We start from the raw sequence: 48,251 nt of genomic DNA, 5'->3' as shown, positions 1-48,251 counted from the left end.
GCTTCTACTTCTTTCAGAATGGCTATGATTTTTTCTTCCGGATATTTTTTCATTTTCTCATCCCCCATGTGCTTATTTTATTCGATTTCTCTAAATAAAGCTTGCACATTTTTTGGGGGACAGGTCAAAGGTGTCAGCAAGCGTCACATTGTACTTTCATCGTAAGCGCTTAAAAAAGCGCTTACCTTTCATCCTTCACATACTTTATAAATAAAAAACTCTAGAATATTTCTAGAGTTCCATTTTAATCAATTTCTATAGTATTTTTTACTACTTTGACAGCGTGTGTATTTCCCTTTGTTCAACCCTTTTACTCCGTTAGAAGCGGCCTGATATTGTTTCGGATAATTAGTCTTATAACAAGGTTAATTAATTCAATTAAATGTAGACGAAAGCCAATGTTAAACCTACAGCGGCAATTAAAATAAATAACCCCCAATAAAGTTTATTGAATCGGTTCTTTGTGAGTTGGATCATCACCCAAAAGAGTGCGAAACCTCCAATGCTCTTGATTAACAATGGAAGGCTAAAATCAACAAGTGTCCAAACATAGCATCCTGTTAATACTGCGAAGCCAAAGACAACATACATGATTTTACGGAGTTTTGTTTTTAGGTTTTGGTCATCACTAAAAGTAGCGATAAAAAATAAGACCAGGAGCACAGATGCAGCCAGAAAATGCCAGGGAGTATGATTCATTATTTCTATAGGACCTAAAGCTATCAAAAAAAATCCCTCCTAGAATATAATTATGATTTATTATAAGGTGATTAATGTTTCTGAAACTGTTAAGTATTTAACAATTAATAAAAAAAATTTGGAAAGTTGAATTTCCATACCTAAAAATCAGAGAAGTAGCTGCTTGACCCTATTATTTAAATATGTGCGTACTAAGACAAGGGTCATCTTTTAAAATGTAATATCTGTTAGTATGATCGACTATTTTGGCTTCTTTTAACTCATTAAGAGCCTGAATGACCATTACCCGTGAAGAACCAATCATATCAGCTAATTCCTGTTGAGTAATTATTAAATCAATCATTGTCGCGTCTGGCAGCTTTTTCCCATATTGGTTGGCAAGGTTATAAAATAGACGTAATAATCTTTCTTTTACAGTTCGTCTAGTTTCCTTATCTGAATTCATAATGGCATAACGCTTTTGCCCAAGGTAATTAATTATCCTTAAGGCAAAAGAAGGATCTTTCTTAATTAACATTACAAATTGCATTTTACTAAAGCAGCAGATGCAAGCCTCTTCCATGGCTAACGCACTAGAACATTCCTTTTGTTCTTGATATAACGACAACTCACCTAGTACCTCACCGGGACCACAGATATCCAGAATTGTTTCATGTCCATCTTCAGCACTTTGAACAAGTTTAAGTTTTCCTGATTTTACAAGAAATATAGTACCTGTAATATCCCCTTGATAAAAAAGATAGTGTCCTTTGGACAGCCGTTTTTTATTTGTACATTGACACAAGTTTGTAAACTGTTCTTTTTCCAGACCCCGAAACATATCCAATTCTTCTAGGCAAATGAGGCAACGTTTCATGATATTCCCCCTATGTTTATAAAGAAAATATATCAAAATAGATTCAACTTTTCAACAAAGTAAAAATAATCCCGCTTTACTAGCCAGATTATTATTTGGAATTATCATACACAAAACCTGATCAATCTTTTATTGTCCTCGAAAGTGTCCCCTCTTTTAAGAAAAGTTATTGTCAAACAAAGGTTAGCTATCGCTCAATAACAAATATTCAAAGCATTTTATCCTTGACATGAATTCAGCCTTTTGTTATGATTTTATTTGTTCTTCAAAAGAGACATCGGGGCGTGGCGCAGTTTGGTAGCGTGCTTGGTTCGGGACCAAGAGGCCGCAGGTTCGAATCCTGTCGCCCCGACCATTGAAAATCAAAAAGAAACTCCGGGTTTTTACCCGGAGCTTATTTTTTATATTTGATCCACTTTTGAACCTGTTTATTAGTTGTCATATTTAAGCTAAATGTTAAAAACTTACTGAACTAAAATAAACTACCTGTGTATTTAATTCCTATATGCAGATACTACAGATAGATAGATAAATAAATAATAAATAAAAAGGAGGGATATTGAATGGCTAAGTATAAACTGCCGGTTAACAAACAAAGTGTTGCCAGCGAGCTTAATGTTAACCTAGGCCCAGACACCTCCGCAAGACAGAATGGCTCTGTTGGGGGTAGTATGGTTAAGAAAACTTTTGAATATATTAACAGTAGAATCTAGTCATCAAGCCAATAAAAATAATTTACTCCGGGCTTTTACCCGGAGTAAATTTATCTATGACTTAAAACTCTTCCGCAGTACAGACACCATTTTTGATGCTTTCTTTTTTCAGTTCCTGATAGAAATTTGTAAACGTAATTTGCATGTAAGGCATCAGCCAGATATAGCCAAGACAGAACGGGATCGTGGCCAGGATCGCCCAGCCAATGAAGCTGAGGGTAAGCAGGAATAGCTTGCCGCGATAGCCATAGCTGATTTTTTTGCTGAGATCAAAGGCCTTTTTGATACCCATATCAGGATTATCAGCATAAATATAAAAGCTCATCATATAGCCGTACGCTTTAACGATCCCCGGAATAATCAGAAGCAGTGACCATAAAAGTGTCCACAGCACATACCAGAGATACAGCCCGGCGCAATTAATGGCATTTTTAAATCCAGAAAGGACCACTTCAACATTCGGGTCTTCCGCACGACAGAACTTTAAGGCAAAGGTCACCAGACCAATCATGAGCGGGCCCGCAATTAAAATCGTAATAATCGGACCAACACACGGGATCCAAGACAGGATGAACACGATTACAGCATAAATCAGACAGGCCAGGATTGGTCTCAGCCATTGCCCTTTTAACTGGGTGCGGGCCATGGCCCTTAATTCTTTGTTTTCAAGCATTGTAAGCGCTTAAAAAAGCGCTTACCTTTCATCCTTCACATACTTTATAAATAAAAAACTCTAGAATATTTCTAGAGTTCCATTTTAATCAATTTCTATAGTATTTTTTACTACTTTGACAGCGTGTGTATTTCCCTTTGTTCAACCCTTTTACTCCGTTAGAAGCGGCCTGATATTGTTTCGGATAATTAGTCTTATAACAAGGTTAATTAATTCAATTAAATGTAGACGAAAGCCAATGTTAAACCTACAGCGGCAATTAAAATAAATAACCCCCAATAAAGTTTATTGAATCGGTTCTTTGTGAGTTGGATCATCACCCAAAAGAGTGCGAAACCTCCAATGCTCTTGATTAACAATGGAAGGCTAAAATCAACAAGTGTCCAAACATAGCATCCTGTTAATACTGCGAAGCCAAAGACAACATACATGATTTTACGGAGTTTTGTTTTTAGGTTTTGGTCATCACTAAAAGTAGCGATAAAAAATAAGACCAGGAGCACAGATGCAGCCAGAAAATGCCAGGGAGTATGATTCATTATTTCTATAGGACCTAAAGCTATCAAAAAAAATCCCTCCTAGAATATAATTATGATTTATTATAAGGTGATTAATGTTTCTGAAACTGTTAAGTATTTAACAATTAATAAAAAAAATTTGGAAAGTTGAATTTCCATACCTAAAAATCAGAGAAGTAGCTGCTTGACCCTATTATTTAAATATGTGCGTACTAAGACAAGGGTCATCTTTTAAAATGTAATATCTGTTAGTATGATCGACTATTTTGGCTTCTTTTAACTCATTAAGAGCCTGAATGACCATTACCCGTGAAGAACCAATCATATCAGCTAATTCCTGTTGAGTAATTATTAAATCAATCATTGTCGCGTCTGGCAGCTTTTTCCCATATTGGTTGGCAAGGTTATAAAATAGACGTAATAATCTTTCTTTTACAGTTCGTCTAGTTTCCTTATCTGAATTCATAATGGCATAACGCTTTTGCCCAAGGTAATTAATTATCCTTAAGGCAAAAGAAGGATCTTTCTTAATTAACATTACAAATTGCATTTTACTAAAGCAGCAGATGCAAGCCTCTTCCATGGCTAACGCACTAGAACATTCCTTTTGTTCTTGATATAACGACAACTCACCTAGTACCTCACCGGGACCACAGATATCCAGAATTGTTTCATGTCCATCTTCAGCACTTTGAACAAGTTTAAGTTTTCCTGATTTTACAAGAAATATAGTACCTGTAATATCCCCTTGATAAAAAAGATAGTGTCCTTTGGACAGCCGTTTTTTATTTGTACATTGACACAAGTTTGTAAACTGTTCTTTTTCCAGACCCCGAAACATATCCAATTCTTCTAGGCAAATGAGGCAACGTTTCATGATATTCCCCCTATGTTTATAAAGAAAATATATCAAAATAGATTCAACTTTTCAACAAAGTAAAAATAATCCCGCTTTACTAGCCAGATTATTATTTGGAATTATCATACACAAAACCTGATCAATCTTTTATTGTCCTCGAAAGTGTCCCCTCTTTTAAGAAAAGTTATTGTCAAACAAAGGTTAGCTATCGCTCAATAACAAATATTCAAAGCATTTTATCCTTGACATGAATTCAGCCTTTTGTTATGATTTTATTTGTTCTTCAAAAGAGACATCGGGGCGTGGCGCAGTTTGGTAGCGTGCTTGGTTCGGGACCAAGAGGCCGCAGGTTCGAATCCTGTCGCCCCGACCATTGAAAATCAAAAAGAAACTCCGGGTTTTTACCCGGAGCTTATTTTTTATATTTGATCCACTTTTGAACCTGTTTATTAGTTGTCATATTTAAGCTAAATGTTAAAAACTTACTGAACTAAAATAAACTACCTGTGTATTTAATTCCTATATGCAGATACTACAGATAGATAGATAAATAAATAATAAATAAAAAGGAGGGATATTGAATGGCTAAGTATAAACTGCCGGTTAACAAACAAAGTGTTGCCAGCGAGCTTAATGTTAACCTAGGCCCAGACACCTCCGCAAGACAGAATGGCTCTGTTGGGGGTAGTATGGTTAAGAAAACTTTTGAATATATTAACAGTAGAATCTAGTCATCAAGCCAATAAAAATAATTTACTCCGGGCTTTTACCCGGAGTAAATTTATCTATGACTTAAAACTCTTCCGCAGTACAGACACCATTTTTGATGCTTTCTTTTTTCAGTTCCTGATAGAAATTTGTAAACGTAATTTGCATGTAAGGCATCAGCCAGATATAGCCAAGACAGAACGGGATCGTGGCCAGGATCGCCCAGCCAATGAAGCTGAGGGTAAGCAGGAATAGCTTGCCGCGATAGCCATAGCTGATTTTTTTGCTGAGATCAAAGGCCTTTTTGATACCCATATCAGGATTATCAGCATAAATATAAAAGCTCATCATATAGCCGTACGCTTTAACGATCCCTGGAATAATCAGAAGCAGTGACCATAACAGCGTCCACAGCATATACCAGAGATATAGCCCGGCGCAATTAATGGCATTTTTAAATCCAGAAAGGACCACTTCAACATTCGGGTCTTCCGCACGACAGAACTTTAAGGTAAAGGTCACCAGACCAATCATGAGCGGGCCCGCAATTAAAATCGTAATAATCGGACCAACACACGGGATCCAAGAGAGGATAAACACGATTGCAGCATAAATCAGGCAGGCCAGGATTGGCTTCAGCCAGTTCCCGTTTAGCTGGGTGCGGGCCATGGCCCTTAATTCTTTGTTTTCAAGCATTTTCTAGTCCCCTTTCAAAATTATAAATGATGACTCCAGATGAATAATTTCATCTTAACGAAAGAAGCAACAAAATTCAAGCATTTTTGCTATATTTTACCTTATTTTGCATTTTGCTTCTCCTTCTACTTGATCTTATTTCTCTACATGCTAAACTATGATTACTTAAACGCATTTTTGTTTGGAAGGTGACTGCCATGTTAAACGGCAAACGAACCCGAATCCGTCCGCTCGAGATTGATGATCTAGACACCTTGTATGAATGGTATAATGATCACGACTTCTCTTACTGGATCAGCGGCAATTGGCCGCTTGCAACCCTGCTGCGCCGGGAAGATCTGGAGAGCAAACTTTTTGAAGAGGATGCCAACCGCTATGCGATTACGGATTTACAAGGCAGCCTTATCGGTACAATTGGTTTCGATCAGGTCAATATTCCGGCCAGATCGGCCCGCATCTATATCGGAATTGGTCTCCAAGATTACTGGGGAAAAGGTTACGGGACCGATGCGCTGACTGCTTTTATCCGCTACCTGTTTGGCCAGTGGAATTTCCGGAGACTGACCGCTGAGACCTGGGTCAATAACACCAGGGCGCTCTCCTGCTATGAGAAGCTCGGCTTCATTACCGAAGGCAGGCTGCGTGAAGCCTATTATGTGGAAGGGCAATATTTTGACGCAATCATTTTAGGTTTATTAAAAAAAGATTATGCCGAGGTCGTCCGCCTTTAGACTCTCTTGATCTCTGTGCAAAATGGTTGCATTCTTGACAGGATTGCAGTATGATAATTGCAGCTTGACCGATCTATGCAGTAAAACTGAATACGTTCTTTACTCTGGGGATAGGTGTAATTCCTTACCGGCGGTACAGCCCGCGAGCCTTATGGCAGATTCGTTGAAATTACGAAGCCGACAGTTAAAGTCTGGATGGAAAGAGCAAAACATGGTGTGATCGTGCACGTGCTTGTCGTGTTTGTCGCGTAGCCTCTCACTTGCTTGTTTTGAATGACGGTTGATCTGAATGATGACGCCCGGAGTATTTCCGGGCATTTTTTATTATTTTTTCTATAATTTATCAATGATTTATATTTCCATTTGTCGTTGACACGCTAATGACTGGAGGGTACATCCATTGCCTGATCGTTTTACCGCAGAGGATAAAAACTACATGGAACGCGCGCTGAATCTTGCCGTACTGGCAGCAGGCAGAACCAGTCCAAATCCGCTTGTGGGCTGTGTCATTGTCCGGGACGGTCAGATTGTCGGGGAAGGCTACCATAGGAAAGCCGGTACGCCGCATGCGGAAGTCCATGCCTTAAATGCTGCAGGATCAAGCGCAGAAGGTGCCGATGTCTATGTCACACTGGAACCCTGCTCCCATTACGGCCGTACACCTCCCTGCACCGATGCGCTGATTGCAGCAGGCGTAAAGAAAGTGATTGTCGCGATGACGGACCCGAATCCGCTGGTCAGCGGTCAGGGTGTGAAAAAGCTGCAGGATGCCGGTATTCTTGTCGAAACCGGTCTGCTGGCTGAAAAAGCTCGAAAAATTAATGAGCCTTTTCTGAAAGCGATTATCACGAAAATGCCCTTTGTACTGTATAAAGCTGCAATGACGCTCGATGGCCGGACTGCCGTAGAATCAGGAGACTCCAAATGGATCACTTCGGAAGAGGCCAGACATTTCGTTCATGGGTTAAGAAATACTTTTGACGTCATTATGGTCGGCAGTCAAACAGTCCTTCAGGATAACCCGCTCTTAACCTGCCGCAATATTGAGAATGGCCGGGACCCGGTCCGGCTGATCGTCGATGGTTCCCTTTCTGTTCCTATAAACGCTCAGGTCCTTCGGAACGAATCCGCCAGCCGCTGCATCATCGCGACAACAAAGGCTGCTGACGAGAATAAACTGCTGCGGATGCGTGAAACATTTGCTGCCGACAAGGTTGATATCTGGCAGTATGATACGTCCAGGCAGGTTCCCTTGCCGGACCTGCTGAGAGATATCGCGGCCGGAGGCTTAAACAGCATCTTATTGGAAGGCGGCGGCACGCTCGCCGGTAAAATGCTGGAATCCAGGCTGATTGATCAAATCATGTTTATGTTGGCCCCGAAACTGGCCGGATCCGGCTTCTCCCCGCTCTCAGGCCTGCACCTCGCCAGCATGTCCGAGGCAGTAACTGTCAGTCAACTGGTGGTCTGCGAACTGGGAGGAAATTATAGTTTTACCGGGACAGTTGACTATAACCATACCAACAAAATGGGAAGTGACAAATGATGTTTACAGGAATCATTGAAGAACTGGGCATAATAAAGAGTCTAGATCTGCTGAAAGACTCCGCCAGATTAACGATTGAAGCTTCTTTCGTACTGAAGGGATCCCAAATCGGAGACAGCATTGCCGTCAACGGGGTCTGTCTTACAGCGACCGCCATCGGTTCCGGAAGTTTTTCTGTCGATGTTATGTACGAAACGCTCCAGCGAACAAACCTTCAAGAATTAAAGCAGCATACCAAAGTCAACCTGGAAAGAGCGCTGCAGCTGCAAAGCCGTTTGGGCGGCCATCTGGTGAGCGGCCATGTCGATGGCATCGGAAAAATGACTGCAATGACTCCAGTCGGCATTGCTCAAACCTATCGAATTCAAACGTCTCCGGAGATAACCTCCTCCCTGCTGCCGAAAGGGTCAGTGGCCATTGATGGAATCTCGTTAACGGTCATTGATGTCGGGGATGACTTTTTTACCGTCTCCCTGATCCCCCACACCTTTCAGCATACGACACTCGGCTTTAAACGCATTGGTTCTACGGTGAATCTGGAAACCGATATCATCGGAAAATATGTAGCTAGGTTCCTGCAAAAGGATCACAGCCCACCCCAAACCAAAAAAGATATATCCGTTGAATTCTTAACTGAAAATGGTTTTATCTAACGTTTAGCAAACGTTTTATCTAATGAAAGGAGCTTAAACAGATGACACAACAAGAAAATATTTTTGCAAGCATTCCGGAAGCCATCGAAGATATTCGTCAGGGCAAAATGATTATCGTCGTCGATGATGAAGACAGGGAAAATGAAGGCGATATTATCATGGCTGCTTCCAAGGTGACTCCCGAAGGGATCAATTTTATGGCCACCTACGGCCGGGGATTGATCTGTACTTCCCTGACTGCTGCACGGCTTAAAGAACTGAATTTGGATCTGATGGTCCAGAACAACACAGATCCCCACGGCACAGCTTTTACGATAAGCGTCGATGCCGCAACCAGTACCACAGGGATTTCAGCGTTTGAAAGAGCCGATACGATTCAGGTTCTGATTAACAAAGACAGCAAACCGCAGGATTTGCGCAGACCGGGTCATATTTTTCCGCTGCAGGCCCGGGAAGGCGGTGTCCTGGTCAGAGCCGGCCACACCGAAGGATCGGTCGATCTGGCCCGGCTGGCCGGTCTTGAACCGGCCGGTGTCCTTTGTGAAATCATGAATGAAGACGGGACCATGGCCAGGGTGAACGACCTGCTGAAATTCAAGGAGAAACATAATCTGAAAATGGTAACGATCAAAGACTTGATCAGTTACCGCCGCCTGAACGAAAGACTTATTGAAAGAGCCGAAAGTATTGATTTTCCAACAGAATTTGGGACTTTTAAAGCAGTCGGTTTTAAAAGCAAAATTGACGGCAAGGAACATCTGGCCCTGGTCAAAGGCAATGTCGACGACGGGGAACCCGTTTTGGTCAGAGTCCACTCCGAATGTCTGACCGGAGACGTTTTCTACTCGCGAAGATGCGACTGCCGGGACCAGTTAACGGCAGCCATTCAGCAAATCGAACGCGAAGGACGCGGCCTACTTCTCTATATGCGCCAGGAAGGCCGCGGAATCGGACTTCTGAATAAATTGAAAGCGTATAAACTTCAGGAAGAAGGCAAAGACACTGTCGAAGCAAATCTGGCGCTGGGTTTCCCTCCTGATCTGCGTGATTATGGCGTCGGTGCCCAAATATTAGCTGATCTCGGTATCACCAAAGTCCGTCTGATGACGAATAATCCCAAGAAAATCGTAGGTCTGGAAGGCTACGGCATTCAAGTTACCGAACGCGTCCCGATCGAAATGCCCGCGAAACCGGAAAATGAATACTACCTGACAACCAAAAAAGAAAAAATGGGCCATTTTCTGACCAATATTCGCTGACCAGTGATAATCGGCAATCCTTAATTGACGAATGACAAAGACATTAAGGAGTATAGAGAACTAAAGACCAAATATCATAACCAAATAGCCTAAAAGAAATATGACCGAACAGGCTGTAAAAGAAAGGAAGGATATCATTTGAAAACCATTGAAGGAAAACTGTTGGCCGAAAACCTCAAATTTGCGATTGTTGCCGGAAGATTTAATGAGTTTATTACGAATAAACTTATTGGCGGCGCTTTGGATGCGCTGAAAAGACATGGTGCTGATGAAGACAATATCGAGCTCGTCTGGGTCCCCGGTGCTTTTGAAATTCCGCTGGCCGCCAAAAAAATTGCTGAACAAAAACGGTTTGATGCGGTCATCTGCCTTGGTGCAGTGATCAGAGGGGCTACGCCGCATTTTGACTATGTCAGCAGCGAAGTCAGCAAAGGTGTCGCTAATGTCGGTCTGGAAACAGGCGTTCCTGTGATCTTCGGCGTTCTGACCACCGACACGATTGAGCAGGCCATTGAACGGGCAGGCACGAAATCCGGCAATAAAGGTTTTGATGCTGCCGTAACCGCGATTGAAACCGCGAATCTGTTTAAGCAGCTTGCGTAGTTAGATCGATTCTTAAAACAAGGCAAATAAAAGACGGGAAGGATATACCGCTGTATAACCTTACCCGTCTTTTTTACGCATGGTTCTCCACTTGCTAACAAATAATCTTAGATCGATCCTCCGGATTTTTCAATAAGTTTTCCAAGACGTTCATAGACTTTGCTTGCTTCATTCGCCAGCTGAAGATAGCGGTGCCGGATTTCATCATTCGAGGCTTTGGTGGCAAATGTCATATACCCGGAAGCCGCTGCAGAGACATCTTTTTCGTAGTCATACATCATATCTAGATCCGAAAAATTACTCATAAACTTAATAATCCCCTTCCTACATGATTTGAGCAAGTTTACTTTTAAGGAAGCCGTTTAATCCCTCGAGTGCAGTTGCCTGATCCTTAAAAAATGCTTTTACTTCCCTGTCGTGAGCCATCTCACTGAACATTTCACATTTCCTCATCGATACTTCGCTTTCAACTAAAGATCTTGTTATCATTCCCTGATCGAGAATTTTCTTGATTTCGCTTTGACTATGCTGCATGATATCCCACCTTCCAAAATTCTTAAGTATTTTAGAATTAAGTATTTTCAGGATATACAAAAAGAGCTGAATTTATGCATTATTCCCTGTCATAATAATAAAAACAACATGGGTTTAACAGATAAAACCCATGTTGTTTTTTTATATTAATGTTTCAGACTCGTTCGATCGTTTTTTTGTTAAATCTTCTTAAACTGATAGTCCTGGTCATAATCCACGAGGATTTTGGTGCCTTCTGGAAATTCGCCCTGCAGAATCTGTTTAGCCAGCAGATTCTGGATTCGCTGCTGAATCACTCTCTTCAGCGGTCTGGCCCCGAATACGGGATCATAACCTTCCTCGGTGAGCATGTACAAAGCCTTATCGGATAAAGTCAGGGTAAGTCCTCTTTCTTTCAGCCGTTTCCGTAGCAGGTCAAGCTGAATTTCCACAATCCGGACAAGATCTTCTTTCTTTAACGGATCAAAGATGATCGTCTCATCAAGTCTGTTGATAAATTCCGGCCGGAAATACCGGCTTAACTCGGCTTCAATGGTTTTACGAATCAATTCCCGACTGCTGTGGTTTTCATTCATTTCCCGGATCTCCTGTCCGGCAATATTGCTGGTTAGGATCACAACCGTATTCTTGAAATTGACAATCCTGCCCTGGCCGTCTGTGAGTCTGCCGTCATCAAGCAGCTGCAGGAGAACATTAAAGACATCACCATGCGCTTTTTCAACCTCGTCAAGTAAAATGACGGCGTACGGTTTTCTGCGGACTGCTTCCGTCAGCTGTCCGCCTTCATCATAGCCGACATAGCCGGGAGGGGCCCCAATCAGCCGGGCCACGGAATGCTTCTCCATATATTCCGACATGTCAATCCGGATCAGGGCTTGTTCATTATCAAACAGAAATTCTGCCAGGGCTTTGGCCAGCTCTGTCTTCCCTACTCCGGTAGGGCCGAGGAACAGGAATGAACCCAGCGGACGGTTCGGGTCCTGCAAACCGGTACGAGCTCTCCGGACCGCATCAGCTACCGCTTGGACAGCTTTGTCCTGACCGATAACCCGTTGATGCAGGTTTTCCTCCATCGTAATCAGTTTCTCGGCTTCACTTTCCAGAAGCTTGGAGACTGGGATATGCGTCCATTTGGCAACGATCTCAGCAATATCGCTTTCTGAGACTTCCTGCTTCAGCAGCGTATTCTCCCGGCCCGATACGAGCTGTTCAAGTTCGGCCAGCTCTTTCTCAAGCTTTGGCAGTACGCCGTACTGAAGTTCGGCAGCCTTATTGTAGTCGTATTTTTGCTGGGCATTTTCAATCTCCACCCTCGTCCGGTCAATATCTTCCTTTAGCTTGTGAATATTGCCCAATTTTTCGCGTTCTTCCTGAAGCTGGGCCTCTAGGGCGCTTCTTTTTTCCTTCAGGTCCCCAAGTTCCTTTTCAATATTAGCCAGTCTTTCCTGACTCGCTTTGTCTTTTTCTTTTTTCAGCGCTTCCCTTTCAATCTCGAGCTGCATGACTCTGCGTTTGATATCGTCGAGTTCCTGCGGCTCACTGGTGATTTCCATCCGCAATCTGGCCGCTGCCTCATCGATCAAGTCAATCGCCTTGTCCGGCAGGAACCGTTCACTGATATAGCGGTCGGAAAGGATACTCGCTGCGATGATCGCACTGTCGGTAATCGTGACGCCATGATGCGTCTCATAACGTTCTTTCAAGCCCCTCAGGATCGAGATCGTATCCTCGACTGTCGGCGGTGCAACGATCACCGTCTGAAAACGTCTTTCCAGCGCCGCATCTTTTTCAATGTGCTTGCGGTATTCGTTCAAGGTCGTTGCACCGACCATCCTGAGCTCCCCACGGGCCAGCATCGGTTTCAGCATATTGCCGGCATCCATTGCGCCTTCGGCTGCTCCTGCCCCGACGACGGTGTGCAGCTCATCAATAAACAAAATAATATTTTCGCGGCTTTCAACTTCCTTTAAAACAGCCTTCAGCCGCTCTTCAAACTCCCCGCGGTATTTGGCCCCCGCAATCAGTGCGCCCATATCAAGGGAGATTACTTCTTTATTCTTAATCGCTTCAGGAACATCACCGCGCACGATTCGCTGGGCCAGCCCTTCGACTATAGCCGTCTTTCCTACGCCTGGTTCGCCAATCAAAACCGGGTTGTTTTTCGTCCGGCGGGACAGAATCTGCAGTACTCTGCGGATTTCCTCATCCCTGCCGATAACTGGGTCTAGTTTTCCTCTTCTGGCCAGTGTCACGAGATTTCGGCCGTACTGTTCCAGGGCAGCATAGGTTCCTTCCGGATTTTGACCGGTAACCCGCTGAGATCCGCGGATTTCCTTTAGAACTTTCAACAGGGCTTCCCGGGTAACTCCGGCTTCTTTCAGGATCTTTCCGGCATCTCCGCCGGCCTGATCAACAACCGCCAGTAAAAGATGTTCCGTGCTGACATAATCATCTCCAAACGGCTCCATTTGATCATGAGCGTTAACCAAAACGGTTCTCATTCTCGGAGAAATGCTCAACTGAGAAGCCGCTCCCATCATTCTGGGCAGTCTCGCGATGCTGGATTTGGTCTTCTCGCTGACGCTAGCTAGCGAAATATTTAATTTATTCAGGATTTGAGGCACAACGCCTTCATTTTGTTCCAATAAGGCCAGTAGCAGATGTTCGGGTTCCACCTGACTGTTATGGCTACTGTCTGCGTTGTTTTGCGCAGCGATGATTGCCTCCTGGGATTTTTGGGTAAAACGGTTGGTATCAAAAGCCATGCGTATCACTCCTTTGAGTTAACATACCGGTATTTGTGGTAGGTCAATGGAATATATAGCCGGAGTAATCAGCTGTTTCTTTCCTGGCTTAATTCCTGAAGCGTACTGATTTCTTTCTCAGACATCTCTTCGGGCAGGACAAGCGTAATCTTTGCGTAAAAATCGCCGAAATGGCCCGGTTTGTTGAGAATAGGCATTCCTTTCCCTCTCAGACGGAAACTTTTTCCGGTTTGGGTGCGCGGAGGAATCTTGATGGATATTTCTCCGCCTAAGGTTTTAACTCGGGCTTCTCCGCCAAGTACAGCCTTGAAGAAATCGATTTCGATGTTGGCGGACAAATCATCTCCGTCCCGGGTATAGACAGGATGTGGAATAATTTTTACCGTTAACAGAAGGTCTCCTTTGTTTCCGTCTTTCGCTCCTGCTTGTCCCTGTCCGCTGAGCCTAATTTTATTGTTATGCTTAATACCTTTCGGAACAGTGGCTTCAATTCTCCGGCCGCCAACTTCAATCATCCGTTTGGTTCCATGATAGGCTTCTTCAAGCGTAATACTGATTTCACCTTCAATGTCCCTGCCGGCCTGCGGTCTTCTGATCCTATCCGAATAATAATCATCGGAATCATCAGCATAGCCCGCTCCCATGCCAAAGATCGAGGAAAAGAAATCAGAAAATCCCCCCATGCCCCTGCCGGCACCAGATCCAAAACCTCTGTCCCCAAATGTTTCCGCGAACTCTTCCGGCGTCATTGTACGGGTATAGCGGTTGCTCCCCGGTGATTCCTGCCAGGCCGACCAGTCAAAAGAATTCCCTCTGCCGCCGCGCGACTGCCATTGCTGGTAGTTTGCCCTTAAATCATCGTATTTTTGTCTTTTGGCAGGATCGGATATCGCCTGATAGGCTTCATTAATTTCCTTGAATTTCTCTTCTGAGGCTTTATCACCCTGGTTTAAATCAGGATGATACTTTTTGGCCAGTGTCTGGTATGCCTTTTTGATGGCCTTATTGTCTGCATCCGGAGAAACGCCTAAGATCTGATAATAATCTTTAAAATCCACTGTCCTCACCACCTCAAAACTGCTTTCCTTACCCATTAATTGTATTATATGCAAAATCCCTTTAAAGGTCAATATTGGTCAGACGTATATTTGTCTTTAGCTGACCTTTCAGAATCTTCATCTATATGCGTATTCATCCGTATGGTTTTAACGTTAATGGAAACTTATACCCATAGTTTCAAGCACTTAGGGATTACCCGGTATGCCTTCGGACATACCCCCGGGATCTCCCCATCGGTTTCAAAGAGCATGGAATCCGGCATATGCAGTTCAATTTCCTTACAGCGGAACACTTGGACTTCAGGAAGATGGATATGTTGCCCTTTATAAAGCAGCGGAAAACGTGTAAAGAGCCTGGACAGCTTCATTTCTTTTATCACAACCAGATCGAAGAAACCATCATCCAGGCGGGCATCAGGCGCAATATGCATTCCGCCGCCAATATATTGACCATTGCAGACCATAAGCCCCCAGATATTCCCTTCCCAGAATGTATCTCGGTCCATTTTCAGAGAAACACAGGCGCTCTTATACGATAGAACAGCTTCTAGAGTACTGGTCAGATAAGAGAGCTTGCTACCCATCGCTTTACTCCGGCAATTGGTCCTGTGAACCGCTTCCGCGCCTACTCCGACATTGGATGCATTCAGAAAATAACGTATCCGTTCTTCCCCTTCAAAATTCAGAAAGTCGACTCGTCCAAGATCAGAAAGAATGATATTTGGCTCCTTCAGCATCCTGATCAAGGCGTTCAGACCTTTTTCTTTGCCTGTTTTTATTGTCCTTACAAAATCCCCGCCTGTTCCTTGTTCAAAAACAGCCAGTTCGATATCGTCCGCGACAAGCCGGTCATTCTCAATAAGACCATTAAGCACCTCATTGACAGTTCCGTCTCCTCCGACCGCAATCATCCTCCGGTACCCTTCGTCCAGAGCCATACGTGTTATTTCTGTTCCTCCCCCGGAGCGGGAGGTCAGCGCATAATCGACCTGTATTCCCACCTGCTGAAGCTGCTGGTAATACCCTGGCCAAAGTCCCTGCGTTTTTCCATTTGCTGACCGGGGATTCACAACAGCAAACCATGATTTCTGCTGGCTCATTCTCATCTTCCTATCATCTTAGTTTTTCTCGGTCATTTTCTCGATCATTTTTCTCTGTTCATCCACTGGCATGGTTTAGTTTTTAAACATATTGTTTCGCTAATTTTCAGAAATCCCCTTTATGCGCGAAAAATTATTTTTTCCTGCCAACGTTCATGCAGTACTTTCTTCACAAATATTCAGGATCAAACGGCAAGGCTTTCATTCTGTCACTATACTTGCCAAAAATCTGCAGCATATTCACACGGATTTCATTTCCTTTTCTCAGATCTGCAGCCATCATAAATCAGGCACAAACGGCACAAAATATTGATGACAATGGTTTAATCAAAAAAATCATGATCATCCAATTGCTTTTCTGGCTGGGAATTATTTTTCTTGCAGTCAGGTTTATTCGAAGTTATCTGGACAGACAGAACACCTCCGGTAAACCGGAAGACCACGCTATGACCATCTTACGTGAACGATATGCCAAAGGGGAAATTGATCTGGAAGAATACAATACCCGAAAAAGCGAGTTAGGGAGATAAAATTTTACACAAATCAAAAGATATAAAAAATTTTATTAAAGCATATCATAATGTAAAATATCAAGGGACAGATCCCTTGATATTTTACATTACCCCACCGCATTTTTAATTATCCGGATGATTTAATACGTTAATTCCTCATTCGCAATAAGGTTACATAATTTATTGAGATCGTAAACCTTTATGACTTTTCTATTCTTTTTTATGATGCCTTCTTTACTAAGATAAGTAAATAATTTACAAACGGTCACAGGATGGGTTCCTGTTATTTTGGCAATCGTCTTTTGAGACACATTCTCAACCGCTAACTCATAATAGTCATTCACCCGATTTCCTTTTGTCAGACAGAGGTTATATAGAAAAGAGAATACCCTAGCAGAAGGACGGCTTTGATATAAGTCCCTTGATTGATACATGAAGTATTGCGTTTTTTGTATAAGATTCAAGATAAAATTTTTAAATAAACGGGTATTCTGCGATAATATTGCAATCATTATATCCAAAGAAAAAAAACAAACAGTGCAATCTTTTACTGCAGTAATTTGAAATTCATGATCATCATTTTGGTTTAAAGCCACCGCTATACCGTTCTTAAAAACTTCAAGTAGATACTTTTCCTCACCATTCCGCGATACCATACTCACGTCAAGTTGTCCCGAAATCAAGAAAATAACATTGCTAAAAGGTATGCCGGGCGAAACGATCTTGCTTCCTCTTGCAAATGTATGCAGGCTTCCAAGAGAAGTATACATGTTTAGCTCTTCAATGGGATCAAATGTTGGAATAATAGGCATCTTTATTATACAATCCGGTAGTTTCCCGTTTTCCAAAGTTATCCCCACCTTTTAAAAAAAAATATAATACCGTGGTCACCCTCATTATACCCGTTATGGTAGTTTTCTTGTTGTTTTAAGCCTAGTCTTCTAAAATTTAATAGATTATTAGTCCCTTGGCTATTTGCTGAAACCAAAAAAGTCATTAGAAAAAAGAAGGAAGATTCTTTTCAAATGACGATTAAATCTCTGCAATATTTTTTGATGAAGACCGATTGCAAGTAATAAACATTTATATCTTTAAGCGGCAAGATAAAGCCCCGGCCGCTTAAAGATACACCTAATGAGAAAACTGAACCGATTATTGTTTGATGGCTAATACCTCTCGGGCCATTCCAGCCACCATTTATATTTCTCGATCTGTTCCGTACCATAGCCAAACATATCATCGATTGTCTTAAGCAATCTGGATGAGGTCTCACCTTTACTGCCGATCCAAGTACCTGCTTCATGGAACCAGGATTGTTCTTTTGAGTCCCAAGGGCATACTTTCATACACCTGCCGCAGGAAGAACCTTCTTTGTTGGTTGACCGGAATATTGTGCATTTTAGAGAGTCAGTGTTCCATCGCAAGTATCCATTGTGCTCGACTGGATCATCATCAAATGTAATAGCGCCCCCTGGACAGTTATCCGCGCATTTTTTACACACCCGGCAAAAATCCTGCAAGCCGAAATCAATGGGATTATCGGGAACGAGCGGCAAATCCGTGGTTACAGCTGCACACTTATGGCGGAATCCCAGACGGGGATGAGCTACGCAGTCTCCTGTTCTGGATAACTCGCCCAATCCCGACGCTATCAGGCAGGGACCCATGACTGCTTCATAGTTGGAAATATGGTTTGCCCTGGCATTATAACCCAGGTTACGAATATAACTCGCTAAGATGACAGCAATAACACCGGACGCATGGTATGAACGGAAGGATTGACCAGCACTGATACCATCATATCCGGTCGAACCCAACATCGTTTCCAAATGCTGGTCAACCATAAACGTAATGACATAAGGCATCCTCTCCGTGACCGGAATTGACTTAGACAAATCATCCCCATTCTTAAACAAATCATCCTGCGAAGGGGACCTGTAACTATAATAAGCATAAGAGGGCATCTTGCCGATTCCAACTTCGTCAGCGCGTAAATAATACGCGCAATCCTTAATGTGCTGGGACATTTGTTCAGGATCAGGAATCGGAAGCTTTTCAGGAGCCGGTTTTCCGCCGCACAGTGCGTCTGGAGCGATAACGCCGACAAATCCCATAAGAGCTGCATTAAAAGGATGCTTACCAACAAAGTGATAGTGGAGGGATTCTTTTCGAGCTTCGGGGGTTAGTTTACCACGAATAGCATAATTGAATCCCGCGTCTGCTGCATGGGTGTTTTTAATAGAACCGACGATCTTTGAAGTTCCAAGCCATTGATCGTTATTCTCAACGAATCGGACAGTGGCACCACCATAATCTACATTGGGATGCAGCTTGGATTTGGCTCCGTTTTGAGAACCTGTCTGGCTTGCCATAGCTTCTGACGGCAAAACTCCGATTGCGCCAACAATCCCTACTGCCAGTGCAGAAGCAGCCCCTGCCTTTAAAAATTTACGTCGGTTCATCTGGAATCCTTGTTCCTGCTGTTTTTCTTCTAGAAATTTCGACATTACTTTTCACCTCTTAACTCGTCAAATTAGAACTTTTCTGTTTCTTACCCAAACCTATTAATCCCACTAATCTTGCTAATACGATTCCGATGACGATAGATAGCCCAAAAAAGAGAAAGATTCCGGTACTCGTAGCTTTGACATGACCAATCTGAGCATTAAGCACAATGAAAGATAGCCCGATACAAGTAATCAGAAACCATACCAAATACAGAAACCAATTAAGCACAGTTTTCTTTTTATCCGCCTTGTTTGCGTAAGGTCTCAGGGCTAAAATACCTGCTAAAAAGAGCATTCCAACAACAAAAATGAGAACTACATTCAACACGTTAACACCCCCTTTCCATACTTTTTCACATCAAGTCTATAAAATAAACTCAAGTCACTCGCATTATATATCTGTAATACGTAATATCTCTTAGTAGCTACTAATTAGTGATTATTTTTCTAATTCCAGGAATTTCTCTGCTTTTTTATTTAAAATAAATTGATAAAAAATAAGCTGGGATGTAGCGTCGTACAACGACATCCCAGCTTTTTCATCAATCGTTTCGTTATAAATATAAGGTTTTATTCTTCATCTTCCTTATTTCGTCTAAAACTTTTCTCCGAAAGCATCCTGCGTTTTCTAATGATCCGGCAGACCAGCCAGATCAGCAGCAGAACCGCCAATACCGGCAGCGCATAGCCGATGAAGACCAGCACATAATTGAGCGCATTCCAGAGGAAGCTTACGGTCTTGATCAAAGCATTCTTCACGGCAATCAAGGTATTCTTTAGCGATATCGGCTGCCAGGGATTATTGACCGTCAGGTCGTTCCGGGCCTGCTCAATATTGATGGTGAACTGGGAGTATTCGACCCGGTTGTCATAGTATTTGAGCTGCCCTTTCAGGCTTTCAATTTCTTGTCGGACTGTAGCCAGGGAGTTTTCAATTTTTAGAATGTCTTCAACGGAATTTGCTTTTTGGAGAATTTCCAAATACCGTTGTTCCTGAGCCTCCCAAGATCTCAAACGAGTTTCGGTGTCAAAATAAGCCGTCGATACATCTTCGGTATACTGGTGTTGATTGACGATGGTGCCGAACTGGGGAATACTGTCTTGAAACGTTTGGAATTGTTTGGCCGGTATTCTTAAGGAGAGAAAAGCCGTCACGCTGTTGTCATAATTACTACGGGTTGATTCGGCGATATATCCGCCAAGGGCCTCGGTTTTCTCCTCGATAGCCTTTGCCGCAGCGGCGACATCATCTGCCTTCATAAAAACATCGAGCGAATAGATGATCTTCTGCCGGGAAAAATCGTAGGCTGCAGATCCACCCGGAACCGAATTCTCCGAACTTTTTTTCTGAGCAGCAGATCCTGCAAACGAGGGAGAAAGCGTGTTACGGGAGTCAGCTACTCCTCCTCCAGATTCAACCGCAACACCAGCATCAGGGCTCGCTGCAGGTTCGTCAACCATGTCCTTTGCGGCATTCACTGAAGATGCTTGCTGCCAATTAACCTGTTCATGCCAACCATCATCCATCAGGATTCCATTCACGCCAAGACCAACGGCCAGAACGATAACAGTGGCACAGCCGATCAACACAAACGCTTTTTTATTGCCATAGAGAAGTCTGTTTCTTATCCGGGCTACCAACGTTCCAAATCTGTTCGCCTTTAAAGCTGCTTGCTGAACCGGAGTACTCTTTTCGGTGCTGGCTTCCTTATTGGTTTCATTGTTGATTCCCGTGCTTGTTTCAGCAGCCACAAATGTCATGTTTTCCAGCGGCTGACTTTTAACAGAATCCAAAATTTTTCCCCGGGTTTTATCTTTGATCCGCTCCTTAAGACCATCGTCCTGATAGACATAACCGAAAAATTTCTTAAGACGCATGAGATCACCATCTTCTTCCCACATGGCTTTTATTTTATCTTCAGACATCAGCATTCACCTCCAGCCACTTCCGCCTGATAGGCTGTCCGGAAACTTTTTTTGGCCCGGTAGAGCAGGCTGTCCACCGCCTGTTGCGTGGTACCGAGAATTGTCGCCGTTTCGGATGCGCTGAATCCATCGATCAGCCGTAATTGAATCACAGCTATTTGATGTTCTGTCAACTGAGAAAGGGTATTGCTTACAGAAAGGACAGTACCCAGGTCCTCCCCATAATCCCTGCTATTATTTGCATCCTGGATCTCTTCTGTAATCGGAATCATATTAACCTGTTTCCTACCCCGGTAAAAATCCGCAATATAATTCGAAGCAATTTTTAACGCCCAGCACTTCAAAGAGCTTCTTCCCTCAAAGCCGGCCAGTGATCTCCAGACCTTAGCCATGACTTCGGAAGTAACATCTTCAATTTCTGATGAAGGAATCCTCAGACAGACAAACCTGTAAACAGACGGGAATAGTTCCTCATAGATTTCATCAAATGATACCTCGGTTTGATTCATACCCAGACCCACCCCCTTAAACCGAAACATTGAATTCTACCCGGGCAACAGTATAGACGGAAATATCCGTGTTTTTCTGATTCGTATTTTCCTTATTTAGAAATATTTTCTGATTCAAACTTTTTCTTAAAAATGAATATCCCCAGAATCATGGAAATGACAACCAGAAATGCCGGATTCAGTCCGGGCCAAATCAGCATCATGGCAAAAGCTGCGATCCCCAGGACCCAGGTCGCTTTATCCTTAAAGGCACTCTGACCCATCTGCAGTGCCGATTGAGCCAAAAGCACCACAACGACAGGTCTGACCCCTTTCAGCATAGCCTGCAGTGCAGGTGAGTCAGCATAGTTAATCAGCAGGTGACCCAAAAATATCATGATCAGCGCCGTTGGCAGAACAGCGCCAATGATTGCAGCCAGTGCCCCGCTCCAGCCCTTGACGCGATGTCCGATCATTCCAGCCAGTTTCGTCGCGATCGGTGCCGGCATAGAATTGGATATGGCCACAACGTTTGTAAAATCTTCACTGGTGAGCCACTGATACTTGTGCACCGTTTCATTCTGGATGATCGGGATCATGGCCGGTCCACCGCCGAAACTAAAATTGCTGGCTCTAAAAAAAGCAATAAATAAATCCCAAAGCACTTTCATGTCATACTCCCAAAATCTGAATTTGAAATGTTCAAACCGGGCAAATCAAAAGATCAGGTAACCGATGACCATGGAAAGAACAATCAGCAATACCGGATGCAGTTTTAAAAAATACAGGGCTGCCGCGGACCCGACCGCGATCAGCACGGTGGCGTAATCCAGGGGTACCTGGATTTGAAAAGCATCAACAGCCATCTCATAAGCTACGATGATCAGCAAAGCAGTAACAATGGGTCTCACACCTGTCAGTGCGGCCTTTAAATTACTGGAATTCGCATATTTTTTTAAGATACTGCCTAAAACAATCAATATAAGCACCGTGGGCAGGGTCGTTGCCAGTAAGGCGACGATCGCTCCCGGCCAGGAAGCAACCTGATAGCCGAGATAGGCCGCTACTTTGGTTCCAAGCGGCCCGGGAAGCGCATTTGCCAAGGCAATGGTATCGGCAAACTGAGCATTGGTCAGCCAGTGATAATTATCAACGGTCTCCGCCTGAATCAACGGAATCATCGCCGGCCCGCCGCCATAGGACAAGTTGCTCGCCCAAAAAAAAACGATAAACAAATTCCACAAATCGGTTGCCATTTGTTCTCCTTCTATTCCTGTTCCTATCTTGTCATGATGCTTTAACCCAATTCAATTATAGCAAACGTTTTTGGTCTTTTAAATCAATTCAAAAGTGCCCTTTTTCATCCAATAAGCTGTTGTCATGTTGACGATGAAATGACATAACACGGGAACCCAGAGTGTCAAAGAAACGGCATAGGTAACTCCGAGAAAGGTTCCCATCAAGAAGACCTCCACAAGGATAAACACCTGGCGCCAATATCTGTAGTGAATCAGCGTAAAGACAACAGCCGTCAACCATAACCCTAAAATTGGCTGAATCATGCCTCTGAACAGGAATTCCTCACTGAAAGCACCGAGGAAAAATATTGGAAATAGCTCTTTCAGTGAGAATTTGTCCATCAGGATAAGGTTAATCTCATCAAACAGGCTTTCCTTCGGCAGATATTTCAAGAAGAAAAATTGAAGCGCAATCAGTACGGCGGAGCCGACGGCCAATGTAATGATGGCTTTACTTAAGCTATCCATTTTAAACATTTCCGCCAGCACGATTTCTCTGTCCAATGATTTCAGTATGACCCAGAGGCCCAGGGCAATAACAATCAGGATCACCTGCGATAACAGGATATTCAAACCCAGCATCTTTTTAGATATTTCCATCGCCGTTACATCCTTTCCAGCAGTCCGAGCGCAGAGCATGCCAGAACCCGGGTTCCTATGCTAAGCGCCTCTTCATCAATATTAAAGCACGGATGATGGTGCGGATGGCTGATTCCTTTCTTCTTATTCCCCGCTCCGATGAATATCAGCATTCCGGGTAAGCGATGAAGATAAGCGGAAAAGTCTTCGCCCCACATCACCGGATTGGCTTTAACCAATGCTTTTGCTCCGAATTCTTCTTTTAGTATTTCCGTTACTTTGCCGACAACGGAACTGCTGTTAACAACAGGATCATAACCGAGCTCGTAATCGAAGGTGTATTTTGCGCCATAAGCAAAACAGATTCCTTTAATGATATTTTCCATTCGTTTCGGAACTTCCAAACGGGTGTCCCTGTCAAATGTCCTGACGGTTCCTTTCAGGTCTACCCGCTCAGGTATGATATTAAAGGCCGAGCCCCCTTGAATATTCGTAATAGACAAGACTACGGATTTCAGAGCGCTGGTCTGACGGGATACGATATTTTGCAGAGCGGTAACGATCTGTGCACTGATCAATACCGGGTCGATGGTATCCTCCGGCATCGCGGCATGACCTCCTTTACCCCATATCGATATTGTAAAGTTGTCCGGGGCAGCCATTAAAGGGCCCGAGGCTAAGCCGATCTTGCCAGCAGGCAAAGACGTAAAGAGATGAAGGGCAAGAATCGCATCGACCCCGTTCAGGAGACCAAGTTTGACAAGATCTTTGGCTCCACCGGGATGTTTTTCTTCAGCATGCTGAAAGATGCAGCGGATTTCTCCTTTCATGTCGGATCTTAGTTCCGCAAGAACTTTTGCAGCCCCGACCAGCATGGCCGCATGTCCGTCATGACCGCAGGCATGCATGGTTCCAATATTTTGGGACCGGTAAGGCAGATCGTTTTCTTCCTGGATCGGCAGTGCGTCAATATCACTCCTGAGCGCTACCATTTTCCCCGGCATACTTCCTTTAATGGCAGCCAGAACACTGGTCTCTGTCGGTCTCGACACCTCAATGCCCGGAACTTCATGCAATCTGTCGAAGATCATATCTGCCGTATGATACTCCTGAAAAGATAATTCAGGATAGCGATGAAAGGTCCTCCTCAGATCGATGATTTCTTCGTTCCTTTCGGCAACAAGTCCGCTAATGGCTGTGATTCGTTCGTTTTCCGGCATATCGTCAACTCCTGTATCGGATAAGTATCACCCATTAATTCTCCAAAAATGTGCATAATCCTTGAAACGCCGGACTTTAATTGGCCGATCGGCAATGAATACAAAATTCTTTGGTTAAATTTCTTGCATTATGCCGGCATTCTGCTACGATAGATTCAGATAAATAGTAAACACGGACAACGATGTCCTCGGGATTTAATCCCGGGGACTATTTTTTTTGCAAATACTGTTTATCAAAAATAATTGATCAAAGAGGTGGATAAAATGAAAAAAATTGAGTGTATTATTCGTCCAGCCAAATTGGAAAATGTGAAAGAAGCCCTCGGAAAATTTGGTATCAAAGGAATGACGGTCACCAACGTAATCGGCTGCGGACTGCAGCAGGGAAAAACAGAAGTATACCGTGGAAATGCCTATACCATCAATCTATTGCCCAAATACAAAATCGAAATTATTGTCCCGGACGAATCTGTGGATAAAGTTATCGAAATCATTACCGAGACTGCCAGAACGGGAGAAATCGGTGACGGAAAAATCTTCGTCTATGATGTGCTGAATGCCGTACGGATCAGAACAGGAGAATCGGGAGAAAAAGCCGTCTAAAAGATATAAATATAAAAAATATATAATGAGCTTTTCCAGATATGTTACTTCCTAAAATATAAGCAAACAATTACCGGGTTTAAGAAAATCAAATTCACAAATAATAAGAACGACTCCCAAACAAAAAAACTTATATTTCAAGGAGGAAAATGACATGGCTGGTGAAAGAAATTCAAACACGCCTGCCGTCCAGGGCGTAGGAAAAGGATTGGATCAACTGAAATACGAGATCGCTAATGAAATGAACGTTACGCTGGGTGCAGACCGCACTTCCCGTGAAAACGGAACTGTCGGCGGTAATATGACCAAACGCATGATACAATTTGCTGAGCAGCAGTTGAAAAACGGACAGAGAATCTAACTTCTCTTTGTTCACTTTTAGAAGCAACGTATAAGAAGCATTCCTTAATCGGAATGCTTCTTTACTTTCATAAAAACAAGAAATTCTCACCATGTTTCCAAGATTATTTCCAAGATTATTTCCAAGATTATTTATTCATCTTTGCCCAGCTGTCCCTCAGTCCGACGATCTGGTTAAAGACCGGATGATCACTGGAATGGTCTTTCAAGTCCGCACAAAAATAACCCTGTCTCAAAAATTGATATTTGCTGCCGGGATCAGCTTCTTTCAAACCCGGTTCAATTTTGCAACTTTTTAGAATCTGCAGGGAGTCCGGATTAATTCTAGCAAGGAAGTCGTCGCTCTCTGCAGAATCTTCCTCCGTATACTGATCATCCCTGATCAGATAATCATACAAACGTATCTCGGCATCTTCGGCATGGGCCGCCGAAACCCAGTGAAGCGTCCCTTTTACTTTTCTCGAGCTTGCCGATCCGCCGCTTTTGGTGTCCGGATCATACGTACAATGGATTTCTATAATCTGGCCATCTTCATCTTTCAGGACTCTTTCACATTGAATAATATAGGCATGTTTTAGCCGGACTTCATTACCGGGGGAAAGACGGAAGAATTTTTTGGGCGGCTCCTCCATAAAGTCCTCGCGTTCGATATAAATGGTCCGCGAAAACGGAATCAGCCTGGTCCCTGCCTCCGGGTCCTCCGGATTGTTCTCTGCTTCCAGGAATTCATCCTGGTCTTCCGGATAATTGATCAGGACGACCTTGATCGGATCCAAAACAGCCATGACCCGCTTGGCTTTGGAATTCAGATCTTCACGCAGGCAATGTTCCAGTAAAGCGACATCGACAATGCTGTTGGCTTTAGCTACCCCGATACGGTCGCAGAAATCTCTGATCGCTTCCGGTGTATAGCCTCTGCGCCTTAAACCGGAGATCGTCGGCATCCGCGGATCATCCCATCCCTGGACATAACCGCCTTCAACTAATTGGCGAAGCTTTCTTTTGCTCATGACTGTATTCGTCAGATCCAGACGTGCAAACTCATATTGTCTGGGCCTGTCCCCTTCGATCAGCTGTTCTGTCAACCAGTCATAAAGCGGCCGGTGATCTTCAAACTCCATCGTGCAGATCGAATGGGTAATGTGTTCCAGCGCGTCCGATAAAGGATGCGCAAAGTCATACATCGGGTAAATACACCAGGTATCTCCGGTCCGATGATGCGACGCATGCATGATGCGGTAAATCACCGGGTCACGCATATTTAAATTCGGAGAACCCATATCGACTTTTGCTCTGAGCACTTTCGCGCCGTTCGGGAATTCTCCGGCTCTCATTCTTTGGAACAGGTCAAGATTTTCTTCGACACAACGGGTACGGTAAGGGCTGTCCTTTCCAGGCTGGGTCAGCGTCCCGCGGTATTCTCGTATTTCCTCTGCCGACAAATCACAGACAAAAGCCTTGCCTTTTTCAATCAGCCCTACGGCAAACGCGTATAGCTTTTCAAAGTAATCGGAAGCATAGTACATCCTGTCCTGCCAGGAAAACCCCAGCCATTGGACATCTTCCTGAATCGACTCGACAAACTCAGTTTCCTCTTTGCTCGGGTTGGTGTCGTCAAACCTAAGATTGCAGCATCCGTTAAATTCCAGCGCGGTGCCGAAATTCAAACAGATGGATTTGGCGTGTCCGATATGAAGATAGCCGTTAGGTTCAGGCGGAAAACGTGTATGTACCCTGCCGTTGTTTTTATTCAGCTTTAAATCTTCCCGAATAATGTTATGAATGAAATTGGACGATGAATAAGAAGAATTCGATGTATTTGATGTATTAATAGCAGTAACCCCCTACGAAAACACTTATATTATCCTAAACACTTATATTATCTTAGTATAGTAGATTTCTAAGAAATTTCAAATACCTATTTTCGGCCCCCTGTCAATAGCAAGCAGCCTGTCCGTCAGCACTAAGAGTTCATCTCTTCGCGAGAGCTTCTCCAGCCACCTGGACGGTATGTTCTCTATGCCATAGCAGGCTCCGGCCATCCCGCCGGTTACTGCGCCGATCGTATCCGCGTCTCCTCCGAGGTTTACGGCCATCACCAGCGCTTCTTCCAGCGAATTGGTCTGAAAGACACAATTTAAAGCAGTTTCCAATGTATGGACAACGTAACCGCTTGTTTTCATTTGATCCGTACTTAAGTTCATTTGCAGGGCAAACGGAGCATCCGCCTGGGCCTTTTCCAGCACGATGCGGAGTTCTCCGCCTAAAAGCAATTCCCTGACAATTTTACAGTAAAAAACCACACATGCTCCAGCCAGTGGATCATAGTGGGTCAGAGCCGATAATCTTGCCGCCAGATCCGTCATTTTCGCCAGGTTATTGTGATAGGCAATGACCACAGGGACCGTTCTCATCAGCGAACCATTGCCGCCGCTTCTCCCGCCGCTGAGTCGATGGGCATTCTCAGCGATTTGCAGCCATTCCTGTTCATTATTCGCTTCTGCCCGGATTCCTTCCTGCAGAACCATCCGGCAGATATTTCCGATGCATTTGGGCTCTTGCCGGGCCCATTCCCGGAAATTCCGGGCAACGGCCTTTACCGGGTCTGCGGGGTCTTCAAGAATCCCGTTGGCCGCTGCAAGGGTCATTTCTGTATCATCGGTAATTTCTCCGGGTGCCAATTTCCAGAATCCCCCGCCGGTCATATCCCGGTGTCGGCCATAGGTATGAACAATTTCTTCGCGGTTCATAAATTCAAGGGGTGCCCCAAGTGCATCCCCAGCTGCCACCCCGAGCATTGCCCCCCTTGCTCTGGAAATGAGATCTTCCATTTTGTTTTCCCCTTATACATCATCGCATAGTTTCTTGGTTTGAACCATTAATGGCTATACCGTTATCATACACTTTTATTCTAAAAACAACTATCAGATTTTAAGATGACTTCGCATCCAAATAATTTGCATTTGTACTTTTTACAAATTGATTTTGTTTTGCTTAAAATACTGAATAATCTGTTCCTTCTCGGCTTCTTCCGCATGGTTGGTTGTGAGGATTTCCCCACCTTTCATACCATTCCATTTGATATACAGCGTTTGTTCAAAGCTTTCATTGATGATCGGGTCTTCATATTTCAAAACAATTACGAAGAAATACGGAAGCACATCTTTTAATGTCTTTTGTTTGTTGATGCCTTCGAGACTAATCAGTAAGGTGGCCGAAGCATTTTTGGGAATATCATTGACGAGCGCATATTCGTCAATTGTGACCGGTTTTTCCTTTAAGCCGGCCTGAAAAACTATAGACTTGCTCCAAAGACTAACAGCCGGATGCTCGCCGACATTGGTAAAAACCATCTCAAATTCAGGTGATTCTCTCAATACCACTTCGGGAGAATCCTTGAACGTAAAGTACGGACGGTTGGCTTCTCTCTCCTCGTTCCAGGCAGATACGGTGATATAGACGGTGATCAATGCCGTCACAGCAAGTATGGCTGTCCCAACAGTGGCAATCATATTGGAATAACTGATTAGTTTGTTTTTTTTCTTTGACAATTTGCACACTCCCAGCTATCGTTAAACAAAATCATTATTTGCAGGTTCACAGAAATCTAAACGAAATGCAGAATGCAATTTTTTCATTTTAATATATTATTGTCTTTTCGTTGATATGTTTTATTTTACACAGGCCGGTACCGTACCATGTCAACCCTATATTTTTATAATTTTAGGATTGACTAGGTACTAGCTTCGCTCTGTTTAAGAATATATATAAAATAAATGGAAAAACTAGGTTTACAAAAGCCACTGTAAAAAAGTAAAATTATAAATGTATAGCTACCTTCAATGATCTTTAGACAATAATAGGTTGCTGGAAAGGGGAAGTTATGATGCGGATACTTTTTCTTCCGTTCCTTCAAATCCCTACGGGTCATCATACCGTAGCCGATGCAATGATTCGTTCCTTAGAAAACCGAATCAGTAATCTTGAATGCTCAAAGATAGATTTTTTCAGTTATGCGGACAAACGGCTGGAGAAAGCATTTCGGTTAACTTACCTGACCTGGATCGACCATTCTCCCCAGACCTTCGTCTGGATTTACCGAAACTTTGTGTACCCTACCAAATCAACCAAGCACTTTAACTGGTATGAATATAAATTTCTTGACAAAATGAATAGCCTACTGCAAGAGGAACAGCCTGATTTGATCGTATGTACCCAGGCTTTCCCTTCCTTCTTAATCGACAGGCTTAAAAATTCCGGTATCGCAACTGCGCCCGTAATCAATGTTTACACTGATTTCTTTGTTAATAAGCTTTGGGGAACAGAATACATAGACTACCATTTTGTCCCTGATCAACATATTAAGGCGCAATTAACCTCCCAGAATAATATTGATCCGTCTAAAATATTTGTGACGGGTATTCCTGTTGATGAGTGCTTCCTGCCTCGGACAGCCTCCGAGTCAACGCTTCCTTACCATATTCTGATTTCCGGCGGAAGCGGCGGTCTCGGTGATATCGAGCATTTGCTTTACAGCCTGCCGGGTAAAAAAGAAAAATCCTACACTTTTTCCCTGCTATGCGGCAAAAACAAGAAATTGTATAAAGATATTCGCTCCCTGAAACTTCCTAACTTAAAGCCCCTGTCCTATATTTCATCCAGGGAAACCCTCAACTCACTGTATGACGAGGCTGATGCCATTATTACCAAACCCGGTGGCGTAACCATCAGTGAGACCCTTCATAAAAAATTGCCGATTTTTGTCCATTCCGCACTTCCGGGACAGGAACAAATCAATAAGAATTATCTCAGCGAGAAAAAGTTAATCTTTGATTTAGATTTGAATTATCCGGTCGCCAAACAGTTAGACGCCTTTTTTAAAGATCAAAACGAACAAATACTTTGGCAAAACCGCGTTGACAGCTACTTATCGAAAATAGAGTGCCATGCCTGGGAAAAGATTTTGGAACTAGCCCTAGGTCAATCCGTAAAGCCCCCGATCTACAAAGAAACGGTCAATATTTCCCAAGTCCCGAGCTGATTTCGCGGACCTCAAGGATTCGGATAAAACTTAAAGTCAACTTAAGGAAGTGAATCTGCAGTGCCCACAACCTTGCTGTATACCTTCATCGTCGCAATTTCAGTCTTTGCGGTCTATACCCTTATTCCCGAATTGTTTGTGCATTTTTTCGGTATTGGTTCCTGGAAACGTCATTATTCTCCAGGTGTCACCTTAACATTTGATGACGGACCCGACCCCAGATACACTCCAAGATTCCTGACAGTTTTAGCTGAGCAAAACGTTCGGGCCTGTTTTTTTCTGGTTGCTGAAAAGGCTGAAAAACAGCCGGAACTTGTCAAGAGCATCCTAGACCACGGTCATACCGTCGGCAGTCACGGCTACCGTCACCGGCACGCTTGGCTGATGCCCCCGCTAAAGACCTGGGACTTGTGGAATAAAGCGATGGAGGAAATGCGCCGTCTGACCGGCCAGGAGCCCGTCTATGTCAGAGCTCCCTGGGGAGGGGTTAACCTTTCCTTTTTATTGTGGTGCCATTTCAAAGGCAAAAAGCTGATTAGTTGGAGTGCCGACGGCAGGGACTGGCGCATTGAAAGAACTCCGAATCACATTATGCAAAGAATAACCGGCCGAACCAAAGAAGGAACGATTGTCCTGCTTCATGACAGCGGCGGCGATGAGGGCGCTCCTGAAAATACCTTAGCTGCCCTGAAACCACTGATCATGAAAATACAAAAAGAACTCAAGCTTCCGCTCGTTCCGCTTCAGCTTCCCGGCTGGTCACTGCCGAAAAGGATTGGTTTCCGCGTTTGGGAGAAATGGGAGCATTTTTACGGGCAGCGTAAACAAATTACCAGAATTGATGAGCACAATATTTTTCGCCTGGGTCTTACCCGCTACCATGGCCCTGAACTGTTTAATGAAAACGGTGAATTAATCGCCTCAGCAGGTGATATGATCGGGGAAATACACTTAGACAATACCCGCTTCCAGAGCTTTGGTGCCAATATCCAAAAAATCGGCTATAATGCTTTAAAACAAGCCCGGCTCTCCCTGCCTGCTCTGGCAAGCTATATCTCTTTGAATCCGGGTTATAAAGATATCAAGGTTTTCCTGGGTGTTACACTCATCAACCGTGGTGTCAAAGGCCTTGGGTTTAACGTTACTGAATTTACGAATGGTAATGCCGGATTCATTGGTTTCATGCAAAAAATCGTTTACCGGGTCTATAACCCGTCCGCGAAAAAAGATACAGAAAAACTTGGAACTAAGCCCAAAGTCGTCTGGATCAGTAAAGACGCTCTGCTTGAGAAATACCTGACAAAAAAGTCATCCACGCAAGGATGACTTTTTTCATTGAACAATTCTATTCACTTCACTCTCCAGTTATTTAATCGTCAGTAGCTCCGCCATCTCCAAATACCGGTATTACATCCCCTAAATAGGTCGGCTTGGGCTTAATCATTTTAGCCCATAGGAAGTCTTTATTTCGGGCTAAAAGTTCCCTGAGCTGATAGTAGGCCATTGCCTGTCCGTAATCATGCCGGTCTGAGGCAACGCCATAAGCTTCAAGCCCTAAAGACCTGGCGACAAAGACTGCCCGTTTTAAATGATATTCCTGAGTCACGATGATGACTCTTTTGACAAGGAATATATCTCTCGCTCGATATAAACTTTCATATGTGCTAAAGCCCGCGTGATCCATAAAAATATTCTGACCCGGGACCCCTTTCTCCTTCAGGAAACGCTTCATAGCATTGACTTCATCATAATCTGTCCGTCCATGATCACCACTCACAAGAATTTTGGGGGCCTTGCCATGCTGGTAAAGCTCATAGCCCACGGTCAAGCGGTCGGCAAGCATGGATGAAGCGGTTCCATCCGGGAATACATAGGCACCTAACACCAGGATCGCGTCAGCCTCAGGTACATGATCCATATCGCCGATGTATTTCGTACCAACCCCCTCCACATAGTTATTAATCAGCAGCATAGAACCAAAGAGAATCACTGTAATCGCCAGCAGGCAGCCTATCAGAACCTTTATCCGAATTCGCAAACGTTTCTTCATTTTATATCCCCACCTAAGTTTTCATATTTACCTAGCGTTTCTATGTTTAAGTAAGCTTTACTTCCTTAAGCTTTTATACTTCTTGCTATCTCCTGTAGCTAATTATATAATAAATCTAGTTTCTTGGGGTGATAAAATGCAATTTGACGCCGGCATACTGCTTATTCTAATCATTAACCTGACTTTGATCTTAGCCGTTTCCTGGGCCAGTATCAAACTTGTGCATTCTTCTTCCATCTGTATCAGATTTGCTGATACTTATCTTTCGAGTTGTCCAATCAGCTCCTCATCTCCCCAAAATATTAAGGTAAAAAAGCATTTGATATTTAGAAGAAAGATCAAAACTGACCAGGATGATGACTCACCTTATTCAAACCTCCTTGTTTTATAAGAATTAAAACTTTGGAGGATGTTTCAATGAATATGATTAGCACCGTCCTTTCCCAATTATTAGCATTCCTTGTCAGTACTACGGGCGATTGGTTCATTGCGGTTGCTCTGATTACATTAGGGATAAAACTCTTGTTATTTCCTTTGTCAATAAAACAGCAAAAAGTACAATTATTAACCGCAAATCTGACCAAAGCCAGAACAATTTTATCTGGAAAATTTCACAATCAAATTAAAAAAGTTAATTCTGAATCAATGAAAATTGCATCTAAATATAAAATCAATCCACTGTTTACGTTTGCAACACTTATTATCCAGGCCCCGGTTTTTTTCTCCTTGTACGTTGCTATTACGCATCTGAGTATACCAGTTGGCAGTATTCTTATTCCGTGGGTATCTGATCTCCATATGGCAGATCATCTTCATATTTTGCCTGTTATTGCCGGTCTGCTTCAGACGCTGAGTGTATTTACAGCAGAAAACAAAAATTTACTGATGTTCATATTCCCGGTTGCTATTGGCGTCGTTTTTCTGTGGAAAGCACCTGTTGCCCTGAGCGCTTACTGGATTGCCAACTCGGTCCTTCGGTTTGTAGAAGTCCAGATCTTTCATCTAGGCCCTATCCAGCGAAAATATTTGAATATCCCTTCTCCGGAAGAGATGGTACAAAGACTTTAAGCAAAGGGGACGTAACGAAACTTAGTTTCGCGGCGTCCCCTTACCTATCTAACCCAATTTTATTAGAACTTTTTATCCAGTTACTACATCCTAAATTCTCTATATTTCTTCTGATTACTTCAAATATTGTAGTCTTGCACAATATGCGAAAACGTACGAGCAAAGTATTTGTGCAAGTCTGCACATTAAGCACGGACACGGTTAATAAACCTTTTTATTTTATCCGGGTCTTTTCGTCCTTCCGTCTCGACACTGCTGCTGACGTCCAGGCAATAGGGATGGAATAAGGAAATTGCCGACGCAGCATTCTCTTCATTTAAGCCTCCGGCCAGGATCATCGGAATATCCTGGCCTCTGTTTTTATCGTGTTGGCCGGTTTGACTTCTTTGCAAAAGATTCCAGTCAAAGCTTTCTCCGGTACCGCCATAAGCCTCAGGATCATATTTATCGTACACAAAACCGTCAACCAGACCCTGATACGCTTTCATGTTCAGTTCTGCCCGGTCCGCGTGTCCTACCCTGACAGCTTTCCAGATCATTACTTGACGATGATCCTGATGTTTTTCCAGGATTTTATTCTTTAATTGACGCATATATTCCAAAGGCTCATCACCGTGAATCTGAAGTATTTGCAGACCTGCTTCCACGACGCGCAGTAAGAGATCCGGGTCCTGATTGACGAAAACCCCAACTGGGATGATCTTTTTGTCCAAGGAAGCAATCAATATTTTCAGTTCGCTGAGCGAGACCTGTCTTTTGCTCGGAGCTAGGACAAAGCCGGCAAAATCCGGTTTCAGCTCATTGATGATCCTGACATCCTCCAGGGTACGAATCCCACAAATCTTAACTTTTGGCGTCTGCCCAGCATAGATGCCTTTTGCGTTCTCTTCCATCCTTGCCATATCAACTCCTAAATCACGCGTTATCTGTATTCGATTGTCAGTATGTCCCTATACCTTGTCAATCCTAAAATATCAATATCTCCTGACCTGATACAACGATGCCATGGAAGGATGGAACTGCCAGACAACGTCGTATTAAACGAAATCTGCCGCTAGGATATATTTGATTTAGGGTCTGGATGGTACCTGAAGGAGCTCAGCAAATTTTCGTTCAAGACTGTCTACCTTCATGAAAGCCTCTCCGACCAAAACAGCATCAAATCCCCACGCTTGCACCGTCAGGATATCCTCGCCCGTATGAATCCCGCTTTCTGAGACCTTGATCAGATGGTCCGGGATCATCGCGCCGATTCTGCGGCTGTGGTCCAAATCCACCTCAAACGTTTCAAGGTTCCGGTTATTGATTCCGATGATGCCGGCTCCTGCTGCCATGGCCCTTGCAGCTTCTGCTTCGTCATGCACTTCCACAAGACAATCCAGACCGATCTGTTCAGCTATCCCCAGGAATCCTTTCAACTGCTTATCATCCAATATTTTTACGATGAGCAGAATAGCATCCGCCCCCAAAATCTTTGCTTCGTAAATCTGGTAGGGGTCAATCATAAAATCCTTTCGCAGCAGCGGAATCTTGACGGATTCTCTAATCTCCCTCAGATAATCCGGACTCCCGAGAAAGTAATCCTGCTCTGTTAAGACGGAGATTGCCGCAGCCCCCAGCTGTTCATACATGCTGGCTATTTGCAGATAATCGAAGTCCGGAGCTAGAATTCCTTTGGATGGAGAAGCCTTCTTGACTTCCGCAATTATGGAAATCCCTGCTTTGTCTTTGTTCCGGCGTCCCGCAGTCAGGGCTGAGGCAAACACGCCTGCAGGCCGCTCCACGTTAACATCTTGCTTAAGATTATCACGATCATCATTGATTTTTAGTTTTTTTGTTAGCTTTTCTATGAGCTCTTCACCGGAAATTTTTTTCTTCTGATCGGAAAGCCGCTTTAATTTGGCCCCTACAATTTTATCGAGGATCATTTTTATCCCCCTTCTTCAAACTCTCCACGGGTACAAGCCCCTTTATGGCACTAAACTGAGACCTGTACTTAAACTCAGACTTAAAGCCGTTTTCTACCGAATGCTAATGCTGTCTAGTCACAGCGATAAACTCGTTAAGGACCGGCAGTGCTTTCTTTTCCCGGACTGTGGCCCTGGCCATCTCGATCCCCTCTTGCAAGCTTCCGGCTTTACCTCCGACATAAATTGCCGCTCCGGCATTTAGGATGACGGTGTCTGCTTTGGGGCCCTGACCTCCTGCAAGAATATCCAGGGTGATCCGCGCGTTTTCCTGTGGCGTTCCGCCTACGAGATCCTGAAGCGTACAATAGGAAAAACCATAATCTTCCGGATGAATGACAAACTCGGTTACCTTTCCATCCTTGAGTTCTGCCGCATAAGTCGACCCTGTCAGGGTGATTTCGTCGAGACCGTCACTGCCGTGGACAATGAGCGCGTGGTCAGCCTGATGTCTGTTCAATACTTCCGCAGCCACGGGCACAAGGCTTTTGTCGTAAACGCCGATCAGCTGTCTTGGGGCTGCGGCCGGATTGGCCAATGGGCCGAGGATATTAAAGATGGTTTTGAAGCCAAGCGCTTTACGCACCGGCATCGCATATTTCATCGAAGCATGGAAATGCGGAGCGAACATAAAACCAAGGCCCACCTGGTCGATACACTTCCCGATTGCTTCCGGTGTCAGCGCAATCTCGATCCCTAAAGCTTCGAGGACATCCGCAGCCCCGCTCTTGCTGGTAATGCTCCGGTTGCCATGCTTGGCAATTTTTACGCCATTACTGGCAGCAACGAACATTGCCGTTGTGGAAATATTGAACGTATGAGCGCCATCCCCGCCTGTTCCGCAGGTGTCCACCAGATTTTCTGATGCGCACGCAACTTTGAGGGCTTTTTCCCGCATCACCTTACTTGTCCCGTAAATCTCTTCAATGGTCTCTCCTTTCAGGCGGAGTGCCGTTAAAAAGGCTGCCATGGAGATTTCACTGGCTTCACCGCTCATAATCTCCGTCATGGAATCATACGCCAGCTGAGCACTGAGATCCTCTCTATTGGAAAGTTTTTTTAAAGCTATCTCCATTCCCATCATTCATTCCTCCTTATTAACACGCACAATATCACCTAAAAACTGATCCAGACCGGACAGCCCTTCAGTCTCCAGCACCTGCTGGATCTTACTGCCGATGATTGCTATATCGGCTGTTCCAATTAAACGGGCGACATCTTCCGGGCCTTGAATCCCAAAACCTACGGCGATTGTTTTGCCGGTCTCTTTCTTTGCTTTTTGAATCCCGTCCAGAATTTCGAAGCCAAAAGTTGTTTTGCTGCCGGTTACCCCTTTGCGGGGAACGTAATAGATGAATCCGCTCCCGATATCTGCAATTTCCTGCAGCCGCTTCGAATCGGAATAAGGTGTCGCTATACTTACTGCAGCCAATCCCTGTTGGCAGGAATAATCGTAGTAGGTTCTGGCCTCATCGAGCGGAGCATCCGGCACGATGGTTCCCTGGACGCCAATCTCTTTGCACCGGTCAATAAATGCTTCGACGCCGTATTGGTACAGAATATTGTAGTAGGTCATGACCAAAAACGAGATCGGGTATTTGCTGGCCATTCTCTCAATAAACTTCAGGCAATCGCTGACTTTGATCCCCTTCTCCAATACGGCCTGGTTGGACTTGGTGAATACCGGTCCGTCGGCAATCGGATCAGAAAAAGGTATTTGCAGTTCAATCAGGTCGACCCCGTTGTTATAAAAGCATTCAATCACTTTTTCATTGGTGGCAAAATCAGGATAGCCAATAATTTGGTGGGTCATCAGCAGTATTTTCTTCTCTTTTCTCATAGCTTCGATTTGTTTTTCAATCCGCATATGCCTTACCTCTTTCCGTGACAAATGTTTTCCAGCCCTGATCCTGCAATGCTTCCCCAATATTGAAGATATCTTTGTCGCCCCGCCCGGACATATTGACAACGATGACATCTTCCGGTTTGGTGTCAGCAATTTCCCTGAAAAGTCCGGCGAAAGCATGTGTGGATTCAAGTGCCGGTATCAGCCCTTCCTTGCTGATGATCAGTTTAAAGGCCTCAATGACTTCGGCATCTGTGGCGGCTAAAACCCGGACCCTCTTGGTTTCCGCCAGATGAGCCAGGATTGGTGATACGCCGACATAATCAAGTCCGGCGGAAATGCTCCAGGTATCCAGCATCTGTCCGTCATCATCCTGGAGAAACAATGTCTTGTAGCCCTGAGAGACGCCGGTTTTGGCTTTGGCATAAGCGATCCGCGAAGCATGCTTTCCGGAAGCTTCGCCCTTGCCGCCTGCCTCGACGGCAACAAGTTCTACACCGGGCTCCTGCAGAAATTCCACAAAAGCGCCCATCGCATTGGAACCACCGCCCAGACAGGCATAGATCCGGTCCGGATTCTTGCCGCAAATCTCATTAATTTGTTTTTTCATCTCTTTACTGATTACGGACTGAAAGAAAGTGACCATCTCCGGGAATGGCCTTGGTCCGCACGCCGTGCCAAGTGCATAATGCGTGTTGTCAAAATTTCCTGCCCAGTCGCGAAGTGCTTCGTTAATGGCATCCTTAAGCGTTGCCGTCCCGGTTGTCACGGGAATAACTTCAGCTCCGAGCTGTTTCATCCAGAAGACATTGGCATATTGCCGTTCAGCGTCTTCAGCTCCCATATAGATCGTCGCCTGAAATCCCATTTTTGCTGCCATGATCGCCGTTGCCACACCGTGCTGGCCTGCGCCGGTCTCGGCAATGACTCTGGTCTTGCCCAATTTTTTCATGAGCAGGCCTTGCCCGAGCACATTATTGATTTTATGGGCGCCGGAATGATTTAAATCTTCCCGTTTTATATAGATTTTGGCTTTGCCAAAATACGCACTAAGCCCTTCAGCATACGTTAGCGGCGTCGGCCTGCCTGAGAAATCCATCAGGAGATTATAGTATTGCTTATAAAAGTCCTCGTCCCGTAATATTTCCTGAAAAGCCTGATTCAGTTCGTCGACAGCCGGTATCAGGATTTCCGGGACAAATCTCCCGCCATAGGCACCAAAATAACCATTTTGTCCTAGATAATTAATCGTTTTGTTCTTCATACCTGCACCTCACTTTGAAAATGATCATAGATTCGGATCAGATCTTCGCCAGCCCCCTGGATACTATAGACAGGATGCTGATTAAAAATCCCCGTCAAGAGCTGCTTCGGACAGTAGCCCCAGGAACGTTCGTTAGCATCATGGGTGTAGTAATCATTAATCAGCGCCAGTACAGGCTTTAAATCATAATTGTCCTTACCGACATAGGGTAAAAGACATTCCAGCGGACAGTTGCCGGCACCCCTTCCCATCCCGTTGACACTCGCATCAAGGAAGTCAGCACCGCTTTCAACCGCCGTAATGGTGTTGGAGAAGGCCAGCTGCATATTGTTATGCACGTGAATTCCCACATTCATACCGTTTAATTCTTCCTTGTACAGCGATACCAGCTTTTTGACATCATCCGGATAAAGCGCCCCGTAACTGTCTACCACATAGACTGCTGCTGCAGGGATTTGCGCTTTAATTTTTCTTAAGCCGCAAACAATTTCCGGGATTCTTTCTCTGGAAATTGCCATGATATTCAGCGTTGTTTCATAACCTTTATTTTGCAGAAAGCGGACATCTTCGACGGCCTCTTCAATCTGGTTTAAATAGCAGGCAACCCGGCCCATGGTGAACGGTGAAACTGAGGCATTTTCAACCAATCGCCGGTCAAATCTGCCGACATCCACCATAAAAGCCAGTTTGGGAAGCCCCGGAATTCCTTTGATGATGTCACGTATCTCGCTGTCATCACAGAATTTAAGTTTGCCGTAGGCTGTCCGTTCATAATACGCGGGATCTGCTTTATACCCAAGTTCAAGATAATCGACCTTCGCTTCGGAGATCTTTTGAATATGGTCTTTGATATATTTTTCTGGGAACCGGAAGTTGTTGGTCAGTCCTCCGTCTCTGAGCGTACAATCCAGAATGGTCAGATTACGCACCGTAGGCACCTCCTCGTATAGACAAAATATTGGTGATGATCCGGAATCCTTGATCCTCATCCATCGACATGATGGATTCAGGGTGGAACTGGACTGCTAGAATGTTTTTATCTTTGCTTTCTACTGCCATAACCACACCATCTTCAGTCCAGGCCGTAATCTCAAGTTCCGGCGGTACTTTTTCAGCAAACAGTGAATGGTATCTGCCTACTCTTAGATTGGCCAATTTTTTAAAGATTACTGATTCCGGGGATATTTTTAACGCCGATTGTTTGCCATGCACCGGTATATCCAATACGCCGAGCTTTCCGTTAAAATATTCGACAATCCCCTGCAGCCCCAGACAGACCCCAAAGAGAGGAATTCCTTTGTCCAGACAGAGCCCGATTGTTTCCCGGAGTTTAAAATCAGACGGTTTGCCCGGGCCCGGAGACAGCACGACCAAATCATACCGTTCTTTCTTTAAGGCTTCTCTGGCCAGATGGTGCCGCATCGTGACCACCTGACAGCCGGCTTTACGGAAATAACTGGCCAGTGTATGCACGAAGGAGTCTTCATGATCAACCAGCAGCACTTGAAAAGGATCAGCGGCATTTTCTTGCCGTGGTGAACAAGCTGTGAGCAGATCGTTTCTATTTTCAGTCATACCGGCTTTCGCATCACCCAATACTTTGAGAAGGGCTTCAGCCTTGACAATCGTTTCTTTTTCTTCCTCTTCGGGAATGGAATCATACAGCAGCGTTGCTCCGACTCTGACCCCAGCGATCCCGTCTTTTAAGCGGATGGTTCTGAGTGTGAGTCCTGTATTCATCCGGCCGTCAAAACTAAGGATTCCGACTGCCCCGCCGTACCACATCCGGTTGGACTCCTCATGGTCTTCAATCCATTGAACGGCGGCTTTTTTGGGAGCCCCGGTCACGGTTACCGCCCACATATGCGTCATAAAAGCATCCAAGGCGTCATACCCATCGGCCAGGATCCCCTCCACATGGTCCACAGTGTGGATCAGGTGCGAATACATCTCAATCTGGCGCCTTCCCAGCACCTTCACTGTACCCGGCACACAGATCCTGGATTTGTCATTGCGGTCAACATCCGTGCACATCGTAAGTTCGGACTCATCCTTATGGGAGTTCAGCAGCTGACGAATCCTTTCGGCATCTTCCAACGCATTACATCCTCTTTGGATTGTGCCGGATATCGGACAAGTCTCGATTCTTCTGCCTTCGACCCTGACAAACATTTCCGGCGAGGAACCAATCAGGTGCTCATTGCCAAGATGAATCAGGAACCCATAAGGACTCGGATTAATCTTTGTCAAGTTTTCAAATATTTCCGAAGGCCTGATCTCACAGCTCCGATAAAAGGTATGAGACGGAACGACCTCGAAAAAGTCACCGCGTTTAAAGTACGCTTTAGCAATCCGGACTTTTTCCGCATATCGTCCTTCGGTATCGTTTGATATTTCCTGCGCCGGAATAGTCCGGCCATCATTTTTTATTCTCCCGGCAGCTGACAGCATCGTTTTGGCCTGACCCAGACTGGAAAGACCGCCGAATTCAAAATCATACCGAATACGGAAGCAGTCATCCTTCTGATGGTCAATGACAAAGATTTCATCGGGGATAAACAAGATCATATCGGCCTGCACTTCATCCCGCGGCCTTTTCAGATGGATGCTTTCAAACTGAAAGATCAGATCATAGCCGAAGCTTCCATATAGACCGAGAAAAGCGTCCAGATCAGAGTAAAACGCTTCCAGCAGGCTGCGGACCACAGAAAAAACGGATTTTTGCCTGCTTCTTTGCTCTTCCGGAAAAAATTCCTGACTTGGGGCAACCCTGCCCGTTATTTTGTACTGCCCGCGGATCAGTGTTTCCAAATATGTTTCCCGCTTCAGAACGTCATAGATAAATTCCAGCAGGATCAGCCCTTTTTGATCCAACGCCGTTATTTCAATATTTCGGCCAAATGTCCGGATCTCGATCGGAGGATTGATAAATCCGATGTCCCAGCGGGTATACCTGCCCGGATATTCAAAGCTGCTGCAAAAGTAAGCGCCCTGAACGTCATTCAGCTCCATGATGATTTTCTCACGATAGGACTTATCAATTTCTTCCGTTACGGAATGAATCAGAAGTCCGCTGCTGGTGTAATAAGATTTTATTGAAGTATTCATATCGATTAACCTCCCTCGAGCTTGCTATAGAACGCCGCTCATCCGTAAACGTCAAAAAGCCCCTTATCCCTAGAAAGGGACAAGAGGCTATATCTCCTGCGGTACCACCCAAATTGGTATATTACTATACCCGCTCAAACATGTACGATCATACACGTCCTGATGATAACGGGTAGGATTCCCGACGACGCCTACTATCGATGATTTCGGGTCGTACTCATGAGGCCATTCGTCATAAACTTCCCTGCCGCAATCACACCAACCTGCGACTCTCTGTAATTTTCCGTTCATGGTTACTATTCTCAATCTTCGCTTTAAAGCTATGCAGTTATTGTAAATCATTATATACAAATGCTTTTTATTTGGCAAGTGAATTCACGGAAATTATTTTGAAACATTCGGTTATAACGGTCATATATATAGTATTAGGTGATACCAGTTATCATTATTTTATTATTTAAGGAGTGAACAGCTTTGTGCGGAATTACAGGCTGGCTGGATTGGACGCAGGATATGTCCGAATCCGGCCCTGTCATTGACAGAATGGTCGACACCCTTACTCCCCGCGGTCCTGATACTCGGGGAAAATGGCTTTATCCCGAAATTGCTTTGGGCCACAGCAGGCTGGCGGTTGTAGATATTGAAGGAGGAAAACAACCCATGACCCGCTGGCGCGGCGGCTGGGCCTATACGATTACTTATAACGGAGAATTGTATAACACCGAAGAAATCCGCCAGGCTCTCTCAGCGAAAGGGTATTCTTTCCAAGGGCATTCTGATACGGAAGTCCTGCTTCTGTCTTATCTGGAATGGGGCGTGGATTGCGTTCAGAAACTCAATGGCATTTTCGCGTTTGGGATCTGGGACTGCCGGGAAAAATCTCTCTTTCTGGCCCGGGACAGAATGGGCGTTAAACCGCTGTTTTATTATCATAAATACCCGTCGTTCATTTTTGCTTCAGAACTTAAAGCGCTACTTGCCCATCCTGATATCCCTGCGGTCATTGACCGTGAAGGCCTCGCCGAACTTTTTATGATTGCCCCGGCCAGGACTCCGGGTTTTGGTGTTATTAAAAACATTTGTGAACTGAAACCCGGATACGCGATGCTGGTTAAGTATGAGGGAATAAGACAGTGGCCGTACTGGCAGCTTGAAAACAAACCTCATACAGATGATATCCGAACAACGGTTGATCATGTTCGCGAACTGGTCATCGATGCCATTTCCCGTCAGCTTGTCTCCGATGTTCCCCTAGGGACTTTATTGTCCGGAGGTCTGGATTCCAGTATCATAACGGCTATCGCTGCTAAGAAGTATCAGGCTGAAGGGAAAATCCTTCCCACGTTCTCTATTGACTACATCGCTAACGACAAATATTTTCAAGCAAATGACTATCAGCCGGATCCGGATGCTCCATGGGTGCGTAAAATGGCCAATTACTTCAACACCAACCACCATAACCTGTTTCTGGATACTGCAGAACTGGTCGAAGCTCTGACAGACGCTGCCGCAGCCAGAGACCTGCCGGGTATGGCCGATGTTGATTCTTCCCTGCTGCTGTTCAGCCGGAGAATCAAAGAGTCGGTAACGGTCGGACTTTCCGGGGAATGCGCAGATGAAGTTTTTGGCGGATATCCGTGGTTTCACCGGGATGATCTTAAAAATGCAGATACCTTTCCGTGGTCAACGGACCTTCAAACTCGCCTCCGGATCCTATCACCGGAAATTCTCCAGATCATCGCACCTTTAGATTATGTAAGAGAGCGCTACCGGGAAGCCGTTTCAGAAGTTCCCGTTTCGGGGACCGGGGACGCCAAAGTAGACAAAGATAAACGAATCAGTTACCTGACTTTGACCAGATTCATGCCCACCCTGCTTGACCGCAAAGACAGAATGACGATGGCTTCCGGTCTGGAAGTCCGCGTGCCTTTCTGTGACCACCGGATTGTTGAATATGTCTGGAATATTCCGTGGGAAATGAAGTACTGGCAAAATCGCGAAAAAGGGCTTTTGCGAACCGCCCTGGAAGGCATACTTCCTGAAGATGTTCTCTGGCGGCGCAAAAGCCCTTACCCCAAAACCCACCATCCGCAATTCCTGGAGATGGTCACCGGCAGACTTCGTACTGTTCTGGAAGACTCTGCCTCACCGCTGTATGATTTAGTGAATAAAAAACAACTTCTGGACTTAATGGCCAATCCGTCGTCCGATGCCAATCGACCGTGGTTCGGTCAGCTGATGGACACACCCAGACTTTTTGCCTTTCTGCTGCAGCTGGATTTCTGGTTCAAAAAATATAAGATCAGTATCATCTGATCTTCAGAGGAAATTATACAAATCCCATATTCAGCATAGGATCGCTTAATACACGCGAAATTTAACGTCATGTAGTCTATCCGCGGCCAAGCGTAGCCCGGATGGCGAAGCGCGGCTGTTTGTGCCAGGGAGGGCACAACAGCCGAAGAGCGGTTAGGGTACATGACGTAACCCCAAATATTGTATTAACAAAATAATTAACTGCCCCGCGGAGAACATTTTGCTTTATTCCTCTCCGGAGGCAGTTTGGCTTTTTCGGACAAATTCAATCACTTTTTCATCATCTTCTTCACCGATGACATTGGTAAGCAGGAAGTCAAGACCAGGCAGTGAGGTCTTGGGCCTTGCCTCACCGGTCTGCAGCAATTCTTCCACGCGTACGAGGTCGAAATCCACCTCGGGTCTGGGATTTCCCCTGCCCTGAGGAATACCGTTCATTAACGGCCGCATGGCTTTTTCATCCGCAGCAGCAATCGTGTTGTAGCCCAGCTCCTCCATGGCCACCTCATTCATCACCGGGCTTTGACCGGCGCTCTTATCAAGCCGCAGAACGTTATTTTGCCTTGCCCAATGATCCTGAGAATTCCGGGCTTCATTGTTTTGAACAATCGCCGTTTTCAGGGCATTTTTGACAAAAGCGGACCGTTCCTCCGGAGGGATCTGGGAAAGAACCCTCCAGAGCTCAAAATCTTCATTTTCAGAAATATAGAGTACAAGATGACCTGTTGTTTTCATTATTCAACATTTACTTTCCTGGTAAGATTATTGACCAGGTTTGCGGCCATAATCCGGAAACCTGCTGCATTCCCAAACTGAGGATCGTCAATCAGAACCTTATTTTCCAGATTCAGATATTCGAAGATCATTTCCCCGACTTTACCGGCGACAAGGATTGTATGAATCCTGCCGGCCATCGGCTTCAGCGTCTTCATAATTTCCCTGGAAATATCAGCGGCCAGTTGGGCCAGCATCTTCTTCATGACAGGATTAAGGTCAATTGCTCCGTTATTCCACGGATATAATCCTTTATTCACTCTGAAAATTTTATCAAGTTCCTTGTCATCCGTCTCGATCGGGTTGGTATGGTTCATGGTCATTTCTTTGAGTTTTTCAGCTACGCCGGCATAGGCCCATTGCAGCCCCTTCTCAATGCTGAATGAATTCGGCGGATCAAGCATAATGCCATCGTAAAATGTGGCAATATCCGTCGTTCTGAAACCAGGATCTATAACAACGACATAACCGCCGAAAAGCTTCGGATTGGTCGGTTTGCCGTCTTCAGTCAGTGTTTCCTTGATGAATACGCCGTAACTTTGAGGCAGCACTCGCGAACGGAGAATGTTCATACTGCGCGTTTGTCCTTTGAATGTGCCGGACAGAAAAGTCACAGAAAAAGAACCCTTTAATTCTGCCTCATATTTGTCTTTCAGAGAGGCGTAGAATTTGACAGGAACCCCGGTTCCGAGATAGATGTTCGTCTTAGGATAAGGCTGGGCCAAAGCTAAGCCCACGATCAGCAAAGACATCGCTTCTTCGTCCATAGATTTATCTTCATCCCAACAATAATGAGCTTCTTTGGGATTCAGACTCTCGGCCAGGCTTCCCATAAAATAATGCCGTTCTACGCCGCTGGAATTATTTCTGACAATGACATCAAGAGAAGCGATTTGTATATCGAGATCCGATCCTTTTTCAAGCTCAGTTCTGCCCAAGGTTGAGAAAATTCTCTCATTACCATTACAGATGAGTGCAGGAAATAATATCTTCGTATCGCCAATATCGAGCTTTATGGCGCCAAAACCAGGATCTGCACCAGCAACCAGTATGTCGTTTTCGAACACGGGCTTTCCTCCTTATTCTACAAAAAATATGAATTTCCAAATTAATTCTATCATTCTATTCATTGTATATCAAAACAAAGTTCTTGGGAAGATTTTAAACACTCCATTTTCTTGATTTTTTTGGTAATCATATGGCATTTTCCTCATAACTTTCAGGAAATTGAGAATAAATTGCCCGGACAGGGAAAAAATTAATAGAGATATGGACCGAAAGGAGCACACGCCATTGCTGATCGGTATTGTTCGAACGATTATCCTCTATTTGATTATTGTCCTCGTCTTAAGAGTCATGGGTAAAAGACAAATTGGTCAGCTCCAGCCTTTTGAGCTTGTTATTATTCTGATGATTTCCGAACTTGCCGTTATCCCGAGTCAGGATTCCGGTATTCCGCTGATGGCGGGCTTATTTCCGGTCCTGATCCTGCTTCTGCTCGGTCTAGCCATTTCGGAGATCGCTTTAAAGAGTGAAAAAGCCCGCGGTATCATCTGCGGTACACCGACCATTCTGATCAATAAGGGGCAAATCCTTGAAGGAGAACTCAGAAAACTCCGCTACAACCTCAGTGATCTGCTTGAACAGCTCCGGGCGAAAAATCTGCCGAACATCGCCGATGTAGAATATGCGATTTTAGAAACCAACGGTCAGCTTAGTGTTATCCCCAAAACAGGCAAACGTCCGGTGAATACGCAGGATTTGAAGCTGCAGGTAATAGCTGAAGGTCTGCCTTTAGCCTTGATCATGGACGGTAAGCTCCAGCAAAAGAATCTGGAAAAATCGGGTGTCAATATTCAATGGTTAAATAAGGAACTGACCAAAGCAAATGTTCCGGATATTAAGAAGGTGTTTTTTGCGAGCATCGACTCCCAGCGCAAGCTCTATATTCAGCAAAAAGCAGACCCAAACAAATAATTCCAAATAAATATTCTCTTTTGAAAAGGAGGAGACAGCATGCGTTCGACGCTCACCATTATCCTGGGTTTCGTGATTCTAATCGGATCGACCTTATGGGTGGCCGACAGGATCGATTCTACTTCCGGCGCTGTTCTGGATAATCTGGATCAGGTCGAGCTTCTGATCGCCTCTGATAAATGGGACGAAGCCTCCCTAACGATACAGCAAACCTATGATCATTGGACCAAACTGCACGATTGGTGGTCCATTTTTCTTAATCACAGTATCCTGAACAATATAGAAATTTCCTACAAACGCCTTTCCCAATACGTTAAGTACAAAGAAAAAAGCCATTCCATGGCTGAATTGAATACTCTGACGTTCCTGCTACAGGAGGTCCCGAAATCAGAAACATTGAAATTAAATAACATTTTATAAAAGTTAAACGATCAGACTTGTTCAAAACTGCGGGGCTAACAAATATGAACTGGCGTAGCTTTTTCCGGAAGTATGTTCGAATTATCTCCATCAATGAATTATTTGCGCTTAGCGGACAGGTTGCCTACTACATCATCCTGTCCTTTTTCCCGTTTGTTATTTTCCTTCTGACCTTGGTCGGTTTTTTGGACATCAGCAATGTGGAGTTCTTCGACAGTTTTAAGTTCCTGCTGCCTGCCGAAACCATCCAAATGGTTGAGACCATTGTCATTGAGGTCTTCAGCGTCCGCAGCAGCCCTGCTTTGCTTGTCTTAAGCATGATTGGCGCTCTGTGGGCATCTTTGAATGGTATCAATGCCTTGATGAGAGGAGCCGGCAAAGCCTACGGTCTTCAGGAAACCTGGTCGTTTTTTCGTTTAAAACTTTCGGCTTTGCTTTTTTTTGTTATCGTTGCGCTGGCTATTGTTGGTTCATTCCTGGTATTAATCTTCGGTCAAAAACTGGCCAATATTTTTGTCTATCTTTTAGGGCCGGACAACATATTTCCGCTCATCTGGCAGAACCTTCGCCTGCTTATCCAGTTTATTTTTCTGATTATGATCTTCATCCTGCTGAATATCATCGCAACCCACAACAAATATCCGATCCGGAGTTACTTTGCTGGTTCATTATTTTCCGCAGGCGGATGGATTATTATTTCTCTGGCCTTTGCCTATTACGTGAATCATTTCAACAGCTATACCCTGGCCTACGGAAGCATTGCAGGCATCATCATTCTTCTGTTGTGGCTGTACTGGAGCTGTGTTATACTCCTGCTCGGCAGCGCACTGAATGCTGCGTTAATTGACAGGGCTAATTGAGCCCGTCAAAATCCAGCGTCGCAAAATAATCCTCAATGGTTTCGGCTCTTCTGATCGTCTCAACCCGGCCGTCAGTTTTCAGAAGAAGTTCTTTTG

Annotated in this window: 51 protein-coding genes, 2 tRNA genes, 1 riboswitch and 1 other annotated feature (1 of these 55 only partly in view); of the genes, 19 read left to right on the top strand and 34 right to left on the bottom strand. The window is 44.5% G+C overall.

Annotation, left to right across the window (positions count from 1 at the left end; genetic code table 11):
- Positions 1-378 precede the first annotated feature (378 nt).
- Entirely contained in the window at positions 379-726 is a 348-nt protein-coding gene (locus A7D23_RS04660) for a hypothetical protein (RefSeq protein WP_019226898.1), read from the bottom strand.
- 145 nt (positions 727-871) lie between these two features.
- Positions 872-1,555 (bottom strand): Crp/Fnr family transcriptional regulator, encoded by a 684-nt coding sequence (locus tag A7D23_RS04655; RefSeq protein WP_019226899.1) that lies wholly within the window; start codon positions 1,553-1,555, stop codon positions 872-874.
- A 278-nt stretch (positions 1,556-1,833) separates the two neighbouring features.
- Between A7D23_RS04655 and A7D23_RS04650 the strand changes: the two genes are divergently transcribed.
- Together A7D23_RS04650 and A7D23_RS04645 are read left to right on the top strand one after the other, a co-directional pair.
- Positions 1,834-1,910: transfer RNA gene (locus A7D23_RS04650), tRNA-Pro, on the top strand.
- Between the two features lie 208 nt (positions 1,911-2,118).
- Positions 2,119-2,268, top strand: a complete 150-nt coding sequence (locus tag A7D23_RS04645) for a small, acid-soluble spore protein, alpha/beta type (RefSeq protein WP_019226900.1) — start codon at positions 2,119-2,121, stop codon at positions 2,266-2,268.
- A 61-nt stretch (positions 2,269-2,329) separates the two neighbouring features.
- On the opposite strand, the gene A7D23_RS04640 is transcribed toward A7D23_RS04645, so the two are convergent.
- The 3 genes from A7D23_RS04640 to A7D23_RS04630 all read right to left on the bottom strand — a co-directional run bounded on the left by A7D23_RS04640 (position 2,330) and on the right by A7D23_RS04630 (position 4,336).
- Positions 2,330-2,941 (bottom strand): DUF975 family protein, encoded by a 612-nt coding sequence (locus A7D23_RS04640; protein WP_019226901.1) that lies wholly within the window; start codon positions 2,939-2,941, stop codon positions 2,330-2,332.
- 218 nt (positions 2,942-3,159) lie between these two features.
- On the bottom strand, positions 3,160-3,507 hold the full coding sequence (locus A7D23_RS04635; RefSeq protein ID WP_019226898.1) for a hypothetical protein: 348 nt from the start codon (positions 3,505-3,507) through the stop codon (positions 3,160-3,162).
- Positions 3,508-3,652: 145 nt separating this feature from the next.
- Positions 3,653-4,336, bottom strand: a complete 684-nt coding sequence (locus tag A7D23_RS04630; protein WP_019226899.1) for a Crp/Fnr family transcriptional regulator — start codon at positions 4,334-4,336, stop codon at positions 3,653-3,655.
- Positions 4,337-4,614: 278 nt separating this feature from the next.
- Here A7D23_RS04630 and A7D23_RS04625 point away from each other — a divergent pair.
- Both A7D23_RS04625 and A7D23_RS04620 read left to right on the top strand, forming a co-directional pair.
- Positions 4,615-4,691 (top strand) — tRNA-Pro (locus tag A7D23_RS04625).
- Positions 4,692-4,899: 208 nt separating this feature from the next.
- Positions 4,900-5,049 (top strand): small, acid-soluble spore protein, alpha/beta type, encoded by a 150-nt coding sequence (locus tag A7D23_RS04620; RefSeq protein ID WP_019226900.1) that lies wholly within the window; start codon positions 4,900-4,902, stop codon positions 5,047-5,049.
- 61 nt (positions 5,050-5,110) lie between these two features.
- Here the strand turns inward: A7D23_RS04620 and A7D23_RS04615 are convergent, their stop codons facing one another.
- Positions 5,111-5,722 carry a DUF975 family protein gene (locus A7D23_RS04615; protein WP_068883378.1) on the bottom strand — a complete coding sequence of 204 codons (612 nt, stop codon included), beginning with the start codon at positions 5,720-5,722 and terminating at the stop codon, positions 5,111-5,113.
- A gap of 197 nt (positions 5,723-5,919) precedes the next feature.
- On the opposite strand from A7D23_RS04615, the gene A7D23_RS04610 reads away from it, so the two are divergent.
- The 5 genes from A7D23_RS04610 to ribE (A7D23_RS04590) all read left to right on the top strand — a co-directional run bounded on the left by A7D23_RS04610 (position 5,920) and on the right by ribE (A7D23_RS04590) (position 10,514).
- On the top strand, positions 5,920-6,453 hold the full coding sequence (locus tag A7D23_RS04610; protein ID WP_068883376.1) for a GNAT family protein: 534 nt from the start codon (positions 5,920-5,922) through the stop codon (positions 6,451-6,453).
- A 96-nt stretch (positions 6,454-6,549) separates the two neighbouring features.
- Positions 6,550-6,664, top strand: a riboswitch (FMN riboswitch).
- Positions 6,665-6,853: 189 nt separating this feature from the next.
- Positions 6,854-7,999 (top strand): bifunctional diaminohydroxyphosphoribosylaminopyrimidine deaminase/5-amino-6-(5-phosphoribosylamino)uracil reductase RibD, encoded by a 1,146-nt coding sequence (gene ribD / locus A7D23_RS04605; protein WP_068883374.1) that lies wholly within the window; start codon positions 6,854-6,856, stop codon positions 7,997-7,999.
- Positions 7,999-8,652, top strand: coding sequence for a riboflavin synthase (gene ribE / locus A7D23_RS04600; protein WP_068883372.1), 654 nt, complete (start codon positions 7,999-8,001; stop codon positions 8,650-8,652). Before ribD ends, ribE (A7D23_RS04600) begins: the two co-directional genes overlap by 1 nt.
- Positions 8,653-8,693: 41 nt before the next feature.
- Entirely contained in the window at positions 8,694-9,911 is a 1,218-nt protein-coding gene (locus A7D23_RS04595) for a bifunctional 3,4-dihydroxy-2-butanone-4-phosphate synthase/GTP cyclohydrolase II (RefSeq protein WP_015042628.1), read from the top strand.
- Between the two features lie 138 nt (positions 9,912-10,049).
- On the top strand, positions 10,050-10,514 hold the full coding sequence (gene ribE / locus A7D23_RS04590; protein ID WP_015042627.1) for a 6,7-dimethyl-8-ribityllumazine synthase: 465 nt from the start codon (positions 10,050-10,052) through the stop codon (positions 10,512-10,514).
- Positions 10,515-10,621: 107 nt separating this feature from the next.
- On the opposite strand, the gene A7D23_RS04585 is transcribed toward ribE (A7D23_RS04590), so the two are convergent.
- The 5 genes from A7D23_RS04585 to A7D23_RS04565 form a co-directional block, all read right to left on the bottom strand.
- A complete protein-coding gene (locus tag A7D23_RS04585; RefSeq protein ID WP_015042626.1) occupies positions 10,622-10,819 on the bottom strand; it encodes a spore coat protein in 198 nt (65 codons plus the stop codon).
- Positions 10,820-10,838: 19 nt separating this feature from the next.
- Positions 10,839-11,048 carry a hypothetical protein gene (locus A7D23_RS04580; protein ID WP_068883370.1) on the bottom strand — a complete coding sequence of 70 codons (210 nt, stop codon included), beginning with the start codon at positions 11,046-11,048 and terminating at the stop codon, positions 10,839-10,841.
- A 179-nt stretch (positions 11,049-11,227) separates the two neighbouring features.
- Positions 11,228-13,813: an ATP-dependent chaperone ClpB gene (gene clpB, locus A7D23_RS04575; RefSeq protein WP_068883368.1), complete on the bottom strand. Its 2,586-nt coding sequence runs from the start codon at positions 13,811-13,813 to the stop codon at positions 11,228-11,230.
- 68 nt (positions 13,814-13,881) lie between these two features.
- Complete coding sequence (locus tag A7D23_RS04570) at positions 13,882-14,871, bottom strand: J domain-containing protein (RefSeq protein ID WP_019225504.1); 990 nt, start codon at positions 14,869-14,871, stop codon at positions 13,882-13,884.
- Positions 14,872-15,035: 164 nt separating this feature from the next.
- Entirely contained in the window at positions 15,036-15,971 is a 936-nt protein-coding gene (locus A7D23_RS04565; protein ID WP_019225505.1) for a diacylglycerol kinase family protein, read from the bottom strand.
- A 338-nt stretch (positions 15,972-16,309) separates the two neighbouring features.
- On the opposite strand from A7D23_RS04565, the gene A7D23_RS04560 reads away from it, so the two are divergent.
- Positions 16,310-16,501 (top strand): SHOCT domain-containing protein, encoded by a 192-nt coding sequence (locus tag A7D23_RS04560; RefSeq protein ID WP_242871497.1) that lies wholly within the window; start codon positions 16,310-16,312, stop codon positions 16,499-16,501.
- A gap of 122 nt (positions 16,502-16,623) precedes the next feature.
- Here A7D23_RS04560 and A7D23_RS04555 read toward each other — a convergent pair whose 3' ends face one another.
- From A7D23_RS04555 to A7D23_RS04515, 9 genes are all read right to left on the bottom strand, one after another.
- Positions 16,624-17,331, bottom strand: coding sequence for a Crp/Fnr family transcriptional regulator (locus A7D23_RS04555; protein WP_019225507.1), 708 nt, complete (start codon positions 17,329-17,331; stop codon positions 16,624-16,626).
- A gap of 318 nt (positions 17,332-17,649) precedes the next feature.
- Positions 17,650-18,990 (bottom strand): reductive dehalogenase, encoded by a 1,341-nt coding sequence (locus A7D23_RS04550; protein WP_019225508.1) that lies wholly within the window; start codon positions 18,988-18,990, stop codon positions 17,650-17,652.
- Between the two features lie 13 nt (positions 18,991-19,003).
- Positions 19,004-19,318, bottom strand: coding sequence for a hypothetical protein (locus tag A7D23_RS04545; RefSeq protein ID WP_019225509.1), 315 nt, complete (start codon positions 19,316-19,318; stop codon positions 19,004-19,006).
- 242 nt (positions 19,319-19,560) lie between these two features.
- Positions 19,561-20,916: a DUF4349 domain-containing protein gene (locus tag A7D23_RS04540; RefSeq protein WP_019225510.1), complete on the bottom strand. Its 1,356-nt coding sequence runs from the start codon at positions 20,914-20,916 to the stop codon at positions 19,561-19,563.
- Complete coding sequence (locus A7D23_RS04535; RefSeq protein ID WP_019225511.1) at positions 20,916-21,425, bottom strand: RNA polymerase sigma factor; 510 nt, start codon at positions 21,423-21,425, stop codon at positions 20,916-20,918. Before A7D23_RS04535 ends, A7D23_RS04540 begins: the two co-directional genes overlap by 1 nt.
- Positions 21,426-21,517: 92 nt before the next feature.
- On the bottom strand, positions 21,518-22,075 hold the full coding sequence (locus tag A7D23_RS04530) for a chromate transporter (protein ID WP_019225512.1): 558 nt from the start codon (positions 22,073-22,075) through the stop codon (positions 21,518-21,520).
- A 45-nt stretch (positions 22,076-22,120) separates the two neighbouring features.
- On the bottom strand, positions 22,121-22,660 hold the full coding sequence (locus A7D23_RS04525) for a chromate transporter (RefSeq protein WP_019225513.1): 540 nt from the start codon (positions 22,658-22,660) through the stop codon (positions 22,121-22,123).
- A 78-nt stretch (positions 22,661-22,738) separates the two neighbouring features.
- On the bottom strand, positions 22,739-23,302 hold the full coding sequence (locus A7D23_RS04520; protein WP_019225514.1) for a type II CAAX endopeptidase family protein: 564 nt from the start codon (positions 23,300-23,302) through the stop codon (positions 22,739-22,741).
- Between the two features lie 5 nt (positions 23,303-23,307).
- Complete coding sequence (locus A7D23_RS04515) at positions 23,308-24,501, bottom strand: amidohydrolase (protein ID WP_019225515.1); 1,194 nt, start codon at positions 24,499-24,501, stop codon at positions 23,308-23,310.
- A 264-nt stretch (positions 24,502-24,765) separates the two neighbouring features.
- Between A7D23_RS04515 and A7D23_RS04510 the strand changes: the two genes are divergently transcribed.
- Complete coding sequence (locus tag A7D23_RS04510) at positions 24,766-25,104, top strand: P-II family nitrogen regulator (RefSeq protein WP_025205581.1); 339 nt, start codon at positions 24,766-24,768, stop codon at positions 25,102-25,104.
- A 154-nt stretch (positions 25,105-25,258) separates the two neighbouring features.
- Complete coding sequence (locus A7D23_RS04505; RefSeq protein ID WP_019225516.1) at positions 25,259-25,465, top strand: alpha/beta-type small acid-soluble spore protein; 207 nt, start codon at positions 25,259-25,261, stop codon at positions 25,463-25,465.
- 127 nt (positions 25,466-25,592) lie between these two features.
- Here A7D23_RS04505 and A7D23_RS04500 read toward each other — a convergent pair whose 3' ends face one another.
- From A7D23_RS04500 to A7D23_RS04490, 3 genes are all read right to left on the bottom strand, one after another.
- On the bottom strand, positions 25,593-27,296 hold the full coding sequence (locus A7D23_RS04500) for a glutamine--tRNA ligase/YqeY domain fusion protein (RefSeq protein WP_026071847.1): 1,704 nt from the start codon (positions 27,294-27,296) through the stop codon (positions 25,593-25,595).
- A gap of 78 nt (positions 27,297-27,374) precedes the next feature.
- Positions 27,375-28,295: an ADP-ribosylglycohydrolase family protein gene (locus A7D23_RS04495; RefSeq protein ID WP_019225518.1), complete on the bottom strand. Its 921-nt coding sequence runs from the start codon at positions 28,293-28,295 to the stop codon at positions 27,375-27,377.
- 141 nt (positions 28,296-28,436) lie between these two features.
- A complete protein-coding gene (locus A7D23_RS04490) occupies positions 28,437-29,024 on the bottom strand; it encodes a hypothetical protein (protein WP_242871496.1) in 588 nt (195 codons plus the stop codon).
- Positions 29,025-29,347: 323 nt separating this feature from the next.
- Between A7D23_RS04490 and A7D23_RS04485 the strand changes: the two genes are divergently transcribed.
- Both A7D23_RS04485 and A7D23_RS04480 read left to right on the top strand, forming a co-directional pair.
- Positions 29,348-30,505, top strand: a complete 1,158-nt coding sequence (locus A7D23_RS04485; protein ID WP_026071848.1) for a glycosyltransferase — start codon at positions 29,348-29,350, stop codon at positions 30,503-30,505.
- 60 nt (positions 30,506-30,565) lie between these two features.
- Positions 30,566-31,831: a polysaccharide deacetylase family protein gene (locus A7D23_RS04480; protein ID WP_068883366.1), complete on the top strand. Its 1,266-nt coding sequence runs from the start codon at positions 30,566-30,568 to the stop codon at positions 31,829-31,831.
- Between the two features lie 43 nt (positions 31,832-31,874).
- On the opposite strand, the gene A7D23_RS04475 is transcribed toward A7D23_RS04480, so the two are convergent.
- Positions 31,875-32,555 carry an ElyC/SanA/YdcF family protein gene (locus tag A7D23_RS04475; RefSeq protein WP_068883364.1) on the bottom strand — a complete coding sequence of 227 codons (681 nt, stop codon included), beginning with the start codon at positions 32,553-32,555 and terminating at the stop codon, positions 31,875-31,877.
- A 417-nt stretch (positions 32,556-32,972) separates the two neighbouring features.
- On the opposite strand from A7D23_RS04475, the gene A7D23_RS04465 reads away from it, so the two are divergent.
- Positions 32,973-33,623 carry a YidC/Oxa1 family membrane protein insertase gene (locus tag A7D23_RS04465; protein ID WP_019225524.1) on the top strand — a complete coding sequence of 217 codons (651 nt, stop codon included), beginning with the start codon at positions 32,973-32,975 and terminating at the stop codon, positions 33,621-33,623.
- Positions 33,624-33,808: 185 nt separating this feature from the next.
- Here A7D23_RS04465 and A7D23_RS04460 read toward each other — a convergent pair whose 3' ends face one another.
- The 7 genes from A7D23_RS04460 to A7D23_RS04430 all read right to left on the bottom strand — a co-directional run bounded on the left by A7D23_RS04460 (position 33,809) and on the right by A7D23_RS04430 (position 41,808).
- Complete coding sequence (locus A7D23_RS04460) at positions 33,809-34,525, bottom strand: phosphoribosylanthranilate isomerase (RefSeq protein ID WP_083221874.1); 717 nt, start codon at positions 34,523-34,525, stop codon at positions 33,809-33,811.
- A 168-nt stretch (positions 34,526-34,693) separates the two neighbouring features.
- Entirely contained in the window at positions 34,694-35,551 is an 858-nt protein-coding gene (trpC, locus tag A7D23_RS04455) for an indole-3-glycerol phosphate synthase TrpC (protein WP_068883362.1), read from the bottom strand.
- Positions 35,552-35,654: 103 nt separating this feature from the next.
- On the bottom strand, positions 35,655-36,674 hold the full coding sequence (gene trpD / locus A7D23_RS04450; RefSeq protein ID WP_068883360.1) for an anthranilate phosphoribosyltransferase: 1,020 nt from the start codon (positions 36,672-36,674) through the stop codon (positions 35,655-35,657).
- Positions 36,675-37,457, bottom strand: a complete 783-nt coding sequence (trpA, locus tag A7D23_RS04445) for a tryptophan synthase subunit alpha (protein WP_068883358.1) — start codon at positions 37,455-37,457, stop codon at positions 36,675-36,677.
- Positions 37,447-38,700: a tryptophan synthase subunit beta gene (gene trpB, locus A7D23_RS04440; protein ID WP_068883356.1), complete on the bottom strand. Its 1,254-nt coding sequence runs from the start codon at positions 38,698-38,700 to the stop codon at positions 37,447-37,449. Before trpB ends, trpA begins: the two co-directional genes overlap by 11 nt.
- Complete coding sequence (locus A7D23_RS04435) at positions 38,697-39,629, bottom strand: aldolase catalytic domain-containing protein (RefSeq protein WP_068883354.1); 933 nt, start codon at positions 39,627-39,629, stop codon at positions 38,697-38,699. Before A7D23_RS04435 ends, trpB begins: the two co-directional genes overlap by 4 nt.
- Positions 39,622-41,808, bottom strand: a complete 2,187-nt coding sequence (locus A7D23_RS04430; protein WP_068883352.1) for an anthranilate synthase component I — start codon at positions 41,806-41,808, stop codon at positions 39,622-39,624. Before A7D23_RS04430 ends, A7D23_RS04435 begins: the two co-directional genes overlap by 8 nt.
- Positions 41,809-41,880: 72 nt before the next feature.
- Positions 41,881-42,127: a binding site (T-box leader), on the bottom strand.
- 155 nt (positions 42,128-42,282) lie between these two features.
- On the opposite strand from A7D23_RS04430, the gene asnB reads away from it, so the two are divergent.
- Complete coding sequence (gene asnB, locus A7D23_RS04425; protein ID WP_068883350.1) at positions 42,283-44,124, top strand: asparagine synthase (glutamine-hydrolyzing); 1,842 nt, start codon at positions 42,283-42,285, stop codon at positions 44,122-44,124.
- Between the two features lie 225 nt (positions 44,125-44,349).
- Here asnB and A7D23_RS04420 read toward each other — a convergent pair whose 3' ends face one another.
- Positions 44,350-44,859 carry a hypothetical protein gene (locus A7D23_RS04420; RefSeq protein ID WP_068883348.1) on the bottom strand — a complete coding sequence of 170 codons (510 nt, stop codon included), beginning with the start codon at positions 44,857-44,859 and terminating at the stop codon, positions 44,350-44,352.
- Positions 44,859-45,965 carry a ParM/StbA family protein gene (locus A7D23_RS04415; protein ID WP_068883346.1) on the bottom strand — a complete coding sequence of 369 codons (1,107 nt, stop codon included), beginning with the start codon at positions 45,963-45,965 and terminating at the stop codon, positions 44,859-44,861. Before A7D23_RS04415 ends, A7D23_RS04420 begins: the two co-directional genes overlap by 1 nt.
- 226 nt (positions 45,966-46,191) lie before the next feature.
- Between A7D23_RS04415 and A7D23_RS04410 the strand changes: the two genes are divergently transcribed.
- From A7D23_RS04410 to A7D23_RS04400, 3 genes are read left to right on the top strand one after another with little or no spacing between them, the layout of a single operon-like run.
- Positions 46,192-46,875, top strand: a complete 684-nt coding sequence (locus A7D23_RS04410; protein WP_068883344.1) for a DUF421 domain-containing protein — start codon at positions 46,192-46,194, stop codon at positions 46,873-46,875.
- Positions 46,876-46,914: 39 nt separating this feature from the next.
- Positions 46,915-47,295, top strand: coding sequence for a DUF4363 family protein (locus tag A7D23_RS04405; RefSeq protein WP_019225536.1), 381 nt, complete (start codon positions 46,915-46,917; stop codon positions 47,293-47,295).
- A 44-nt stretch (positions 47,296-47,339) separates the two neighbouring features.
- A complete protein-coding gene (locus tag A7D23_RS04400) occupies positions 47,340-48,155 on the top strand; it encodes a YihY/virulence factor BrkB family protein (protein WP_068883342.1) in 816 nt (271 codons plus the stop codon).
- Here A7D23_RS04400 and A7D23_RS04395 read toward each other — a convergent pair.
- On the bottom strand, positions 48,148-48,251 hold the final stretch of the coding sequence (locus A7D23_RS04395; RefSeq protein WP_068883340.1) for a diaminopimelate decarboxylase. Its footprint extends 1,150 nt past the window's final position; the window shows 104 of its 1,254 coding nt (coding positions 1,151-1,254); its start codon lies off the right edge, out of view; the stop codon is at positions 48,148-48,150. The two genes, A7D23_RS04400 and A7D23_RS04395, sit on opposite strands and share 8 nt — an antisense overlap.

The organism is Dehalobacter sp. TeCB1 (assembly GCF_001707455.1).
GTDB lineage: Bacteria > Bacillota > Desulfitobacteriia > Desulfitobacteriales > Syntrophobotulaceae > Dehalobacter > Dehalobacter restrictus.
Note: the sequence above shows the minus strand (reverse complement) of the source record. Positions and strands in the feature narration are given on the sequence as shown.

Bases quoted from the DNA above. Each gene is read 5' to 3' on its own strand.
- A7D23_RS04655 (WP_019226899.1), bottom strand. From the start codon at position 1,555: ATGAAACGTTGCCTCATTTGCCTAGAAGAATTGGATATGTTTCGGGGT.
- A7D23_RS04645 (WP_019226900.1), top strand. From the start codon at position 2,119: ATGGCTAAGTATAAACTGCCGGTTAACAAACAAAGTGTTGCCAGCGAG.
- A7D23_RS04640 (WP_019226901.1), bottom strand. From the start codon at position 2,941: ATGCTTGAAAACAAAGAATTAAGGGCCATGGCCCGCACCCAGTTAAAA.
- A7D23_RS04630 (WP_019226899.1), bottom strand. From the start codon at position 4,336: ATGAAACGTTGCCTCATTTGCCTAGAAGAATTGGATATGTTTCGGGGT.
- A7D23_RS04620 (WP_019226900.1), top strand. From the start codon at position 4,900: ATGGCTAAGTATAAACTGCCGGTTAACAAACAAAGTGTTGCCAGCGAG.
- A7D23_RS04615 (WP_068883378.1), bottom strand. From the start codon at position 5,722: ATGCTTGAAAACAAAGAATTAAGGGCCATGGCCCGCACCCAGCTAAAC.
- A7D23_RS04610 (WP_068883376.1), top strand. From the start codon at position 5,920: ATGTTAAACGGCAAACGAACCCGAATCCGTCCGCTCGAGATTGATGAT.
- ribE (WP_068883372.1), top strand. From the start codon at position 7,999: ATGTTTACAGGAATCATTGAAGAACTGGGCATAATAAAGAGTCTAGAT.
- A7D23_RS04595 (WP_015042628.1), top strand. From the start codon at position 8,694: ATGACACAACAAGAAAATATTTTTGCAAGCATTCCGGAAGCCATCGAA.
- A7D23_RS04585 (WP_015042626.1), bottom strand. From the start codon at position 10,819: ATGAGTAATTTTTCGGATCTAGATATGATGTATGACTACGAAAAAGAT.
- A7D23_RS04580 (WP_068883370.1), bottom strand. From the start codon at position 11,048: ATGCAGCATAGTCAAAGCGAAATCAAGAAAATTCTCGATCAGGGAATG.
- clpB (WP_068883368.1), bottom strand. From the start codon at position 13,813: ATGGCTTTTGATACCAACCGTTTTACCCAAAAATCCCAGGAGGCAATC.
- A7D23_RS04565 (WP_019225505.1), bottom strand. From the start codon at position 15,971: ATGAGCCAGCAGAAATCATGGTTTGCTGTTGTGAATCCCCGGTCAGCA.
- A7D23_RS04560 (WP_242871497.1), top strand. From the start codon at position 16,310: ATGATCATCCAATTGCTTTTCTGGCTGGGAATTATTTTTCTTGCAGTC.
- A7D23_RS04550 (WP_019225508.1), bottom strand. From the start codon at position 18,990: ATGTCGAAATTTCTAGAAGAAAAACAGCAGGAACAAGGATTCCAGATG.
- A7D23_RS04540 (WP_019225510.1), bottom strand. From the start codon at position 20,916: ATGTCTGAAGATAAAATAAAAGCCATGTGGGAAGAAGATGGTGATCTC.
- A7D23_RS04535 (WP_019225511.1), bottom strand. From the start codon at position 21,425: ATGAATCAAACCGAGGTATCATTTGATGAAATCTATGAGGAACTATTC.
- A7D23_RS04530 (WP_019225512.1), bottom strand. From the start codon at position 22,075: ATGAAAGTGCTTTGGGATTTATTTATTGCTTTTTTTAGAGCCAGCAAT.
- A7D23_RS04525 (WP_019225513.1), bottom strand. From the start codon at position 22,660: ATGGCAACCGATTTGTGGAATTTGTTTATCGTTTTTTTTTGGGCGAGC.
- A7D23_RS04520 (WP_019225514.1), bottom strand. From the start codon at position 23,302: ATGGAAATATCTAAAAAGATGCTGGGTTTGAATATCCTGTTATCGCAG.
- A7D23_RS04515 (WP_019225515.1), bottom strand. From the start codon at position 24,501: ATGCCGGAAAACGAACGAATCACAGCCATTAGCGGACTTGTTGCCGAA.
- A7D23_RS04510 (WP_025205581.1), top strand. From the start codon at position 24,766: ATGAAAAAAATTGAGTGTATTATTCGTCCAGCCAAATTGGAAAATGTG.
- A7D23_RS04505 (WP_019225516.1), top strand. From the start codon at position 25,259: ATGGCTGGTGAAAGAAATTCAAACACGCCTGCCGTCCAGGGCGTAGGA.
- A7D23_RS04495 (WP_019225518.1), bottom strand. From the start codon at position 28,295: ATGGAAGATCTCATTTCCAGAGCAAGGGGGGCAATGCTCGGGGTGGCA.
- A7D23_RS04485 (WP_026071848.1), top strand. From the start codon at position 29,348: ATGATGCGGATACTTTTTCTTCCGTTCCTTCAAATCCCTACGGGTCAT.
- A7D23_RS04475 (WP_068883364.1), bottom strand. From the start codon at position 32,555: ATGAAGAAACGTTTGCGAATTCGGATAAAGGTTCTGATAGGCTGCCTG.
- A7D23_RS04465 (WP_019225524.1), top strand. From the start codon at position 32,973: ATGAATATGATTAGCACCGTCCTTTCCCAATTATTAGCATTCCTTGTC.
- A7D23_RS04460 (WP_083221874.1), bottom strand. From the start codon at position 34,525: ATGGCAAGGATGGAAGAGAACGCAAAAGGCATCTATGCTGGGCAGACG.
- trpC (WP_068883362.1), bottom strand. From the start codon at position 35,551: ATGATCCTCGATAAAATTGTAGGGGCCAAATTAAAGCGGCTTTCCGAT.
- trpD (WP_068883360.1), bottom strand. From the start codon at position 36,674: ATGATGGGAATGGAGATAGCTTTAAAAAAACTTTCCAATAGAGAGGAT.
- trpA (WP_068883358.1), bottom strand. From the start codon at position 37,457: ATGCGGATTGAAAAACAAATCGAAGCTATGAGAAAAGAGAAGAAAATA.
- trpB (WP_068883356.1), bottom strand. From the start codon at position 38,700: ATGAAGAACAAAACGATTAATTATCTAGGACAAAATGGTTATTTTGGT.
- A7D23_RS04430 (WP_068883352.1), bottom strand. From the start codon at position 41,808: ATGAATACTTCAATAAAATCTTATTACACCAGCAGCGGACTTCTGATT.
- A7D23_RS04420 (WP_068883348.1), bottom strand. From the start codon at position 44,859: ATGAAAACAACAGGTCATCTTGTACTCTATATTTCTGAAAATGAAGAT.
- A7D23_RS04405 (WP_019225536.1), top strand. From the start codon at position 46,915: ATGCGTTCGACGCTCACCATTATCCTGGGTTTCGTGATTCTAATCGGA.
- A7D23_RS04400 (WP_068883342.1), top strand. From the start codon at position 47,340: ATGAACTGGCGTAGCTTTTTCCGGAAGTATGTTCGAATTATCTCCATC.